Consider the following 56326-nt stretch of genomic DNA (forward strand, 5'->3'; position numbering starts at 1 on the left):
GGGCCGTACGACGAAACCACCGCCCCACATAAGCCTGATTGCTCTGCCCCCGGCAGGGTCGGCTTTCTTCTCGTTAGTCTTCTTTGCCGACGCAAAGAAGAGTGACCGGCAGCCCCCGCAGGGGGATGTCGTATGGCTTTTGGGTGCAAAAACCATCGCCGATGAAATAAACAGCGACCAACCCCGCAGAGCGATGCCCCCCAGCCCCCCAGCCCCCCCCCAAAAACCCTACTGCAAATTAGCAATATAACTAGCAAGATTCTGAATATCCGCATCCGACAGCCCGCGCGCCACGCTAGTCATGCTCCCCGCATCATTAGTCCGCTTGCGTGAGCGAAAGTCTTCAAGCTGCTTGACGATATACGCATACTGCTGCCCCGCCACGCGGGGAATTTCATTCTGCCCGGTAAAGCCGCCGAGATGGCACATGGTGCAGAGCACTTCCTCGGCCTTCTTCCTGCCGGCTTCGACTTTTTGCCCGTCGGCCTTGAACTGCGAGGCGATGGGTTTTTGCGCTGCAAAATATTCGCCCAGGTCGAGCATGTCCTCGCGCGACAGCGGCGCCGCCATCGGTGTCATCATCGGGTCGCTGCGACGGCCTTCCTTGAAATCCTTCAGTTCCAGGTAAATGTAGCGTGCAGTCTGGCCCGCCAGCACCGGATAGAGCGGATTGCTGGCGTTGCCCATCGGGCCGTGGCAGGCGACGCACGATTCGGCCTTGCGCTTGCCGGCGTCGGGATCGGCGTGCGCGCTGCTGGCGATGGCTGCCAGCAGCAGGCCCGCCAGAAGCGCCGGCCCCGGCGGCGCTAACCGCCGGGGCCGTGCCAGATAGGACGGGATTCGCATGCCTACTGCACCGCGAACACCAGCACGCTGTTGCCGCGCTTGAAGTCCAGTTGCGTGTTGCCGCCGGCCGCCACCGCGATGTACTGCTTGCCGCCGACCATGTAGGACACCGCCGGCGCATTCACGCCCGCGCCGCACTGGTACTCCCACAGCTTCTTGCCGGTGGCGGCGTCGAAGGCGCGGAACAGGCCGTTGCCTTCACCATTGAAGACCAGCCCGCCGGCTGTCGCGAGCACGCCGCCGATCAGCGGCTGGTCGGTCTTGTAGTCCCACACCACCTTGCCGGTATCGATGTTCACCGCGGAGAGCTTGCCCCACTGCGCCTCCGCCGGGATGGTCTTGAAGGCGCCGCCAAGCCAGAGCTTGCCGCCCGGGTAGGGAGAGGCTTCCACCTGGTACGTCATGGGCTGGTGCAGGTTGGCGGCATAGGCCATCCGCGTCTTCGGGTTGAAGGCCATCGGCGACCATTCCACGCCGCCGTTGGCGCCTGGCAGCATGCGCGCGCCATTGGCCGTGGGCAGGGTCCACATGTCTTCCTGCGGGATCATGGCTTGCGAGAAGCGGATCAGCCGGCCGTCGCGGCGGTCATGCACATAGACGTGGCCGGTCTTGCCGCCGTGGATCACGCCGGGAATCATCTGGCCGTTCTTGTCGCGCACGTCGACCAGGATCGGCGGGCTCACGGCGTCCAGGTCCCATACGTCATGGGCGATGTACTGCGAGTGCCATTTGTAGGCGCCGGTATCCAGGTCCACCGCGACCATCGAATCCGTATAGAGGTTGTCTCCGGGGCGGATGGCGCCATACAGGTCGGGCGAGGGATTGCCCACCACGAAGATCGCCATCTTGTTCTTGCGGTCGATTGCCGGCGGCATCCACACGCCGCCGCCGAGCGCCTTGTAGAAATCGCCGCCCTTGTCCGCGAGCTGCTTCTTCTCAGCCGCGATATCGCGCTTCATGTCGCGCCCGGTGGCGTCCTTGGTGGCCCACACGCCTTCATGGCCCTTTTCGGGGATGGTGTAGAAGGTCCACAGCAGCTTGCCGTCGGTGGCGCTATACGCCTTGAGAAAGCCACGGATGCCGTATTCGCCGCCATTGGTGCCGATCAGGATCTTGTCGTCCACCACTACCGGCGCCATGGTTTCCGAGTAGCCCTGCTCGGGATCGGCGATCTGCGTTTCCCACAGCAGCTTGCCGGTCTTGGCGTCCAGCGCGACCAGCTTGGCGTCGAGCGTGCCCATGAAGAGGCGGTCGCCGGAGACGGCCACGCCGCGGTTGTTCGGGCCGCAGCAGAAGGTCGTGATCGGCCCCATCTTGTGCTTGTAGTGCCAGAACTCCTTGCCGGTCACGGCATCGATGGCATAGACGTGGTTATAGGACGTGGTCAGGAACATCACGCCGTTGACCACGATCGGCGCGGTCTCCATGGACTCGAGCACGGCGGTCTGGAACAGGAACGCGGGTTTCAGCTTTGCCACATTCTTGGTGTTGATCTGGCTGCCCGGGTAGTAGCGCGTCTGCACGTAGGAGCCATTCGAATGCACCCAGTCGTTAGCGTTGTTGCCGGCCGCGTCGAGCTGTGCCTGCGTCACCAGCGGGAGGGGCCGGGTCATGGCCGCGCCCGGGGTGGTCGCGCCGCCCTGGATTTCGTCCGCGCCGAAGGCTGCGGGAATGAGCGCGGCGGCCGCGGCGGCCAGTGCAAGCAACAGCAAGGGGAGGGTCGCCCGGGCATGGCTGCGGGATGAGAGCATGGGAAGCTCCTTTCTTGAATTTTTTCGTGCCCCGGCTTTCCCAGGGCGAAAGGGTGTGCTTGTCGCACACTGTGGCGGCCCGGGTCACAAGCAGTATAGGCAAGAGTGCCGGCAAAACAACCCGCATCGCGGCGCGTGTCAAATTGGTGTTCGCCGCGCCGCAGCATGCCCGCCGACGCGCCTTGAAATTGCGCGTCTTACCCTCCACACTTAGCACCAGACTTAGCCAGCGAAGTGGTCGCGGTGAGACTGGCAACGTAGTCAACGGCAGCGGCGGGGGACGGACATGAAAGGACGCACTGGATGGCGCGCGGGGCTTGCCGCTGCGCTGCTATGTGGCATGGGAATGCTGTGCCTGCCCGCCAGGGCCGACGACGACATCAGCCTCAATGCCCGCCTGCTTGCGGCCGCCCGGGCCGGCGACGCGGCGGCGGTGAGCGCATCGCTGCAGCAGGGCGCGGCGGTGAATGCGCGCAACCGCATCGGCGATACGGCGCTGCTCACCGCAGCCAAGCGTGGGCTGACCGAGATGGCGCGCACGCTGGTCGAGCATGGCGCCGACGTCAGCCAGGCCAACGTGCAGGGCGTGACGCCGCTGATGGCCGCAGCCTTCGGCGGCTTTGACGAGATTGTGGCGATGCTGCTGGCGCGCCATGCGGAGCTGGCCGCCACGGATCGCGTCGACAAGACCGCCATGATCTACGCGGCCGGCGAGGGCCATGCCGGCGTGGTGCGGCAACTGCTGGACGCCGGCGTGGACGTCAACACCCTCTACGCCAACGGGCTCACCGCGCTGATGTGGGCGGCGGGCTACGACAAGGTCGATACGGTGCGCCTGCTGCTGTCCAGAGGCGCCCGGCCCGAGCTGCGCGACAACCGCGGGCTGACCGCGCGGGAGATCGCCGATCAGGCCGGCGCGAAGACGGTGGCCGGTTTGCTGAGCGCGCAGCATTAAAGACCCGGATTGCGGCTGCAACGGCACACGCTGTTGCAGCGTCTCCCCCTCTCCCCCGCTTGTTAGACCAAAGTCCCATATCTGCGGTCAGGCAACTGTCATACGCTCAACCTAGCGTCGAATCAGGCTGGGTGCCGCGCTGCCTGTGTGGGAAATGTCGCCATGAGCAAAGTCAAGCCGTTCGTCGCAGTGGTGGATGACGACGAATCGGTGCGCCGCGCCATCAAACGGCTTCTGCGCTCCGTCGGCTTGTCAGCGGACACGTTCAAGAGCGGGGACGAGTTCCTGGACATGTTCGACGCCATACCGGCATATCGTCCGGACTGCATCGTGCTCGATATCCAGATGCCGGGCCTGAACGGGCTTGAGGTGCAACGCCGGCTCGCGGGCAGCGGCATTCCCGTGATCTTCATCACGGCACACGACGAGATCGGCATTCGCGAGCAGGCCTTGGCCGCTGGCGCGGCGGCTTATCTGCGCAAGCCGTTCGACGATGAGATTCTCATCCGGGTCGTGCGCGCGGCCATCCATCCACCTCCGTAGCGTGGCAGCCAGCGCGGCGGTCTAGCGGCTATTGGACCAAGGTCCCATTGTTTTAGCTGGTTCCGGATATCACTATGAATCAGACCCCGGAAGAAACTCCGGTGGGCCTGCGCTTTACACAGTGTCGTTAATTCTCATGCCTCATGCCTGGAGCACGCATCATGATCAAGACCCTTCGGCTCATCCTCGCGATTCCCCTGCTGCTGGTCGCGGTGGCCTGCTCGACCCAGCAGACTTCAACCGTAGGGAACAATCCTCAGCTCGAAGCTAGTGCGCGCAGTGCACTGCAAAAGCTCAATGATACGACTCCCAAGACCAAGGATCTCCTGGCCCGGTCCAAGGGCGTTCTCGTGTTCCCCGATATCATGAAAGCGGGCTTAATCGTGGGCGCGCAAGGCGGCAACGGGGTGATGTTCGGCCCGGATGGCACGGTGCTGGGCTACTACAATGCGTCGGCGGTTTCGTATGGCCTGCAGGCAGGCGCCCAGACCTTTTCGGAGGCTATGTTCTTCATGACCGACTCGGCGCTTACCGATCTCAACGATCGTAATGGGTTGTCGGTCGGTGTCGGGCCGAGTGTGGTAGTCGTCGATGAAGGCGTTGGAAAATCCCTGACCACCACTACGTTGAGTTCGGACGTCTACGCCTTTATCTACGGGCAGCAGGGGCTGATGGCCGGCCTGGGCGTGCAAGGCCAGAAGATCACCAAGCTCAGCCGCTGACCTGGCAGACGACCATGCAACGCGCGCAGCGAACCGCAATTGGCCTGATGGTGTGCGCGCTGGCGTCAGCCGCCAGCGCGCAGCAACCCATCATCTATCCCGCCAAGGGGCAGAGCCCGCAGAAGCAGAGCTCGGACACCGGCGCGTGCCAGCAGTGGGCCAAGCAGACCACGGGGGTGGACCCGGTGGCCATCGCGCAGCAATCCGGCCAGCCTGCCGCGCCGCCACAGCAAGGCGGACGCGTCAGGGGCGCGGCCGGTGGCGCAGCGGCCGGCGCGGCGATTGGCGCGATTGCCGGCGATGCAGGCAAGGGCGCCGCGATCGGGGCGGTCACCGGCACGGCTGCCGGCGGCGTGCGCCAGCGCCGCAAGAACGAGGCCGCGGCTGAGCAGCAGCAGGCGGGTCAGCAACAGGTCTCCCAGGAAATGGCGACATTCAACCGGGCGGTGGGGGCGTGCATGACCGGACGCGGATACACCGTTCAGTAGAGAACGCAGCAGATGTAGAAGAAAGGCGCGGTCAGCTGGGGATCCAGACATGGCAACGAAACTGATTTCACCTCTGCGGATTGCAGCCGTCGGGCGCGCGCGCAGCCGCGCCTGGTTGCAGTTCGCGTTGGCCAGTGCAACATTGCTGCTGCTTGCCGCTTGCCACAAACCGGCGAACGAGTTGCCGCGCGCGACCACCGAGGTGACGGTCATGACCGTGTCGCAGCGCGACACCCCGGTCGACTTCGAATTCACCGCCCAGACGCAAAGCTCGCGCGAGGTCGAGATTCGCGCTCGCGTCGACGGCTTCCTGGACAAGCGCGTCTATACCGAGGGGCAACTGGTGCATGCCGGGCAGGTGCTCTTCGTGATGGACACCGCGCCGTTCGAAGCGGCGCTGCAGTCGGCCAAGGGCCAGCTTGCACAGCAGGAGGCCAGGCTCACCGTGACCAAGGCCAATCTTGCCCGCGTGATTCCGCTCGCGGCCCAGAACGCACTCAGCCAGAAGGATCTTGATAACGCAACGGGCAACGAGAAAGAGGCGGAGGCCGCCGTGATCGCGGCCAAGGGCCAGGTCAGGACCGCCGAGCTCAACCTGAGCTACACCACGATCAAGTCCCCGCTCACCGGCTTGTCGAGCTTCGCACGGCAGCAGGACGGCAGCTACGTGACCGCGGCGGCAACGGGATTGCTGACCTACATCTACCAGCTTGACCCCATGTGGGTGAACTTCAGCATCTCCGAGAATGAGTTGCTGACATACCGGGACCAGGTGGAGAAAGGCCAGTTGCGGTTTCCGGCGAATAACGATTTCGAGGTGGCTGTCGTGCTTGCCGACGGCAACGTGTTCCCGGGCCGCGGGCATATCAACTTTACCAACCCTGCGTTCAACACGCAGACCGGCACCTTCCTTGTGCGGGCCTCGTTCGCCAACCCGCAAGGCACCCTGCGCCCCGGACAGTTCGTGCGCGCGCGGGTCTCGGGCGCGGTGCGCCCGAATGCGGTCCTGGTGCCGCGCCGCGCGGTATTGCAGGGATCGAAGAGCCACTTCGTCTGGACCGTCGACAAGGATGCGAAAGGCCATCAGCGGGTGGTCGAAGTCGGAGAGTGGCACGGCGACGACTGGTTTATCACCGAGGGCCTGAAGCCCGGGGAGCGGATCGTCGTCGACGGTGCCATTCGCGTGGTCGCCGATACGCCGCTGAAGATAACCCAGGCGCCGGCCAAGAGTGCCGCCGCCGCGCAGCCGCGCAGCGAAGCGCAGAGCCTCTCGCAGCGCCAGTCTGCCCCTGGCGCGACGAACTGACCGGGCAGGCCACATGAACATCTCCCACTTCTGCATCGAACGGCCGATCTTTGCGTCGGTCATCTCGATCGTGATCACGCTTGGCGGCGCGCTGGCGATGCTAAGCCTGCCCATCGCGCAGTATCCGGACATCACGCCACCGCAGATCACGATTTCGGCGACATACCCAGGCGCCACCGGCGACGTGGTTGCCAACAATGTCGCCGCGCCGATCGAGCAGCAGGTCAATGGCGCGGACAACATGATCTATATGAACTCATCGAGTTCATCAACCGGCAACTTCACGCTCAATGTTTTCTTCCAGATCGGCACCAACCCGGAGCTTGCGCAGGTCGATGTGCAGAACCGCGTGAACCTGGCGCTGCCGCAATTGCCGTCGTCGGTGCAGGCGCAGGGCATCCAGGTGCAGAAGAAATCATCGGCGTTCATGATGGTCATCGCCATCTATTCGCCTAACGATCGCTACGATTCGACCTACATCGCCAACTACGCCAATATCTACGTGCTCGATGCGCTCAAGCGCGTGCCCGGCGCGAACCAGTCCAGCATCTTCGGCAACCCAGACTACGCCATGCGCATCTGGCTCAAGCCTGACCGCATGGCGCAGCTCGGCATCACGGCCTCCGACGTGCAGAAGGCCGTCGCCAACCAGAACCAGCAGTTCGCGGTCGGCAGCATCGGCCAGTCGCCAACCGGCGCGGCGGTGGAGCAATCGTTTGCCGTCACCACCACCGGCCGCCTGAGCGATCCAGCCGAGTTCGAGAACATCATCCTGCGCGCGGCAAACGGCGAAGCGGCGATCGTGCGCCTCAAGGACATCGGCCGTGCCGAACTCGGCCGCAAGGACTACTCGATCCGCAGCAAGTTCCAGGGAAAACCGGCAACGGTCATCGCCGTCTACCAGCAGCCGGGCGCCAATGCGCTCGACGTATCCAGCCAGGTGCGCAAGACGCTGGCGGAGATGAAGAAATCGTTTCCCGAAGGCCTTGAATACAGCATCGCGATGGACACGACCGAGTTCACTCGCGCGTCGATCTCGGACGTCGTCCACACGTTCTTCGAAGCCCTCGTGCTGGTCGTGATCGTGGTCTTTGTTTTCCTGCAGAGCCTGCGCGCCACGTTGATCCCGGTGCTGGCGGTGCCGGTGTCGATCGTCGGCACCTTCATGGGCATGCTCATGCTCGGATTCTCGATCAACATGCTGACGCTGTTCGGCATGGTGCTGGCCATCGGCATCGTGGTGGACGATGCCATTGTCGTGATCGAAAACGTCGAGCGAAACATGAACGTCCACAAGCTGAGCCCGAAGGACGCCGCCAAACGGGCCATGGACGAGGTCTCGGGGCCGGTGGTGGCGATCGTGCTGGTCATGTGCGCGGTGTTCGTGCCGGTTGCCTTCCTTGGCGGCATCACCGGGCAGCTGTACAAGCAGTTCGCCATCACCATTGCGATCTCGGTGGTGTTCTCCGGGCTGGTCGCGCTGACGCTGTCGCCGGCGCTGGCGGCATTGTTGCTCAAGCCCGGGCACCACGAAAAGAAGGGCTTCTTCAAGTGGTTCGAAAATGCGTTCGCGCGGATGACCGCTGGCTATACGCGCATGGTGAAGCTGATCATCAAGCGCTTCGTGGTGGCGCTGCTGCTGTTCGCCGGCATGATCGTGCTTGCGGTGTTCATGATGCGCTCGATCCCGACCTCGTTCCTGCCGCCGGAGGACCAGGGCTACCTGCTCGGCGCGGTGATCATGCCGGACGCGGCCAGCCTGGATCGCACCGGCGCCGTCTCCCAGCATGTTACCGACTACTTCATGAAGCAGCCGGCCGTAAGCAGCGTCACGGTAGTCGACGGCTTCAGCTTGCTGGATAGCCAGAACAAGAACAACGCGGGGGCGTTCTTTATCGGCTTCAAGAGCTTCGACGAGCGCTATCAATTTGCCAACATCAAGACGCAGAACGCCCGTGCCGTGCTGATCGGTGCGTACGAGAACCTGTCCCAGGTCAAGGAGGGGATCATCCTGCCGGTCAATCCGCCGTCGATCCCGGGGCTCGGCACGACTGGCGGCACCGAGATGTGGATCCAGAGCAAGGGGGATGCCAGCATTCCCCAACTCGCAGGCGTGGTGAACGACTTCATGGCCAAGGCGAAGCAGCGGCCCGAGCTCGCTCGCGTCACTTCGACCTTCAATGCGGCATCCCAGCAACTGCTGGTCAGCGTGGACCGCGACAAGGCAGAGACCCTGGGCGTGCCGATCGAGGAGGTATACAGCGCTATGCAGACCATGTTCGGCTCGCTGTACGTGTCGCAGTTCAACCGCTCGAGCCGGCTGTGGCAGGTCATCCTGCAAGCGGAGCCTTCGTACCGGCTCAAGCCCGGGGATCTCGACCAGATCTTCGTGCGCAGCAAGACCAACAGCATGGTCCCGCTCAAGGCCGTGGTGAGCACCAAGTTCGTCACCGGTCCGGACCTGGTGACGCGCTTCAATAATTTCCCGGCGGTCAAGATTACCGCTAACGCCGCACCGGGCTACAGCTCCGGACAGGTCCTGTCCACGCTGGAATCGGTGGCCGACGAGGTGATGCCGCCCGACTATGGCGTGGGGTGGAGCGGCGAAGCCTACGAAGCCAGGCAGGCCGGCAGTACTTCGGGGCTCGTGTTCGTGTTTGGCCTGATCATGGTGTTCCTGATCCTTGCCGCGCAATACGAGAAGTGGAGCTTGCCGGTCGGTGTGCTGATGGCGGTGCCGTTCGCACTGTTTGGCGCGTTGCTGGCCATCTTGCTGCGCGGCCTCGAGAATGATGTCTATTTCCAGATCGGCCTGACGATGCTGGTCGCGCTGGCCGCCAAGAACGCCATCCTGATCTTCGAGTTCGCGGTGCTCAACCGTGAGGCGGGGGCGTCGGTCTACGACTCCGCCGTCACGGCGGCGGCCGAGCGGCTGCGCCCGATCGTGATGACCTCGCTGGCCTTCATCCTCGGCTGCGTGCCGCTGGCCATTGCGCTCGGCGCGTCGGCCAACAGCCGGCACTCGATCGGCACCGGCGTCATCGGCGGCATGCTTGGCGCGACGGCGATCGCGGTGTTCTTCATCCCGATGTTCTACTACGCGCTCGAGTCGATGTCGGAGCGCTCCGGCGGGGGCAAGAAGACCCCGGGCCCGGACGACGGGGCGCCCGGCGCGCCGCCGTCGGGCCCCACCGGCGTGGGACCGGGCACTCCGGCGGCTACGCCGTCTGCCAGGCACGAGGGCGAATGACATGCGAACTTCGGCGCTCTCGCTCGTCGCCTTGCTGACGCTCGGCGGCTGCCTGCTCGGACCCAACTACCAGCGGCCGGCCGTCGACGCGCTGCCGGCCTTCCGTTTTTCAGACGCGCAGGCCAACGATGTCGTCAATACGACGTGGTGGGTACAGTTCCAGGATCCCGTGCTCAACGACCTGATTACGATCGCGCTGGCCGAAAACAAGGACGTGAAGATCGCGGCGGCGCGCGTGGAGCAGTTCCTCGGGCAGTTCCAGAGCACCCGCTCGCAGTTGTTCCCGCAGGTTTCTGCGGGCGCCAACGCCCAGCGCGAGCGCGTGCCCGTTGGCTCAGCGCTGTTGCCGCCCGGGGTCGGGCCGGTCATCAACCAGTACCAGGCGACACTCTCGGCGTCGTGGGAGCTCGATGTCTTCGGCAAGGTGCGCCGCCAGACGGAATCCGCGCGCGCGAGCTTGCTGGCGAGCGAGGAGGGCCGGCGCGCGACCATCCTGACGTTGGTGGCTTCCGTTGCGTCGTCGTATGTGAACCTGCTGTCGCTGGACCGGCAAATGGAAATTGCCAAGGCCACCGTGGCCAGCCGGGCAGACTCCGTGCACGTATTCCAGCTGCGCTATAGCGGCGGGGAGGTGTCGCAGATGGAGCTGGCGCAGAGCCAGTCGGAGTACGAGTCCTCGCTGGCGACCATTCCGCAGATCGAGCTCCAGATCGCGCAACAGGAGGACGCGCTGTCGATCCTGCTGGGGCAGAATCCCCAGCCGATCCTGCGCGGCCGCGGACTGGACGACCTGGCCTTGCCCATGGTGCCGGCTGGCCTGCCGTCCGAATTGCTCACGCGCCGCCCGGACCTGCGCCAGGCCGAGCAGGACCTGATCGCCGCCAACGCGCTGATCGGCGCGGCGCGCGCGCTCTACTTCCCGTCGATCTCGCTGACCGGCGTGTTCGGCACGGCAAGCGGCCAGTTCTCGTCGCTCTTCACCGGACCGGCCCGGCTGTGGTCATACGCCGGCGCGGTGACGGTGCCGATCTTCACCGCGGGTAACATCAGCGGGCAGGTCAGGCAGGCCGAGGCGCAGCAGCAACAGGCGCTGTTCGCTTACCAGAAGGCGATTCAGGTCGCATTCCAGGAGGTCGAGGACGCGCTGGTGTCGCTACAGAAGACGCGCGAGAGGCTCGTCGTGCAGGGCCGCCAGGTCGAAGCGCTGCGGACCTACGCGCGGCTCGCGCGGCTGCGCTACGAGGGCGGATACACCAGCTACATTGAAGTGCTGGACGCCGAGCGCAGCCTGTTCAACGCGCAGCTCAGCTATGCGCAGGCCCAGGGGACGGTGTTCGCCTCCAGCGTTGCGCTATACAAGGCGATGGGGGGCGGCTGGGTGATCGACGCTGAGCGCATGACTTCGGTAGCGTACGGCGATGGCGGCGCGCCCATGCCGCCAGGGGAGGCCGCCTCCAAAACCGCCCAGCCGCAGCCATGACGACCGCGCGCCTGATCGCCTGCCACGAGTGTGACCTGCTGCAGCGCGAAGCGGCGCTGCCGGATGGCGGCGTTGCGCGCTGCCGGCGCTGTGGCGCGGAGCTCTACCGGAGCCGCCCGCAGAGCCTGGATCGCGCGCTGGCGTTCACGTTTGCGGCAATGGTGATGTTTGGCGTGGCGAATGCGTACCCGGTGGTGGGCTTGTCGGTGAACGGCGACCTTGTCCAGAGCACGCTGTTTGGCGCGGTCCGGATACTGTATCGCGACGGCATGTGGCCACTGGCCGGCCTGGTGTTCGTCACCACGCTCATGATGCCGCTGCTGAGAATGGCGGCGATGGCGTATCTGTTGCTGCCGCTGCGGCTGCAACGGCTCCCGCGCTGGCCCGACCAGGCGTTTCGCGTCCTGGACATCGCGGCGCCGTGGGGCATGACAGAAGTCCTGATCCTCGGCATGCTGGTCGCACTCGTCAAGCTCTCGCATATCGCTACCGTGGTGCCCGGCGTCGCGCTTTGGGCGTTCGGGGGCGTGATGCTGCTGCTTGCCGCCGCCGCCTCCGCATTTGATCCGCGCGACCTGTGGGCCCGGATCGAAGCGGCGTCGCCCGTGGGCGCGCAGGCCGGCGTGACCACGGCATCGGCCGCCACGGCGGCCAGGGCGGGCCTGCTCGTGTGCCATGGTTGCGGGATGTTGTCCCGGCCCGCGCCGCATGCCCACGAAGGCAGCTGCCCGCGCTGCGGTGCGCACCTGCACTTTCGCAAGCCGGCGAGCATCGCGCGCACCTGGGCGTTCCTGATCGCCGCGATGATTCTGTACATCCCGGCCAATATGCTGCCCGTCATGGACACCAGTTCGCTGTTCGGCGCGCAGCAGGACACGATCCTGAGCGGTGTGGTCTATCTCTGGACCTCGGACGCCAAGCTGTTGGCCGCCGTCGTGTTCATTGCCAGCATCGCGGTGCCGATGCTCAAGATCATCGCGCTGCTGTTTCTCGTCATCTCGGCCCAGTTCCACTCGCCGTGGCTGCGTGAGAAAAAGACGAGCATCTATCGCCTGGTGGAGCTGGTAGGGCGCTGGTCGATGCTGGACATCTACGTCATCACGCTCCTGGTGGCGCTTGTGCAGTTCAGCGCGCTGGCGACGATCAAGGCCGGCCCGGCCGCGGTGGCGTTCGGCGCGGTAGTTGTGCTGACGATGTTCGCCGCGATGTCGTTCGATCCGCGCTTGATCTGGGACGCCACGGAGAAAGATCATGGTTGAGCCGCCCGAACGGCGCGACGAGCCGGGTTCGCCTGATTTTCCCGAGGCGGTGGTCAAGCCGCGCTCGCGCTGGCGCCTGCAGCTGGTCTGGCTGGTGCCGCTGATCGCGGTGCTGATCGGCGGCTGGCTCGCGGTGCAGGCGGTCTTGCAGAAGGGCCCGACCATCACCATCAGCTTCAAGACGGGCGAGGGGATCGAGGCCGGCAAGACCAAGATCAAGTACAAGGACGTGGACATCGGCGTGGTCAAGAGCGTGGTGCTGTCCAAGGACCACCGTGGTGTGATTGCCAGCGCCGAACTGGCCAAGGACGCCACCTCCCTGCTGGTCGACGACACCCGCTTCTGGGTGGTGCGCCCGCGCGTGTCCGGCGGTACCGTATCCGGGCTCGGCACGCTGCTGTCCGGCTCGTTCATTGCCACGGATGTCGGCACGCAGGCCAAGGAGCGGCGCGACTTCGTCGGCCTTGAGTCCCCTCCCGCCGTCGCTAAGGACGTCCCCGGGCGGGAGTTCGTGCTCAAGAGCGAGGACATGGGCTCGCTCGATGTAGGAACGCCCGTCTTCTTCAGGCGCTTGCAGGTCGGCCAGATTACGGCTTACACCCTCGACGCGGATGGCAATGGGGTCACGCTGCGCGTCTTCATCAATGCACCCTACGACAAGTATGTGCGGGCCGATACGCGCTTCTGGCATGCCAGTGGCATCGATGTGTCGCTCGACACGAGTGGCGTGAAGGTCAATACGCAATCGATGGTTGCGATTCTGATCGGCGGCGTTGCGTTTCAATCGCCTCAGGATTCGGCGGACGGCCCGCCGGCCGAGGCCAACACGGAATTCGGTCTGTTCCACGACCGCGCGGAGGCGATGAAGCGTCATGACAGGTTTGCCGATACCTACGTGCTGATCTTCAAGGAGTCGGTGCGAGGGCTGGCGGTCGGTGCGCCAGTCGACTTCCGCGGCATCGTGGTGGGGGAGGTAACGGGGATCTACACGCGCTTCGACCGGGAGAAGAAAGAGTTCAGCATTCCGGTCGAGATACGAATCTATCCGGAGCGCTTCACCTCCCGCTATGAGTCGGGCACGAAGGGAGGCAGGCTGACGGACGAGCCTCACAAGCTGGCGCAGTTCCTGATCGAGCATGGTCTGCGCGGCCAGTTGAGAACCGGCAACCTGCTCACCGGGCAACTCTACGTTGCATTGGATTTCTTCCCGGCGGCGCCCAAGGCCAAGATGGACTGGGACGCCAAGCCGCCCGAGTTGCCGACCGTGCCCGGTGGCCTGCAATCGCTCCAGGACTCGGTGACTGCGCTGATTGCCAAGCTCAACAAGGTGCCGCTCGAGGGCATTGGCAATGATCTGCGCAAGTCCCTGCAGCAAGCGGATGGGCTGCTCAAGACACTCAACACCGACGTGGCTCCTGAGGCGCGCGCCGCCATGGTCTCCGCGCGCACGGCGCTCGATTCGGCCAACAACGCGCTGGCGCCGGACTCCACGCTGACGCAAAGCACGGCGGAGACGATGCGCGAGCTGTCGCGCACAGCGGCATCGCTCAGGGCGCTTGCGGACTACCTCGAGAGCCATCCTGAAGCGTTGCTTCGCGGCAAGACGGAGGACAAAAAGTGATGCGCCCCATTCGATTGATGGCCGCGGTGCTTGGGTTGGCAATGCTTGGCGGCTGCGCGAGCTCGCCCCAGCCGGCTTTCTATACGCTGACCTCCGCGCGGGCGCAGGAACGCACGGACGCCGATGCGCCGGTGGCCATCGCGATCGGGCCGGTGGCGGTGCCGGAGATGGTCGACCGCCCGCAACTGGTGCTGCGCGTTAGCGCGACCCAGGTCAGGCTCGACGAGTTCGCCCGCTGGGCAGAGCCGCTGAAGCGGCAGATCCCGGCCGTGCTCGGCGCGGACCTGGCCCAGTTCTTCCCGGGGGCGCTCGTGTCCAGTTATCCGCAGTGGGCCGATCCGGGGACGGCGTACCTGGTGTCGGTCGACGTCCAGACGTTCGACTCGGCCCCCGGCGACGCGGCTGTCATCTCGGTCGTGTGGTCCGTACGGCCGCCAAAGCAGGGGCCACTGGTGAGCGGGCGCAGCGACGTGCGGGAGCCCGCCGGCGCCGCAGGGTATGACGCCCTCGTCGACGCGCACAGCCGGGCGCTGGCGGCTGTCAGCCGCGACATTGCTGGCGCGATACGTGCGGCACGCACGGCACGTCCACAGTGACGGCGCAGCGCGGCCGGGGTGGAGGCTGGCGCTTGAGCCTGGCTCGCCGTATCGCGGCTACAGGGGGTGAGACATGAACCACCTCGTCATCGCCTTGATCGTGTTCGCCGGTGTTTTCGGCAGTTCACTGCTCGGCATGTGGGCGCGCGCCATGCTGCCTGAACACCACCTCAGCGATCAGTCCATCAGCGTGGTCAAGATGGCGACAGGCCTGATCGCCACGATGGCGGCGTTGGTGCTCGGGCTGCTGGTGTCGTCGGCGAAAGGCACGTTCGACACCGTGAGCAGCGAGCTTGTGCAGAATTCCGCCAGCGTGATTCAGCTCGATCGGGTACTGGCCAAATATGGGCCGGACGCGCAGGAGGATCGCGATTTACTCAAGCGTGTCTACGCCGAAAAAATCCAGATACTCGACTCCGGGGACGAGGCGCAGCTGGCAAAGCTTGGCAATGCGGAGGCTGTCAGCCGGCTGGAGGACTTTCAGCGCAAGCTTGAGTCACTTGCGCCGCGCGACGACGAGCACATTCAACTGAAGGCGAAGGCCCTGCAGATTGTCGATAGCGTGTTCGCGGCGCGCTGGCTCGCGTTGCTGCAGACAAAATCCTCGATCCCGATCTCCCTGCTGATCGTGCTGGTGCTGTGGCTGTCCATCGTATTCGGCACGTTCGGGCTGTTCGCCGAGCGCAACGGGACCATTGTTGCCGCGTTGATGATGTGCGCCTTGTCGACTTCCGGGGCGATCTTCCTGATCGAGGAAATGAGCACGCCGCTCTATGGGCTGGTCAGCGTGTCGCTTGCACCCATGCACGACGCGTTTGCCCATCTTGGCCGGTAGCGCAGGAGGCGCCGCGCTCCGCGCGATGCTGACCTACTCTTGAGCAGAGGACGGGCCGGCGCGAGGCGTTTGTGCCGGCCATAACAAGGAGTCGTGATGAAGATGCTAGCCATGTTGGCATGCGTAATGCTGTGCGCGAACGCGTATGCCGAATGCACCACCAACGCGCGCGGGGCTGTGGTTTGCAACAACGGAGAGTCGGCCGCCGGGTATAACCGGAACACGGGTAACGGCTTTACATCGGAGAAGAACCAGAACGGCGTGACAACGACGCAGACCACCAAGGGCGGGGAGGCCAAGACCAAGGATGGCAAGGGGGTCTATACCAGCCCGAGCGGAAAGACCTGCGCCAGGACGGCCCGCCATCAGGGCTGCAATTGAAGCCCTGACGGCGGGCGTCAGGCTCGCCCAGGCTAGGTCATGGTGCCGTGGCAGTGGGTGCGCCCAGCCCCGGGTGAAGGAGCGGCTGGGGGATGCCGGCCTTGTCGGTGATGCGCACCAGCTCGGCCAGCGAGTGTGCCTCCATCTTTCTCATCACGCGGGCGCGGTGGACTTTGATGGTCTTTTCCGCCGTGCCCAGCTCACAAGCCATCTGCTTGTTCAGGCGGCCTTCGACGACCAGCGTGAGCACTTCGCGCTCGCGCGGCGTGAGGCGGTCAATGCGGCTGTAGATCGCTTCGATCTCGATGCGGCTCGCGCGTGCTTGCGACGCGCGCCCCAGCGCGGCTTCGATCGCGTTCAGCAGCTCGCTGTCGCTGACCGGCTTGACCAGGAAGTCCGTCGCGCCCGCTTTCATGGCGCGCACGCTTGCCGGGATATCGCCGTGTCCGCTGAGGAAGATGATCGGCAGCGTCCAGCCCGCTCTGTTGAGCTGGCGCTGCAACTCCAGGCCGTTCAGGTCGGGCAGTTGCAAGTCGAGCACCAGGCAGGCGTTGCTCTCGGCAGACAAGGCGTTGTCGAGGAACGCGCGCGCCGTGCCGAATCCTTCGGCGCGGTAGCCTGCGCAGCCAATCAGGCGCATCAGCGCCCGGCGTACCGCGTCGTCGTCATCCACCACGAAGACGGTTGGTGTGGGGTTGTTCATGGGTGTTCCCCCAAATGGACGGGCTCTGTTTTGGCTGCGACCGGCAACGTGAAATAGAAAGTGGCACCTTGGTCGCTATTGTTCTCCGCCCAGATGCGTCCGCCGTGCATTTCGACGATGGAGCGGCTGATGGACAGCCCGAGGCCGAGGCCTTCGCGCTTTGAGGTGAAGAATGGCTTGAAGACCTGGTCGAGTTTGTCCGCGCTCAGGCCGGGGCCACGGTCCCGCACCGCCACGCGCACCATGCTGGCGCCTTCGCGCGTGGCGTCAACCATGACCACGCGGTCCCGCGCCGGGCGGGACTCGATTGCGTGGAAGGCGTTGAGCAACAGATTCAGCACGACCTGCTGCACCTGGACACTATCGCCCTGCGCGGTGGGCAGCGTGGGCTCGGTGTGCTGGACCACGCGGATGCCGCGTACGATCGCATCGCTGTGCACGAGCAGCGCCACGTCGCCAATGACGCGCTCAAGACTGATGGGCGCGGCTTCGAGGTCGCCCTTCTTGACCAGCCTGCGAATCCTGCGGATCACTTCGCTCGCGCGGTGGTTGTCCTCGACGATATCCTGCAAGATCTCACGCACTTCGGCCAGGTTCACAGGCTGCGTCGACATAAAGCGTTGAGCGGCCTGCGCGTTGCTCAAGATGGCCGTCAGCGGCTGATTCAACTCGTGCGCGAGTGAGCTCGCCAGCTCACCCAGCGTGGAGACACGCGTCAGATGGGCAAGCTCTTGCCGGTTACGCTGTAGTTCGTAGCGCTCGGTCCGGTCGATGACGACGGTCAGCAGGAGCGGCTCCCTGTCGAACGAGGCATCGTTGGCGGTGATTTCCGCCGGGAACTCAGTGCCGTCCTTGCGTCGCGCGAACTGGTCATGCGTGCCGCCTGCCGGCCGGGACAAGCGCACGGTCCCGGTGTCGCCCCGCAATCCTGGAACGAGCGCGTCCGCAGACACGCCGATCAGTTCATCCTGGCGATAGCCGAAGAGCTTTTCCGCGCCAGTATTGGCCAAGAGGATCTGGCCGCGCGGATTGGTCATCAGAATGGCAAATGGCAACAAGGCCAGCATGCCGCGCACGCTTTCATCATGCTGCAATGCTCGCGCGGAGCCGCGGAACCCGACAGGTGGTTCGCCGCGGGGATCCAGGGGCCCATCCCGTGGCTCCGGGCGTATGGCGGTGCGCTGGGCGCGGCCAGGGGAGAGCATGGCAAGGCATGCGCCAATGGGGCGCCAGCCCTGACGCCAGGACTGGCGAAATCCCAGACCCTTGGCGGGGCGTGGCTGCGCTGCGGCGGAGTCCTCCGCCGGGTAGCGCCACGTTGCACCGTTGGCCCGCGCGCGCCGGAATTGCAGCAGCAGCAACAACAACAGCAGCGCGATGAACGCTGCCTCGAGGAGGGCAGCAGTGCGGATGATGGTCATGGCGCCGTGCTCCCTGTCAATGGCTCGCACGCAGGCATGCGAACCCGGCGCCGTCGGCAAGCCGGCGAGCGATTGAGCCATTCAGCGTGCATGCGGTGGCATTGGGGCAGCTGCGCCGTGGCAGCGACGTGCTCGCCACCGCATACCTGCGCTGGGCTGATCAGCGGACCCGTCTTAAATGCTTCCTCGCGCTCCCGCGCCCAGGTGGGTGAAGCGTCACTGGCGGGACAGGCGGCCCCACGATCATGTGGCATGGAGGCAAAAAAAAGTGTAGGCGCTGGCGTTGCTTTGTAAAAGACATAAGTCGCGATTGTGGAACTTACCATGCGCGGCTTCGCACAAGCAGGGCAGCCTTGCCGGCGGCGCGATCCGCGATGGAAATGGGACCAAGGTCCCATTGCCGGTGGTCGGTGCGCGGGCTATTCCTTTAGTTGAGCGGCGTCGAGCAGCGTTGGGCGGCGCCGCGCGGCTGCATGCCGCAAGTTCGCATTCCGGATTCGCACAAGTGGTCCGATGTGATCCGATGTGGTCCGATGCCGATAGGGATAGATTCCCCAGGGAGCCATCATGGCGCAGCCACGCAAAGCGACACCTTCCAATGCGGCGGCGCATGGGGCGAAGTTCGACCATACGGTGCTCGTCCTGCAAGGCGGGGGCGCACTGGGCGCCTACCAGGCGGGCATCTACGCCGGCCTTGCGGACGCCGGCATCGCGCCGGACTGGATTGCGGGGGTATCCATCGGGGCGATCAACGCCGCGCTGATCGCCGGCAATCCACCCGAGCGCCGCGTGGAACGCCTGGGCGAATTCTGGGACCGCATATCCGCGCATACGCCTCTCATGCCACCCGCCTACCTGGAGCATCTGCGCCCGATGATGAATGCCTTCAGCGCGGCATCCGCGGTCACGTTCGGCGTGCCGGGCTTCTTCTCGCCACGGGTGCCGCCGCCCTTCCTGTCGCCCGACGGCAGCATCGAGGCGTTGAGCTTCTACGATACGCGGCCGCTCAGGGACACGCTTGAGCAGCTGGTGGACTTCGACCTGATCAACCGGAAGGATATCCGGCTCTCGCTGGGCTCGGTCAATGTGCGCTCCGGGAACTCGGTGTATTTCGACAACACGCAGATGCGCCTCGGCCCGGAGCACGTGATGGCCAGCGGTGCGCTGCCGCCGGGATTCCCGCCGGTGGAGGTGGGCGGGGAACTGTACTGGGATGGCGGGATCGTCTCTAACACACCGCTGTGGTATGTCGTCGACGAGGACTACCGGATGAATGCGCTGGTCCTGCAGGTCGACGTATTCAGCGGCGCGGGCGAGATGCCGCAGAACCTGCGCGAGGCCCAGGAGCGGGTCAAGGACATCCAGTATGCAAGCAAGACGCGTTTCAACTCGACCCGGATCCGGGAGATCGAAGAACTTCGCGGAGCGCTGTACCGCGTCATCGCCAAGCTGCCGGCGGCGCTCAAGTCCGACCCGGATGTGCGGCAGCTCACCGCGGTCAGCACGCGCGGCGCCGTGGCGCTGCTGCACCTCATCAACCGGCACAACACGCATTCCGCCAACTTCAAGGACTACGAGTTCTCGCGGGCTACCGTGACCGATCTGTGGAGCGGCGGCCTGGAAGACGCACGCCGCGCCGTTGCCAGCCCGAAATGGCAGGAAGCGATGGCGCTGGTGAGCGGGATCGGCATTTACGACATGACTATCCGTTGACATCCGGTGACGCGAAAAATCAGGAGCCCACGCCATGACCGAAGCTGACATAAAGGCGCACGCGTTCGCGATGCCGCTCACGAGTCCGGCATTCCCGTGCGGCCCCTATCGCTTTGTCAATCGCGAGTTCCTGATCATCACCTACCGCACCGACCCCGACGCACTGGCAGCCGTCATTCCCGCGCCGCTGGAGATGACCGAGCCGATCGTCAAGTTCGAGTTCATCCGCATGCCCGATTCAACCGGCTTCGGCGACTACACGGAGAGCGGCCAGGTCATTCCGGTGCGCTTCAAGGGCGAGCACGGCGGCTATGTGCACGCCATGTATCTCGACGATGGCTCGCCGATAGCAGCGGGTCGAGAGATCTGGGGCTTTCCCAAGAAACTGGCCTCGCCGCAGCTACGCATCGAGAAGGACACGATCGGCGGCGTGCTGCGCTACGGGCCGGTCCCGATCGCCGTGGCGACGATGGGCTACAAGCACAAGACGCTTGCCCACGACAAGATCCTGGCATCGCTGTGCGCGCCCAACTTCCTGCTCAAGATCATTCCGCACGTGGACGGGACGGCGCGCATCTGCGAACTGGTGCGCTACTTCTGCGAAGACATCACGGTGAAGGGCGCCTGGGAGGGGCCGGCCGGGCTCGAGCTGTTTCATCACGCGCTCGCGCCCGTCGCGGCGCTGCCGGTGCTCGAGGTGATTTCGGGCGTGCATATCCTGACTGACCTGACGCTAGGCCTGGGGACGGTCGTCCATGACTATCTCGCTGCGTGAGCCCTCAGCGCATCCAGTGCGATAGCACGATGACATAGATCGCCGACGCGGTGAGCTGGGCCACGGTGACCGGCAGTCCATAGCGCATGAACGTGGCGAACGTAACGGGCTTGCCGTGGCGCGCGCAGATGCCGGCGGACACGATGTTGGCCGATGCGCCGATGAGGGTGGCGTTGCCACCGAGCGTTGCGCCAAACATCATGCCGACGAACACCGGAATCGTGGCTGCGGGCCACTGGGTGAACAGAGCGCCAAGCGCGGCGTCGGGCACGACCTCCGCCGCCACCAGGTAGCCCTTGATCATCAGGATCGACGCGGCCGCCACCGGGACGTTTGCCAGCAGGCTTGAGAGCAGGCCGATGACGGCAATCATCACCAGGGCAACGAGCGTCAGTTGGGTGCCAAACGATGCGTACAGCTTCAGCGCCATGACCTGCAGCAGCCCGGTCTTGGTCACCGCCTGCACCAGGCAGAAGATGCACCCCAGGAACAACAGCGTTTTCCAGTCGACGTCCCGCAGTACGTCGTCGGTTGGCTCGAAGCGGGCTTCGTACCCGACCAGCAGCGCCAGGGCGCTGGCGATCAGCGCGACCATGGGCGGCACGAGCCGGGTGGGCAGGTGCTCGCCGAAAATGAACAGCGCCACCATCGTCAAGAGGACAGCGAGCGACAGCCCCGCATAGACGGGGCGCTCGAGCCGTCTGTGTGGCTGGCGCTGCGGCAAAGCACGCCGCATCCGCCACAGGTCCGGCATCAGCAGCGGCAACAGCGGGACGATGACGAGCAGGGCGACCACGCCGCCCAGGCTGACGCGGCGCAGGTACTCGCCGAATGTCATGCCGATCGCGCTGCCGACGAGGAAGGTCGCCGGGTCGCCGACCAGCGTGAGCAGGCCGGCAGAATTGCTCACGATGGCGGTCAGCACCATCGGCCCGACAAAGTCCACCTCCAGGGCCATGGCCACACGGATGATGATGGGGGCGATCAGGATCACCGTGGTCGCGTTCGGCAAGAAGGCGCACAAGGGCGCGACCATCGCGATCAGCAACAACAGGAAGCGCTTGCCGCTGCCACCCGTGGCGCTCAGGTACAGGTCGCCGAGGCGGTCGAACAGGCCCGTGGTGGACAGGATGCGCGCCACCACCATGCCACCAAACAGCAAGCTGATGGGGCCGCCGGAGGTGCGGGTGGCGCTCAGCAGATCCTGTTCGTTGAGGATCCCCAGCGCGATCAGCACGCACACGCCGATCAGGGCCGCCACCGCCATGTCCATCAGGTTCAAGGCGATGACCAGGATCACGGCCCCGAAGACGCCAAGGACGATATAGATCTGCAGATCACTCATGCGGCGACCTCCCCGGCCCGTTGCATCGATAGTACCTATCCCACCATCGCATCTATCGCACCTAGCGTCTCTATCGCATGGGTGGCGCGTACATCAGGCCGCCCTGCGTCCATGGCCGGTTGAGGCCGCGCTCCAGCTTGAGCGGGCTTTGCGCGCCAAGATTGCGCTCGAACATCTCGCCGTAGTTGCCCACGCTTTGCACCGCGCGCACGGCCCAGCCCGGGTCTACGCCGAGCGCCTTGCTGGCGTCGTCGCCGGGCTCGAGGGAAGCGCCCAGCAACGGATCGCGCATGCGCTCGCGCACGTTGGATTGCGTGATCCCGTTTTCTTCAGCGGCAATGAGCGAGAACAGTACCCAGCGGACCAGTGTCAGCCATTGCTGGTCGTCGTTGCGCACGACTGGTCCGAGCGGCTCCTTCGAGATCCGCTCGGGCAGGATGACGTAGGCTTGCGATCCCCCCCGGCCCAGCAGGCGCACGGCTGCGAGATGCGAGGCATCCGCGGTATAGGCGAGGCAGCGGCCCGCAAAGAAGGCGTCGGCCACTTCGGTTGCGGAGTCCACGGCGAGCGGGCTCATGCTCAACCGCTTCGCCGCGAAATAGGCAGCGAGATGTTCCTCGCTCGCCGTCCCTTTCTCGACGCAGACGGTGGCGCGGTCAAGCGCGGCAATGGATTTCTGCGCGCCCTGTTGCGGCACCATGAAGGCCTGGCCATCGTAAAAGAGGATGCCGGCGAACTGCACGCCCAGCGTGCTCTCACGCGCGAGGGTCCACGTGGTGTTGCGGCTGATCAGGTCCACCACGTCGGTGCGCAGGGCCGGAAACCTGGCTGGAGCCTTCAGCGCGACGAAGGTGACCTTGTCGGCGCGGCCCAGCGCCGCCGCCGCTACGGCGCGGCAGAAATCGACGTCAAGGCCAGACCAGCGGCCCGCCGCGTCCTTCGCCGAAAACCCCGCAATGCCCTCGCTGACACCGCAGCGCAGCGTGCCACGCGACCTGGCCTGCGCCAGCGTATCGCCATCCGCGGCATGGGCTGGCAAGCCGGCGGCAGCGAGCAACGGCAGCGCTCCCAGCCACAGTCGTTTGACGATGCGCCGGACGATGCGCCGAAGGTGGATCATGCTTGCCCCCAAGCCAGGCGCGACAGCGCGCCGCGGCTGCCGACAGGTTCACTCTGGCAGCGATCCCCCGGGGCGTCAATTGGCCTTTCGTCGTACGGGCGAGGGAGATTGGTGGGGGCCACCACGTCTGGCCAATATGCAATATAGGAGACTTGGAATGAGGAGCCTGACGATCACCGGCATGCCTGCTGTTGAGGAACGCGATCGGCTAGGGTCTGAGCGCTTTTCTGTTTTGCGTGGACCAAAAGGGCGGCTACGCTATGAGGAGCCCCCGGAGAATTCGCAAACCTTCGACCTACGCTCGTCTGATCTGCGGTGTGGCCCGCCATGCCGGCGGCGGCGAGCCATCCACCACGGATGGCGGCAAATAACAGGCAGCACCGCCTGGCCCAGCCCAAGGAGACGCCAATGATGAAGGCAATAGGACAGTTTTCTCGCCTCGGCGCGCTGATGGCCGTGCTGGCTCTGCCGACCTTTGCAAATGCTCAGGCAGCCCAAGCTACCCCGGGCAACGAGAAATTCGGCACGGTTCATTTTCTGACCTCGTGCAACCCGGCGGCCCAGCGGCAGTTCGAGCACGCGCTGGCAATGCTGCACTCCTTTTACTATCCAAATACCGTTTCGGCATTCAAATCCGTACTTGAGGACGATCCACAATGTGCCATTGCCTATTGGGGCATTGCGATGAGCCAACGTCCCAATCCGCTGCTGACACCCTTCGACGAGACTAGCCTGAAAAACGGGCTGGAAGCGTCGCAAAGGGGCCTGGCGCTTGGTCCGAAGACGGAACGGGAAGCCGACTGGCTGCGCGCGATTGATCTGTTCTACAAGGACTACCGCACGGTCAGCCAGCAGCAGCGCACGCTGGCGTACGAGCAAGCGATGGCGAAGCTTTCCGCCAAATATCCACGAGATACCGAGGCCGCCATTTTCTACGCGCTCGCCCTGAACGAGGCCGCATCGCACAGTGACAAAACTTACGCCAGGCAGCTTAAGGCAGGCGCCATTCTGGAGCGGATCTATCGCGCGCAACCCGACCATCCAGGGGTTGCCCACTACCTGATTCACAGCTACGACTGTACAGCGCTTGCGCAGCGCGGCCTGCCCTTCGCCGAAAAATATGCGTCGATTGCGCCCGACGCACCCCACGCGCTCCACATGCCTTCGCATACCTATTCGATGCTGGGGATGTGGCCGGAGTCCGTGAAGTCGAACGAGGCCGCCCTAACTGTCATGGTCGGGGATGCCGCCAAAGCCTGGCCCGGGGCGACGCATCCAAACGCCCCGCACTCGTGGGACTTCATGGAGTACGCGTACCTGCAAATGGGAATGGATCGGCTCGCTTCCAGCGTGCGGGACCAGGCAGAGGCGGCACGGAAGTTCCCCTTTGAGCGGCCCGCCCTATACACGGCGCTTGCCGCCATCCCTGCGCGCTATGCGCTGGAGCGCGGTGCATGGAAGGAAGCCGCGGCGCTGCAACCGCGCGGCAGCAGCTATGCGCAGGCCGAGGCGATCACGTATTTCACGCGGGCACTTGGCGCCGCACGCAGCGGCGATCCGCAAGCCGCGCAGGCCGACATCGAGAAGCTGCGCGAACTGCGCGCGAACCTCGATAAGTCAAGGCAACCCTACTGGGTCGAGCAGGCAGACGCGCAAATCCTCGCTGCAAGCGCCTGGGTCGAGCTGGATATGGGCAGGAATGAGCAGGCCGTGAGCCATATGCGGCAGGCGGCCAAGCTCGAAGACGCGAGCGAGAAGGATGTGGCCATGGAAAACCGTCTGTATCCGATGCGCGAGCTCCTGGGCGATATGCTGCTGGGACTGAACCAGCCTGGCGCTGCATTGCAGGAATATGAGACTTCCCTGAAGTCCACCCCGAACCGGCTGCGAGGACTGTATGGTGCGGCAAAGTCGGCGCAGATGCTGCACGACGATGCGAAGGCGGCCGGCTTCTTCAAAAGGCTGGTCTTGCTGACGGCCAACGCCGATGCCACCAGGGCTGAGATCAAGGAGGCCAGAGGCTATCGCGACAACGCGAGGCCGAGGAGGGGATCGTATTGACAGTTCCGTTTTTGTTAACGGCTTGCACGATGCCAGGCTCTGCGAGAGGCATCGCCGAGCGCACAATGTCCCCGGCGCCGGTGCGCGCCGGTGGATTCAAGGCGCATCGAGCGTTCCCGGGCTCTTCGGGTAGGTGACAATGCCCCAGCTCAGCGCCACGCCGGCCACTTCGCGCAGCGGCTGGTAGGTCCGCGCGTCCACCACATAGACGGCGTTCGAGCGGCCGCAGGCGATCAGCAGCCGCGCGTCGTCGGGGGTGAAGCTGAAGTGCCAGCAGCGTTTGCCGGTGGCGATGTTGGCGATGTTCTCATAGCTGTCGGCATCGAATACCTGGATGGTGTCCGCCCGCGACGCGGCCACGAACAGGCGTTTGCCGGCGCGGTCGAAGGCGGCCCCGTAGGGCCCGGTGCGCGTCGGCACCGTGCGCAGGATGTGGTAGTCGGCCGCATCGAGCACCAGGAACGCGTTGGCTGACTCCAGCGTGACGATATAGCGCTGTCCGTCTGGGCTCACCTTGATGCCGCGCGGCCGCGATCCGGGCGGCGTCTTGATCAGGTTGAGGCGGCGGCCGCTGGCGCGCTCGTAGACCGACACCGTATCGTCGCCCTCATTGGTGACCAGCAGCAGGCGCGCGTCCGGCGAGAATTCGATGCCTTCGGTCTCCAGGCCGCTGGGGATCGCGCGCGTGACGCGCCAGTCCTTGAGGTCGATCACGGCGATCTGCGCCGGGACCTGTGCGTCGTCGCCAGCCTTGCCCGGCTCGCCGGGCTCATAGGTGACGAAAGCCTGCCCGCCGGACACGCGCACGAATTCCGGGTTCTTGCCGATCGGGATGCGCTTGGCCAGTTGGCCATCGCGTGTGTCGATGACGGTAAGGTCGCCGGTTCCCTTGTTGGCGGCCAGCAGGTATCGTCCATCCGTACTGATGGCGATGCCGCGCGGGCCCTTGCCGCCAGTGTCGAGGGTGCTTGTGATGTCGAGCCGGTCGAGGTCGATCACCGCGATGCCGCCACTCTCGCTCGACACATAGGCCTTGGCCGCCTGAGCGCCTCGCGGCGCCGGGCCTGGCGCGCAAGCGGCGCAGGCCAGCGCGGCGCATAGCGCCAGCATGATCCGGCCAGATTGGCCATTGCCCTGTCTCGTCGCCATGCACGCCTCCCGTTTGCGTCGCTTGCCGCTGTTCCCGGCCCGATGCCGTCCGGCTGCCTTCCATTCTTGGTGACGGCGCGGCAACTGCCAAGGATTTCCCGCATGCCTGCCGCCGCTAGCGCCCGCCCCATTCATAGCGCACGCCCACCAGGAACAGGCGCGGCGCGCCCGGTGCGACGAAGCGCTCGATCGGCACCGCCGCGCCGGGCTGCAGCAGCGTGCCGCCCGGAAACACGTTGAGGCCCGCCTGCCCATAGGTTTCATAACGGCGGTCGAACACATTGTCGACGCGCGCGTAGAGCTGCCAGCGCGCATCGACCTGCCAGCTCGCCCGCAGGTTGAACAGCACGAAGCCGGCGGTGCGCGCCAGGCGCGGATCCTGCGCGCTCAGCGCGCCGTCCTCATTGCCGGCCACCGGGCGCGACGACGATACAACCATGGCGCCGCCGAGCGTGACCGACGCGGTTGCGCGCCAGTCACCGCTGAGCTTGAAGCTGTGCAACGGCACGCCCGCCATGCGCGTGCCGGGGCGCACGTTGACGGGCGCCGCGAACGGCGTCTGGATCTGGCCGTCCGCCTGGTAGGTGGCTTGCAGGTAGCTGTAGCTGGCGCGCAGCATCACCGGGCCCAGGCGCTGGCGCAGCCCGAGTTCCAGCCCCTGGCTGCGGGTCTTGGGGAAGTTGGTGAAGTAGCCGAGCGGGCTGACCGGCGAGCGCTGGAACAGGATGTCGTCGCGGTTGTCGCTGCGGTACAGCGCGAGCGTGAGGTCGGTGGCATCAGCGGCCTTCCAGCGCCCGCCGAACTCCACCGTGCGCGCTACCACCTGGCGCAGGTACGGATCCGCCTGCAGGCCGGTGGGCAGCTGGCAGGCGTTGGCCGGATCTGCGCAGCCCAGCTCGATGGCGGTCGGCATGCGCGTGCCTTGCGAGGCCGAGGCAAAGACCGTGAGGCCGCTGCGCAACTGGTGCGAGAGCCCAAGCGAAGGATTGAGCTTCGAGAACGTGAAGCGTTCGTCGGATGCATTCGGCAAGGTCAGCACCGTGTGCGTGCTCGAGGTGTTCCAGCGCGCGCTCGCGGTGAGGTAGCTGTGCGGCAGCAGCTTGACGGTATCGGAGGCATACAGGCTGACGGTGCTGGTGCGTCCATCGAGCGAGGCGTTGGTGGCGGGCGTGGCGCCGGGGTCCGCCACCGCCACGCGATCGTCGCTGAAGCTGGCGGGCTGCGTGTCCTGGCGATACGATGCGCGGCTTAGCGCAAAGGCGGCGCCCAGCACTGCGTTGTGGACGTCGCCCGTATGGGACCACTGCCCGGACAGCCCGTAGTCATGCGTGTTGACGGTCGAGGTGTTGAGCACCGCGCTGGCCGGCGCGGCGCCCGGCTCGCAACCCGCGTTGCCGGCGTTGCCCTGGCAGCCAAGCAAGGTGTCGAGGTAGTCGTCGCTGACATCCCCGGTGCTGGCCTTTGCGTGCCCCAGGCGAGCATAAGCCGTCAGCGCGATCTGGTCCTCGGCGTTGAGCTGGTGCGTGCCGTTGAGCGTGACCTGCAGCGAGCGCGTGCGGGTGAGGTCGGGCGCGGTGTAGATGGCATTGCGCTGGCCGCCGTAGATGCTGTCTGGCAGCAGGCCATTGCCGGACAGGCTGCTGCTGCTGCCCGCCACGCTCACGCTCCATTGCGTATCGGTGGTCGAGCGGCCGACCTTGGCGAACAGGTTGCCCAGGCTGCTGCCGGACAGCTGGCGCCAGCCGTCCTCGCGAAAGCCCGTGCCCGCCACGAAGGCGTGCCAGCCATCGCCAAGCAGCTTTCCCCCGCTCACGTCGAGCCGCGCGCGGCCGTGGCTGCCGAGGCTCAGGTCGGCCTCCACGCCGGGATGCGTCTCGCCGGACTTGGTGGCCAGCGCCAGCGCGCCGCCGAGCGCGTTGAGGCCGTAGAGCGGGTTGCTGCCGGGCACCAGCGTGATGGTGCTGATGGCAGCCTCGGGGATCGCCGTCCAGTCGACCACATCGCCCAGCGCGCCATTCTGGCGCACGCCGTCCAGGTAGAGCGCGATGCCCTGCGCCGCGCCCAGGGTGGAGGACAGGCGGTAGCCGCGATAGAGAATGTCCTTCTGGAACGGGTTGCCCTGTACGTCGTTGATCACCACGCTGTCCATGGTCTCGCCGAGGAACGAGGACAGGTTGCCGGACTTGGCGCGCTCCATGTCGGCGTCCGTCGCGGTTTGCACATTGCCGGGAAACGCCTCGCGCGGGATGGAGAACGACGGCAGCGGCGCGGGCGCGACCACGGTCACCTCGCGCAGGTTGTGGACCTCGTCGCCAGGCGCGGCGGGCGGCGCCTGGGCGGCCACGCCCGCCGGTGCGACCGCAGCCAGCGCCGCCAGGGCCACCCGCGCCACCTGCGCGCATGCGGCTGCCCTACACAGCGCGGCGGGCGCGAGCCTTGAACGGCGCGGACAGGGGAGGGCGGAGGCCATTACCGATTCCGTGGGGACAAGGACGCAAGGGCGGAGGATCGCGGGTGATGCAAGTGCTACTTACTGTAGTGCACAGGGTGGCAAGCGCCAAATCGATCACGCGGCGGCAGCGAGGCGGCGGCGCGCGCTGCATTTTTCGCCTAGAGTTTGAAGGCGTGCCAAGCGCACCGCACCCGCTTGCTGTGCTGCAGCACCACGATGTTTGATGTTCATCGGATCGAGGAGTCCGCCATGCCGTTTCCAGAGCGCATCGAAACCATCGACCGGCGCCGCCGCCTGCTCAGCGGCAGCGTGAGCCTGGCCTTACTGGCGATGTGGCTGGGGATCTCGCCCTCGCGCCTGCGCGCGCAGGCTAGCCGGGAGGGCACCCCCGTGCCCATCGGCGTGATCGGCTCGGGCCGCATCGGCGGCACGGTGGGTGGCCTGTGGGTGAAGGCAGGCCATCCCGTCCTGTTCTCCTCGCGCCACCCGGATGAACTCAAGCCGCTGGTCGAAAAACTTGGCCCGCTTGCCCGCGCGGGCACGGTGGCCGAGGCGCTGGCGTTTTCCAATGTGATTTTTCTTGCCGTCCCTTACAAGGCGTTGCCTGAGATATCGGCGGAATATGGCAAGGCCTTTGCCGGCAAAGTGGTGGTGGATGCGACCAACGCCGTGCGTGCGCGCGATGGCGCCATCGCCGAAGAGGCGATGCGCAAGGGCATCGGCATCACCACCGCAAAGTACCTGCACGGCGCGCGTATCGTGCGCGCCTTCAATTTCATGGGCGCCACCAGCTTCGCCAATCAGAACCACCGGGCCGAGGGCCTGATCGCGGTGCCGATCGCCGCCGATGATCCCAAGGCCCTGCGCATCGGCGAGCAACTGGTGCGCGATGCCGGCTTCGAGCCGGTGGTGGTCGGCCGGCTCGCCACGGCCGATAGCTTCGCCCCGGGCGGGCCGCTGTTCCATCAGATCGGCTCGGCCGACGCCATGCGCGCGCGCATGGCGGAGCAGGGCGTGAAGATGGTGGAGACGCCTAAATGAAGCGAAGCGGTTCTGGCCAGGCGCACGGCCGCAGACCGTACGAGTGGTACGGCCAAGGCCGCGCAACGACGCCAGCATCTTTTGGATATGGCCGCTTAGCCGCGCCAGGCGCCCTTCATCCAGACCCAGCCGCCGCCCTCGAAGCGCCAGACCCAGTGTCCGGGCACCCAGTAAGCGTGCGGCGCGGGGGGAGCAACCGTGATCTGTTCCACGATCACGGGCGGCATCGCCGGCACCGGTTGCTGGACCCAGCGGCCGTGCACCCAGAACCAGTCGTTGCCTTCCCACTTCCAGTGGCCCGGCACCCAGTTCCAGCCGTAGGCAGGCGCGGGGCCGCGGTCTTCGTGCACCGGTGGCGGCATGTTGCGGACCATCTGGTGGGGTGGCGCAGGCGCTGGCTGCCGTACTACCACGCGCTCGGTCACGCAACCGGCGAGGCTGCCAAGCACCGCCAGCGAGGCGAGCGCCGGCAGGGCGGCGCGGAGCAGGCGGCGGCGTGCGGGCGCATGGGGTTTGCTGATTGCCATTTGTCTTTGTCCTGTTTGTCCTGTCGGCGCTGATTGGCGCTCGGGCGTTGTCCAAGGGGCGGCCCCGGGTCGGGATGCACAATGACCTTGGGACCGATACCTTGCTTAACGAGGCAAGCGCCGCTGCGCGGGACAAGCGCGCGGAAAGACTTTGTAATTGAGTATTACGCGCCCTAAAAGACAAACCGCAGCCAAGGCGGCTGCGGTAGGTGGTGAGAGGGGCGGGTTATGCCGGCACTGGTGCGTTGGGGCTGGTCTGCCGGCCGCGGAAGTCCGTCCAGCAGAGTGCCTTGAAGTCGTACAGCTTGCAGCGGCGCGCGGTATGGAAATACCAGCGCCAGGTGAAGTTCTGGATGATGATGCGGCCCGGCAGCGCATGCTCCAGCAGCGCCTGGGCGCGCTTGAGGCGGTACAGCGGCACGCTCATGTCCACGTGGTGCGCGGTGTGCTCCATGATGTGGTGCAGCGCCGCGCCGATGCCATAGCGAAAGCGCAGGTGCACGGTGGTGGAGACGAAGGGCTGGGCACGCGCCCACATGGCCTTGGTGTCATACCAGGCCACGCTGGTGTGGGTGTGGTGCACATAGAGCACGAAGCCCACGGTGAAATTCCAGACCAGGAACGGCAGCACGAAGCCCAGCCCGACCAGCATCGCCACCGACTGCCCGGTGGCGATGGCCAGCCACGCCAGCGTGCCGATCCAGGCCACGCCGAAGAGCGCCACCAGCGTGCAGTCCCACATGAAGACGGCGCGGCGCGTGGGCATCTGGCGGCGGCTGGGGAAGAACATCTTGAACCACCAGATCTCGACCAGGTAGTACAGGCCCGCGCCAAAGCCGGTGCGGTAGACCCGCTCCAGCGCGCGGCGCCAGCGCGGCAGGGCCTGGAACTCCTCGAGCGAGTAAGGCTGCCAGACGAAGTCGAAACCCTTGAGGTTGGAGTAACCGTGATGGACCACGTTGTGGCCCACTTCCCACAGGCTGTAAGGCGTGAGCGACGGCAGGAAGGTCAGCCGGCCCAGCCATTTGTTCAGGCCGCGCCGGGGCGTCAGGCTCTGGTGGCAGGCATCGTGGCCGATGATGAACAGGCGGGCGATGATCAGCCCCATCGCCACGCCGGCGGCCAGCTTGGCGAGCCAGTGGGAGAACAGCACCACCCCGGCCAGCGCGGCCAGGAACAGCGCGGTGTCCAGCGCGAACAGCGCCAGCGCGCGCGGCGTGCTGCGCGCGCCAAGCGGGATCAGCCAGCCGCGGATGATCTTGCGCGAGGGCAGGGGGACGTCAGGGGAAATCGGCTCCGGAAAGGAAGCTTGCTGCGTGGCAATCATGCAAAAACCTTCAGTTGTCGAACGCGGGGTCGGGCTGGGCCCGAGACTGGCGATGCGCGGCCACGGGACAGGCCGATGGTGTGACAGCTTAGAAGGATTGCGTGACAGGGGTGTTGATCCGGGTCAAGCCAGCAGGGCCGGACCCGGTGTCACTCAGCGCAAAGTGACGACTAGTGCGCGGCGGAGGCCGGCGCGCTCGCCGGCTCGCCCATCACATACACCTCGCCGATGACGCGGTCGTCACCCAGCATGGCGAAGGCGAACAACTGTTCTTCCAGCGTTTCCGAGCGCTCGCTGCGGCGCGCGATCAGCGGCGTGGCCTGCGGGTCGAGCACGATGAAGTCGGCCTCGCAGCCGGGTGTGAAGCTGCCCACGCGCTCGCTCCAGCCCAGTGCATCGGCGGCGGCGCGGGTGGCCAGGTAGAACATGCGCAGCGCGCTCAGGTGGTAGCCGCCCATGCGCGCCACCTTGTGGGCGGCGTTCATGGTGCGCAGCATCGAGAACGAAGTGCCTCCGCCCACGTCGGTGGCCAGCGTCACATTGAGGCGGTGCGCATCCGACTGGTGGAAGTCATAGAAGCCGCTGCCCAGGAACAGGTTGGAGGTGGGGCAGTGCGCCACCGCCGCGCCGCTGTCGGCCAGCCGCTTGCGGTCGTCCTGGTCGAGGTAGATGGCGTGGCCGTACAGCGCGCCCGGGCGCAGCAGGCCGTAGTGGTCGTAGATGTCCAGATAGCTGCGGGCTTGCGGGAACAGCTCGGCCACCCATTTCACTTCGTCGCGGTTTTCCGCCACGTGGGTCTGGATGAAGGCGTCCGGGTAGGCCTTGGCCAACTCGCCGCAGGCTTGCAGCTGCGCTTCGCTGGAGGTGGGCGCGAAGCGCGGCGTAATGGCGTACGACAGGCGGTTCTTGCCGTGCCAGCGCGAGATCAGGTCGGCCGAATCGCGCGCGCCGGACTCGGCGGTGTCGCGCAGGAATTCGGGGCAGTTGCGGTCCATCATCACCTTGCCGGTGACCAGGCGCAGGTTGCGGCGGTCGGCTTCGGCAAACAGCGCGTCGGCCGAGGCCGTATGCACGGTGCTCCAGGCCACGGCGCTGGTGGTGCCGTTGCGCAACAGCTCGTCGGCGAAGAAGCCAGCCACGGCCGCTGCGTATTCCGGCTCGGCAAAGCGGCGCTCCTCGGGGAAGGTATAGGTCTCCAGCCAGTGCAGCAGGCCGGGCGAGGGCGAGGCGATGATGTCGGTCTGCGGGTAGTGCACGTGCGTGTCGATAAAGCCCGGCACGATCAGCTTGCCGCGGCGGTCGATCACTTCGGCGCCGGCCGGGATCTGGTCGGCCAGGTCGGCATGGCTGCCAACCGCGGCGACATGCCCGGCGGTCACGATCAGCACCCCGTCTTCCCAATACTGATACGCGTCGTCATGAAACTGGGGGTCGCGCAGGAAGTGCAGCACGCGGCCACGGATGGCGCGGGTGATGGACTGGGTGGGGGGCGTGGTCGTCATATCGATGTCTCGTCATGCGCCGGCGCGCGCATGGCGCGCCGGCATCTTGGTGTGAGCCGCGCTTCAGGCCGTGGAGGCCGCGGCGGGCAGGGGGGATTGCCAGAAGTGGTCGACTTCGGCGAGGAAGGCAGTCTTTTGCGAGGCGGGCAGGAACGACGCCTCGAAACTGTTGCGCGCCAGCTTGTGGCCATCGGCCGCGGTCAGCGGCAAGGCTTCGAAAGTGGCTTCCCAGTTCGCGTTCATATAGCCGCCGAAATAGGCGGGGTCGTCCGAGTGCAGCGTGACCAGCACGCCAGCTTCCAGCAGGCGGTGCAGGGAGTGGTCGCGCAGGTCCGGGTAGACCTTGAGCTTCTGGTTGGACAGCGGGCATACGGTGAGCGCCACGCGCTCGCGGGCCAGCCGCTCGACCAGTGCCGGGTCGTCGATGGCGCGCACACCGTGGTCGATGCGTTCCACCTTGAGGATGTCGAGCGCGTCGGTCACGTATTGCGCCGGGCCTTCCTCGCCGGCATGCGCCACCAGGTGCAGGCCGAGCTCGCGGGCGCGGGCAAACACGCGGGCGAACTTCTCCGGCGGGTTGCCCTGCTCGGAGGAATCGAGCCCGATGCCGACGAAGCGGTCGCGGTAAGGCAGCGCGGCTTCCAGCGTGGCAAAAGCGTCTTCCTCGGAGAGGTGGCGCAGGAAGCAAAGGATCAGGCTGCTGGAGAAGTCGTACTGCGTGCGGGCCTGGGCGAGCGCGTCGGAAATGCCGTCGATCACCACATGGATCGGCACGCCGCGCTCGGTATGGGTCTGCGGGTCGAAGAAGATCTCGGCGTGGCGCACGTTGTCGGCGACGGCACGCTGCACGTAGGCCATCGTCATGTCGAAGAAATCGTCCTCGGTCAGCAGCACGCTGGCGCCGGCGTAATAGATGTCGAGGAAGGATTGCAGGTCGGTGAAGGCGTAGGCCTCGCGCAGGGCTTCCACGCTGGCATACGGCAACTTGACCTTGTTGTGCTGGGCCAGCCGGAAGATCAGCTCAGGCTCGAGCGTGCCTTCAATGTGGACATGCAGTTCCGCCTTGGGCGTCTGGCGGATACGGTCTGCGAGCGCGGCATCGAGCGTCATGGGGTTCCTTTTGCGGTCTTGGTTTGCGTCGAGCTCGTCGCTTTGCCGCTGCGGCTGGCGACGAGCGCGCCCAGATGGGCGAGGCGCTGGTCGCGAACCTGCAGCAACTGGGCGACGATGGCAACCGCAATCATAGCCGGAGCCTTGTCCGTGATGCCGCAGACGCCCATCGGGCACGTCATTTCCGCGAAGCGCGAAGGGTCAATCCCGTGCTCCGCCATGCGGTGCTCGAAGCGCGCGCGCTTGGTCTTGGAACCGATCAGGCCAAAGTAGGCGAAGTCGTCGCGCCGCAGGATGCGCTCGCATAGCGTCTGGTCCAGCGCGTGGCTGTGCGTCATCACCAGGAAGTAGCTGCCGGCGGGCGCATGGTCCACCACGGCTTCGGGGATGTCGCTGGCTTCCGGGGTGACGTTGTCGGGCAGGTCGGCGGGGAACAAGGTATCGCGCTCATCCACCCAGTGCACCTGGCACGGCAGGTTGGCCAGCACCTTGACCAGCGCATGGCCCACGTGGCCGGCGCCGAACAGCACCACGTGCAGCGCGTCGGGCACCAGGGTGTCGGTCCAGCCGCCGTCCGCCTGCAAGGCCACCGAGGGCAGCAGCGCCGGTGCCGCGGCGTGTTGCACCGCGCCGGTGCGCGGTACCGTGCGCATCAGCGCGCGTCCGGTGCCGAACGCGGCCTGCACCGCGTCCAGCCACGGCAGGTCGGCTTCGCCCAACACCTCGAAGGCGAGCAGCACCACGCCGCCGCAGCATTGGCCCAGCGCCGGGCCCAGCGGGATGCGCACGATCTGCCGCATCGCGTCGCGCTCGGCCAGCATGGTGCGGGCGATCTCCATGCCGCGCCACTCGAGATGGCCGCCGCCGATGGTGCCGACCAGTTCGTTGGCGGTCACCAGCATGCGCACGCCCGCCTCGCGCGGGGCGGAGCCTTTCACCTCGGCGATGGTGACCATCACCACCGGCACGCCGGCGCGCACCCAGCGGGTGGCGTCGGCGAAGCGGAAGGGTTTGAGGGGCGCGTCCTGCATGGTGATGCCTTTTTAGGTTGATGCTCTGGGTGAAGCTTGTTACTTCAGCTTGTTACTTCAGCTTGTGACTTCATTACGGTCTTCAGCGAAGATGGCCTGTGGGAGCCGGCGGGCGCATCCGCAAGCCGCTGTCTCCTACTGCACCACCCGCACCGCGTCCACCGCATCCAGGATTGCCTCGCTGGTCGCGGGCGCCACCAGCGGCGGGTTCACCTTGTAGTCCGCGACGCTGGCCACCGCGTCGCGGATCGCGAAGAACACCGAGAACGGCAGCAGCAGCGGCGGCTCGCCCACGGCCTTGGAACGATGGATGCTGTCTTCCGCATTGTCGTTCTCGAATAGCCGCACGTAGAAGTCTTCCGGGCAGTCGTTGACGGTCGGGATCTTGTAGGTGGAGGGCGCATGCGTCATCAGCTTGCCGTCCTTGTTCCACCACAGTTCCTCGGTGGTCAGCCAGCCCATGCCCTGGATAAACCCACCCTCTACCTGACCGATGTCGATGGCCGGGTTGAGCGAGCGGCCGGCGTCGTGCAGCACGTCCGCGCGCAGCAAGCGCCATTCGCCGGTGAGCGTGTCCACCAGCACTTCCGAGCACGCCGCGCCATAGGCGAAGTAATAGAACGGCCGCCCTTGCAGCTTGGACTGGTCCCAGTACAGCTTGGGCGTGGTGTAGAAGCCATCGGACCACAGCTGCACCCGTGCCACGTAGGCTTGCCGTGCCAGGTCGCTGAAGTCCAGGCGGAGTTCGCCCGCGACCACCAGGTCGTCGCCGAACTGCACGCTGTTGGCGTCCACGCCAGCCTGGCGCGCGGCAAACGCCGCCAGCCGCTCGCGGATCTGCCGCGCGGCGTCCTGCGCGGCCTTGCCGTTCAGGTCGGTGCCGGTGGAGGCGGCGGTGGCCGAGGTGTTGGCCACCTTGCTGGTATCGGTCGCGGTCACGCGCACGCGTTCGAGCCGGATGCCAAGCTCATGCGCCACCACCATCGCCACCTTGGTGTTCAGTCCCTGGCCCATCTCGGTGCCGCCGTGGTTCACCAGCACCGAGCCGTCGTTGTACACGTGCACCAGCGCACCGGCCTGGTTGAAGTGAGCCACGTTGAAGGAAATGCCGAACTTTACCGGGGTGATGGCGATGCCCTTTTTCAGCACCGGGCTGGTGGCGTTGAACGCGCGCGTGGCCTCGCGGCGCGCGCGGTAGGCGCTGGTCGCTTCGAGTTCGTCGAGCAGTTCGTGGATGACGTTGTCTTCCACGGTCTGGCCGTAAGGCGTGACGTTGCGCTCGGTCTTGCCGTACAGGTTGGCGCGGCGCACGTCGAGCGCATCGCGGCCCACGGTGCGTGCCACGTTGTCGAGGATGTACTCCATGGCAAAGGCACCCTGCGGGCCGCCGAAACCGCGAAAGGCGGTGTTGCTCTGCGTGTTGGTCTTGCCGCAGTAACCGTCGATCTGCACGTTCGGCAGCCAGTAGGCGTTGTCGAAGTGGCAGATGGCGCGGGTCATCACCGGGCCGGACAGGTCGGCCGAGAAGCCGGCGCGCGAAATCATTTCCACCGACACGCCGTCGAGGCGGCCGTCGGCATCGTGGCCGACTTCGTAGTCGAAGACGAAGTCGTGGCGCTTGCCGGTGATCATCATGTCGTCATCGCGGTCCGGACGCAGCTTGACCGGGCACAGCAGCTTCCAGGCAGCGAGCGCGGCGCAGCAGGCGAACATGGCCGATTGCGATTCCTTGCCGCCGAAGCCGCCGCCCATGCGGCGGCACTCCACCAGCACCTGGTGCGCGTGCCAGCCCAGCATATGCGCCACCGCATGCTGCATTTCGGTGGGATGCTGGGTCGAGCACCACACGTGCATGCCGTCGTTTTCCTTGGGCGCGGCGTAGGCGATCTGGCCTTCCAGGTAGAACTGCTCCTGGCCGCCCAGGCGGATGTTGCCCTTGTCCCGATGCACGGCGGCGGCGATATGACTGGCCGGCTCGCCGCGCGTGAGGTGCATCGGCGGCAGCACATAGATGCCGGCCTGGTGCGCGGCCTCGGGCGACAGCACCGGCGCCAGGTCTTCATACTCGATCGCACCCAGGCGGGCGGCACGGCGCGCGGCATCGTGCGAGGTGGCCACCACCACGAAGATCGGCTGGCCGATGAACTGGACCAGGCCGTTGGCCAGGATCGGGTCGTCGTGGATGATCGGGCCGCATTCGTTGGCAGCGGGAATGTCCTCGGCGGTCAGCACCGCCACCACGCCCGGCGCGGCGCGCACCTTGTCGAGCGAGATCGACCTGACGCGGGCATGGGCGCGCGTGCTCATGCCGAGCGCGGCATGCAGCGTGCCTGCCAGTTCGGGGATGTCGTCGGTGTAGGTGGCCGTGCCGGCCACGTGCAGGTGGGCCGATTCGTGCGGGCGCGAGACGCCCACTTGCGGCGTCGAAATGGCGGTCCTGGCTTCGCTCGCGGCGTCGAGCAGGAAGGGTTCGGTTTGCTTGTTCATGCCGATCTCTCCTTACGCGGTAGCGGTAGCGGTGGCCGCGCCCGCACCGATGGCGCGGACATTGACGGCGGCGGCGGGCAGCGCGTCGGCGCGCGTTTCCAGCCAGAAGCGGTACAGCAGGTTGGCGGCGCCGCGGCTGCGGTACGCGGCGGTGGCGCGCATATCGGACAACGGCGTGAAGTCCTGCGCCAGCGCGCTCATGGCGGCGCGGGCGCTGGCTTCGGTCCAGGGCTGGCCAAGCAGCGCGGCTTCGGCGTGCGCGCCGCGCTTGGGCGTGGCGGCCATGCCGCCGAAGGCCACGCGCGCATGGCGGATCACGCCGCTCTCCAGCGTCAGCGCAAAGGCCGCGCAGACAGCGGAAATGTCTTCGTCAAAGCGTTTTGACAGCTTGTAGGTACGGAAGTGCTCCGGCCCGGCCAGCGGCACGCGCAGCGCCGCGACGAACTCGCCTTCGGCCATGGCGGTCTTCTGGTAGGCCAGGTAGAGGTCTTCCAGCGCAAGGGTGCGGCGCACGTCGCCGCGCTGCAGCACCACTTCGGTGCCAAGCGCGATCAGCGCGGGCATGGAGTCGCCGATCGGCGAGCCGTTGGCGATATTGCCGCCCAGCGTGCCGGCATTGCGGATCGGCAGGGAAGCGAAACGCTTCCACAATTCCTCCAGCTCGGGATGGACGTCGTTCAGCGCGGCGTAGGCGCGCTCCAGCGAGACCGCCGCGCCGATTTCCAGGGCGCCATCGATTTCGCGGATGCCGTTCAGGTCAGCCACCTGGCCCACGTACAGCAGGTTGCCCAGTTCGCGGAACTGCTTGGTCACCCACAGCCCCACGTCGGTGCTGCCGGCCAGGATGCGCACGCCGGGCTCGGCGGCCTTGATGGCCGCAAAAGCCGAGGCGGTGCGGGGCGCGTAGAAGTGCTGGCCTTCGGCGCTGTAGTGGAAGGTGTCGTCGCGCTGCAGCGCGCGCAGCGTGTCGGCGATCTGGCGCGGGTCCAGCTTGCTGGCCTGCGGCGCAGGCAGCGCCATCATGCGCTGGCCGGCCTCGATGATGGGGCGGTAGCCGGTGCAGCGGCACAGGTTGCCGGTCAGGGCGTCGCAGATGGCCTCGCGCGCCGGGGCGCGGCCGGTGCCGGCGTCCTCGGATTTTTGCTGGTACAGCGCCCACAGCGACATCACAAAGCCGGGGGTGCAGAAACCGCACTGGGAGCCATGGCACTCCACCATCGCCTGCTGCACCGGGTGCAGCGCGCCGTCGGCCTGGCGCAGGTCTTCCACGGTGATCAGCGCGCGGCCGTCCAGCGTGGGCAGGAACTGGATGCAGGCATTGACCGCCTTGAACTCGACCTGGCCGTTTTCGCCCAGCTCGCCCAGCACCACGGTGCATGCCCCGCAATCGCCTTCGGCGCAGCCCTCCTTGGTGCCCGTGCAGCGCGCGTCCTCGCGCAGGTACTGCAGCACGGTGCGGGTAACGGGGGCGTCTGCGACCTCCGTGACCTTGCCCCGGTGGTAAAAGCGGATGGTTTGCGTCTCCATGGTGTCTTCTCTCTTTGTGGATGGGGCCAAACATAGCACTGACGCCGATGATGCAATATTCGGCCCAGGTGATATGCCCCATCAAGCGGGGAGAGCGTTCTGGCGGCCGGCGAGGGCGGCGGCCACCGGATTTGACCAATGACGGGGTGCGTGACATACACTATGCGCCGTTCCCATTCCCCACGCCACCGGCCGCAAAGCGCGCCAGGCGCCCCCTCGCCATGCACGGACGCGACCATCTCGACACCTATTTGCTGCGGGTGCTGCACACCCTGCTCACCGAGCAGAGCGTGACCCGCACCGCGGTCCGCCTCGGCCAGTCGCAGCCTGCCATCAGCAATACGCTCAAGCGGCTAAGGGAAATCACGGGGGATGCCATCCTGGTGCGCGGCAAGAGCGGCATGGTGCCGACCGAGCGCGGCCGCGAGTTGCTACAGCTGGCCGAGCAGAGCCTGGCGGCCATGGACCGCATCGCCCGGCCGCCCCAGCATTTCGACCCGGCCACCACGACCCGTACCTTCCACCTGGGCGCGCCGGACTACCTGGACGCCTTCTTCCTGCCCAACATCGTCGAGCGCGTGCGCCGGCTGGCGCCCAACGCCAAGCTGTTCGTGCACCCGATGACGTCATCGAGCGACTTCCTCGACAGCCTGGAACAAGGGCAGCTCGACATCGTGGTCGGCAATTGGCTGTCGCCACCGGAGCATCTGCATATTTCGCCACTGTTCGACGATGAGGTGGTGTGCATGCTGGGGGCGCAGCATCCGCTGGCGCGCAAGGGGCTGACCCTCAAGCACTACCTGGAGATGCCGCACCTGGCGCCGGCGCCTTATGCCTCGATGCAGCGCAGCATGATCGACCAGGCGCTGGCCGAGCAGGGGTACAAGCGCAATATCCAGGTCACGTTGCCGTATTTCGGGCTGGTGCCGTATGTGTTGATGAAGACCGATATGGTGTTCACCACGGGGCGGCAGTTTGCCGCGCATTATGCGCAGTACCTGCCGTTGAAGATGGTGCCTTCGCCAGTGGCGTTTCCGCGGATGCGGTTTTATCAGCTTTGGCATGAGCGGTGTCATGCTGCGCCCGATGTGATGTGGATGCGTAGGATGATTGCGGAGGTGGCGGGGGAGTTGCCGGTGTTGCCTGTTTTGGCGAGGATGGGGGAGGGGTAAGGGGAGGGGGCAAGGGCAGAACCGTTGGCGCTTGTTGCCTTGGTTGGGTTTTCTTTGAGCGGCGATGGTTTTTGGACCCAAAAGCCATACGACATCCCCCTGCGGGGGCTGCCGGTCACTTTTCTTTGACCGGCAAAGAAAACTAACGAAAAGAAAGCCGCCCTGCCGGGGGCAGAGCAATTAGGCTTACGTGGGGCGGTGGTTGCGTCGTACGGCCCGGAGTGTTGGCTGGCGTATCCTACCGGCCCAAAGGACATCACTACTTCATGACCCTATGGTCACGTGGTGGTGCCCCTGATCGCTTTGCTCGGTGCGCGTTCGGGCATCTGCCGTTCGCGGTGCGCAGCGCCACGATCCTGCCTGCCTTGGTGGTTTCGTGGTTTTGTCTCTGGCGGCTGCCGCCCTGCCATTTGATGCCCTACCGTACCGGCGTGAGCGGCACCTTGTTATCAATTCCTCTGGTTTCGTGATGGGCACCGTGGCCCGTCCGCGAGGGCCGCGCTCGCACCCACGGCGCTTGCCTCCGAGACAAAACCACGAAACCAGTCACACCCGAAACGGCGCAGCCCCTCGCCCCGCGAACGGCAGATGTGGGAACGGGCACCGCAAGCGAGGTCAGGGGCTGCACGACGTAACCCATGGGTCATGCAGAAGTGATGTCCTTCGGGCCGGTAGGATACGCCAGCCAACACTCCGGGCCGTACGACGCAACCACCGAGGCAAAAACAGCCTTATTGCTCTGCGCCCGGCAGGGTCGGCTTTCTTCTCGTTAGTCTTCTTTGCCGACGCAAAGAAGAGTGACCGGCAGCCCCCGCAGGGGGATGTCGTATGGCCCTTGGGTGCAAGCGCCGACGCCGCACAAAGAAAACCCAACCAAGGCAACAAGCGCCAACGGTTCTGCCTGCCCTTGCGCACCCTCCCTTTCACTTCCCCCTATAACTAGGAAAAAACAACTGCTCCCCCTCCACCTTGTAAGCAGCAATGGTGTCCTGCCCATCCTTAGAAGTCATCCACTCCACTAACTTCATCGCATCCACGTAATTGGTACCAGGATGCTTGGCCGGATTCACCGCCATCACGCCATACGGATTGAACATCCTGGGATCGCCCTCCAGCAGGATCGCCAATCCGGTCTTGGCGCGATACGCGCCATAAGTGGCCCGATCAGACAACGTATAGCCCGGCATCTGCGCTGCCATGGTCAGCACCTCGCCCATCCCCAGCCCGGCATTCACATACCACGGCTGCCCCTTGGGCTCGATCCCCGCCTGCTTCCAGTAGTCCTTCTCCATCACGTCGGTGCCGGAGTTGTCCCCGCGCGAGATGAACTTGGTGCCGCCGGCGGCGATTTTCCTGAAGCCGGCCAGCACGTCCTTGCCACCTTTCAGCCTGGCCGGGTCGCTGACCGGGCCAACCACGATGAAGTCGTTGTACATGACGTCGCGGCGGTTGACGCCGTAGCCCGCCGCCATGAATTCGTCCTCCATCTTGCGGGCGTGCACCAGCAGCACATCGACGTCGCCCATCTCGCCCATCTTCATCGCCTTGCCCGAGCCTACGGCGATCACTTTGACGGTGACGCCGCTCTTTTGCTCGAACCTGGGCAGCAGGAATTTCAGCAGGCCGGAGTTCTCCGTGCTGGTGGTCGTGGCCAGCTTGAGTTCGCCGGCGAAGGCGCGGGTGGCGGTGGTGGCGCCGGCCACGCCAACCAGGCAAACCAGTCCGATAGCGCACGCGGCGCGGTTCGAAAGATGGCGTAAAAGGCCTTGCTTGCTGACCGCTTGCATGGATTCTCCTTGTCTTATGTTTTCAGAAACACAATTGCCACAAACTCATGAGATCGGTGAGAATGCAGCAAAATACGTGGAAATCAGCGTGTTGCATTCTCGGTGAACCACATCTCCAAAGTAAATATGAAAAGCGTTTCATATGACATTTCGCTTTGACCTGTTCCCGGTTGTCGCCGCGGACGACAATCCTCGCTCCAACGGCAAGGTATTCCAGCTGCTCAAGGCCGTGCGCGAGACGGGCTCCCTGCATCGCGCCGCGCGCGAGATCGGGCTGTCGTACCGGCACGCCTGGGGCGTGATGCGGTCCTGGGAGGAGATGCTTGGGCGCAGCATGCTCGACATGGAGCGCGGCCGGGGGGCGTCACTGACGCTGTTCGGCGAGCGCTTGCTGCGTGCGGAGGGGCGCTTGCGCGATTCGATCGACCCGGTCGTGCAGAAGGCCATGGTCGATTTCCTGGCGGACCTGGACGACGCGGCGCAGCCGCAGACCCGCATCCGTTTCTCCGGCAGCCATGATCCGGCCATGGAGGTCCTGGCGGGGGCGCTGCACGACGCGCCGGGCGGCCTGCAGCTCGACACCGTGTTCTGCGGCAGCGTGGAGGGCCTGATCTGCCTGCAGGAGCGGCAGTCCGAGCTGGCTGGTTTCTACGTCTCACCGATCCAGAAGGCTGGCTCCGTGGCTCACGTGACGCTGCGCAAATGGCTGCGTCCGGCCGCCGTGCGCTTGATCCGGCTGGCCTGGCGCGAGCAGGGCCTGATCGTCGCGCGCGAGCTCGCGGGCGAGATCCACGACCTGCGCGACCTGGCCCGTACCCGCGCCCGCTTCGTCAACCGCCAGCGCAGTTCCGGCACGCGCATGCTGTTCGACCAGTTGCTGGCCACCGAGGGGCTCTTCCCGGACCAGATCGTTGGCTACGAAACCCCCGAGTTCAGCAACGAGAAGGTGGCGCAAGCGGTGCATGACGGCCATGCCGAGGTGGGGTTCGGCCTGCGCATGAATGCCGAGGCCCATGGCCTGGCCTTTGTGCCGCTGACCCGCGAGGCCTACTACCTGGCGCTGCGCAAGAACGACCAGATCACGCCCTGGGCGCATGGCTTGCTTTCGCATTTGGCTGACCCAGCCTTCCGGCGCCGCATCGAAGCGCTCCCCGGCTATGCCATGGCCGAGCCTGATGGCATCCTGACGCCGCAGGAGGCACTTCCCTGGTACGGCCCCGACGGCAAGGAAGGCGGCTGACGCCGTCCACCGGGGAGGGCGGGAACCCGGCTGTTTGAGCGCGCGCGTATTACACTGGTTGCATAGGCGGGGCTGCATGCCCGCCAGACAGACCCAGCAAGGAGCGCCATGCTAGAAACGGCCGCGTTGGCCGCGGGCTTGTCCTGGACCAGCGGATTCCGCCTTTACCTGGCCGTGTTCACGGCTGGCGCACTGGGCCGCCTGGGCTGGCTGCACCTGCCGCCCGGCCTGCAGGCGCTGGAATCGTGGTGGGTGATCGCGCTGGCCGCGGTGCTGGCGCTGGCCGAATTCGTGGCCGACAAGGTGCCGGGCTTCGATTCCTTCTGGGACAGCATCCAGACCTTTATCCGCATTCCCGCCGGCGCGATCCTGGCCGCCGCCGCCTTCGGGCAGCTCGATCCGCAATGGATGGTCGCCGCCGGGCTGGTCGGGGGCACGCTGGCCGGCACCGCCCATGCCGCCAAGGCCGGCACCCGCGCCCTGATCAACGTCTCGCCGGAACCGTTTTCGAATTGGGCTGCCTCACTGAGCGAGGACGTTGCCGCCAGCAGCGGGCTGCTGCTGGCTTTTTTCCTGCCCGTGGTGTTCCTGGTGGTGCTGGCCGTGCTGCTGCTGGTGGCGGCGTGGCTGCTGCCCAAGCTGTGGCGCGGCTTGCGCCATTTGCGCGACGCGTTGGCCAAGCGTGCTCCGGCGGCCTCGCCGGCGGGGCGTCAGCCCCGGCGCTGAGTGGCGGGTTCGACCCTCGCTTTGCCCAATCCGGCCATAATCTGGCCCTGGTCCGGCGGATGCGCGCCGGGATCCTCCCGCTGGTGTCCTGCCGTCGCGCCAATCCTGGCCTGCGGCCAGCCCGGCTGGCCGCCACCATGCATGTGCACGGACAAGAGATTAGAGATAAGAGATCAATGTCTTCAGAACCCGCCTCCCAGCACGTTCCCGCAGCAGCAAACGTAGCAGCAAACGTAGCAGCAAACGTAGCAGCAAGCGCAGCCGCAGCCGCCACCACCGCCGCGGCATCGTCCGGCGCCCGCCCGACGCGCTTCTCGCCCTGGCGCCAGGCTTTGCGCATGGCGCGGCGCGATTGGCGCGCCGGCGAGCTGAGCCTGTTGCTGTTCGCGCTGGTGCTGGCCGTGGCGGCGCTCAGCAGCGTGGGCTTTCTGGCCGACCGCATGCGCCTGGGGCTGGAGCGCGACGCGCGCCAGATGATCGCCTCCGATGTGCTGATCGTGTCCGACCAGCCGTTCGATGCCGTCTTCGCCGGTCACGCCGCGCAAGCGGGCCTGGCTACCACGCAGACGGTCACCTTTCCGAGCATGGCGAGCGCGCACGTGCCGGGCAAGGCCGCCACGACGCAAGCGCAAGGGGCGGCTAGCGGGGCTCAGGCCGATGCCCCTTCGCAACTGGCTGCGCTCAAGGCGGTCGCCCCCGGTTATCCGCTGCGCGGGCAGCTCAAGGTGGCGGCCGGGCCCGGGGCGCCGGAAGCCGCCGCCACCGGCATTCCCGCCGAGGGCACCGTCTGGGTGGACGAGGCCTTGCTGGACTCGCTCGGCGTTGCCATGGGCGACACCATCCAGCTGGGCAGCCGCGCCTTTCGCATCGACCGCATCCTCACGCAGGAACTGGATCGCGGCGCTGGTTTCATGAATTTCGCGCCGCGCGTGATGTTGCCGCTGTCTGACCTGGCCGCCACGGGGCTGGTGGGCTGGGGCAGCCGGGTCTCCTACCGCCTGCTGGTGGCCGGCCCCGATGCCGCCGCGCAGGCCTACCAGAAGTGGGCCGAGGCCGAGATCGACAAGCGCGCGCTGCGCAATACCCGGGTCGAGTCGCTGGAATCCGGCCAGCCGCAGATGCGCGCCACGCTGGACCGCGCCGAGCGTTTCCTGTCGCTGGTGGCGGTGTTGTCGTCGATGATTGCCGCGGTGGCCATCGCCATGTCGGCGCGCCGCTATATGCAGCGCCACACCGATGCCTGCGCTGTCTACAAGTGCATGGGCCTGTCGCGCCGCGAGATCCTGCTGGCGTTCGGGCTGGAGTTCCTGCTGCTGGGCGTGGGCGGCGCGGTGGCTGGCGTGGCGCTCGGCTACCTGGCGCACTACGGCCTGCTGCTCTCGCTGGGTAACCTGCTGACCGTGACGCTGCCGCAGCCTTCCGTCCTGCCGGCCGTGGTAGGTGTGCTGGCGGGCGTTGTCCTGCTGGCGGGTTTTGCCTTGCCGCCGCTGCTGGCGCTGACCCGGGTGCCGCCGCTGCGCGTGCTGCGGCGTGACGTTGGCGCGCCGCCGGTCTCGACCTGGATCGCCTACGGGCTCGGCCTGGGCGCCTTCGTGGCGCTGCTGCTGGTGGCCGCGCGAGATCTCAAGCTGGGGCTGACCACCGCGGGCGGCTTTGTCGCCGCCGGCGTCGTGTTCGCGCTGCTGGCCCTGGGCCTGCTAAGCCTGCTGTCACGGCTGATGCGCGGTGGGCGCCTGGCGCGCGGCAGCGTGGGCTGGCGCTTTGCGCTGGCGGTGCTGGAGCGCCGCCGCGGCGTGACGGTGCTGCAGACGGTGGCGCTGGCGGTGGGCCTGATGGCGCTGCTGCTGCTCGGCATGACCCGCAACGACCTGATCGCCTCCTGGCGCAACGCCACGCCGGCGGACGCGCCCAACCGCTTTGTCATCAATATCCAGCCGGACCAGCGCGCGCCGCTTACCAGCATGCTGCAGCACGCCGGCATCGCCGACCTGCTGTACCCGATGGTGCGCGGCCGCCTGACACATATCGCCGGCCAGCAGGTGCGCGCCGAGCGCTTTGCCGATGGCCGCGCCCGCAACCTGGTCGAGCGCGAGTTCAACCTGTCCTATACGGACGCGCTGCCGGCCGGCAACCGCGTGGTGGCGGGCAACTGGCTCGGCGCCGGGAAGGGCGGGGCCGGGGCCTCGGTAGAGGAGGGCATCGCCAAGACGCTGGGGATCCGGCTCGGGGACACCTTGCGCTTCGATGTGGCGGGGCAGTCGGTGGAGGCGCCGGTCACCTCGCTGCGCAAGCTGGACTGGGGCTCGATGCGGGTCAACTTCTTCGTCATCCTGCCGCCCTCTGCCATGCAAGGCTTGCCGCAGACCTATATCACCGCCTTCCACCTGCCGCCCGCGCAAGCCGCGCTGGGCAACCGCATGGTGGCGGCCTTCCCGAACATCACGGTGGTCAACACCGACATGATCCTGCGCCAGATCCAGGATGTGCTCGACCAGGTCATCGCCGCCGTCGAGTTCCTGTTCGTGTTCACGCTCGCAGCCGGCGTCACCGTGCTCTATGCGGCGCTGTCCGGCGCGCGCGACGAGCGCAAGCGCGATGCCGGGCTGCTCAAGGCGCTGGGCGCATCCGCCGCGGTGGTGCGGCAGACCCAGTACGCGGAGTTCCTGGTGGTGGGCGGGCTGGCGGGCCTGCTGGCCAGCCTGGGCGCGATCGCGGTGGGCTGGGGCTTATCGCAGTTCGTGTTCGATTTCCCCTACCGCTTCAATGGCTGGATCGTGCCGGCCGGTGTGCTTTCTGGCATGCTGTGCGCTTTCGCGGGCGGCTGGCTGGGTTTGCGCGAGGTGCTGCGGCAGCCGGCGCTGGCCACGCTGCGTGATGCGTGATACCTGAAGCCTGAACCATCCTTGAGTGTTTATGAGTACCGATTCCAAGCCTGAAAATGCGGCATCCACGGCATCTGATGCCGCCCCCGAAGTCACCGCTTATGCACTGATTGGCGGCGAGGCGCGCGTGCGCGAACTGGTCGACCGTTTCTACGACCTGATGGATCTGGAGGACGAGTTCAAGGGCCTGCGCGCGCTGCATCCCGCCTCGCTCGACGGCTCGCGCGACAAGCTGTTCTGGTTCCTGTGCGGCTGGCTGGGCGGCCCCAACCACTTCATCGAGCGCTTTGGCCACCCGCGCCTGCGCGCGCGCCACATGCCGTTCGAGATTGGCACCAGCGAGCGCGACCAGTGGATGCGCTGCATGGCGCTGGCCATGCAGGACGTCGGCCTGCCCGAAGACCTGCAACTGCGACTGATGCAGGCCTTTTTCGGCACCGCCGACTGGATGCGCAATGTGCCGCGTTGATGGTCAAGGCCACCCGACCCGCCGTGGATCCCGACACCATGGCTGACACGCATCCCGAAGCCGCCGCGGACCTGCCTGCCGACGCCCGGCGCGTACTCGATTTCTGGTTCGGCGCGCCTGGCTCGCCGGCATGGAACACAACACGCTCGGTGTGGTTCACCAAGTCCGCTGACTTCGACGCCACGGTCCGCGCCGCCTTCCTGTCACTGTGGGAAGCCACGCACGCGGGCGCGAACGCGGGCTGGGCGCAAAGCCCCGAATCCGCTTGCGCGCGCATCGTGCTGCTCGACCAGGTGCCGCGCAACGTCTTTCGCGACGACCCGCGCAGCTTCGCCTCCGATGCGCAGGCGCTGGCGACAGCCCGGCAGATGGTGGCGAGCGGCGCCGACCGTCGGCTGCCCACGGCATTCCACCGCATGTTCTGCTACATGCCGTTCGAGCATTCCGAAGCGCTTGCCGACCAGAATACGGCCGTGCAGTTGATGACGGCGCTGCGCGACCAAAGCCAGGGTCAGGTGGACGTGGTGGACTGGGCGCTCAAGCACCGCGCGGTGATCGAGCGTTTCGGGCGCTTCCCGCATCGCAACGCCATGCTGGGGCGCAGGGATACGGCGCAGGAGAGCGCCTTCCTGCAGGAACCCGGCTCGTCGTTCTGAGCGGGCCCCGCGTAGCGCAGCCGCTATCGCGGGGTGGTGGCCGGGCTGGGGCGCAAGCCGATGTGGCTGGCCCTCGGCATCGGGCCGCAGGCCGCGTGGAGCACCATCAGGTCTGCTCGCGCTTCTCCTGCCACTTGTCCACCAGCAAGCGCGGCGCGTTGGCGAGCTTGTCGAGGATGCCTTCGGGCGTGGGCGCCACATGCAGCAGGTCGTTGTGGACCTGCTTCAGGAAGCCTTCGTCCACGGCGTGCTGCATGAAGCCCAGCATGCTGTCGTAGAAGCCCTCCACATTGAGCAGTCCCACCGGCTTGGCGTGATAGCCCAGCTGCAGCCAGGTGAAGGTCTCGAACAATTCCTCGAAGGTCCCGACGCCGCCCGGCATGGCGATGAATGCATCGGCCCGGTCGGCCATCATCTGCTTGCGCTCGTGCATGTTGCGCACCACGTGCAGCTCGGTCAGGCCGCGATGGCCGACTTCCTTTTGCATCAGCGCATCGGGAATGATGCCGATGGCGGTGCCGCCGTTGGCCAGCACGGCGTCGGCCACGGTGCCCATCAGCCCGACCTTGCCCCCGCCGTACACCAGCGCAAGGCCGCGCTCGGCCAGGGTCTTGCCCATGGCGCGCGCCGCGGCGGCGTACTCGGGGCGATTGCCGGGGCTGGAGCCGCAATAGATGCAAACGGACTTCACTTTTTTTCCTTTTCTGTTTGCGCCGCCTTGGCGGCGGCGTATTCCTGGGCTTGCTTGTCGAACGCCTGGCGGGCCTTGCCGCGCAGGTAAGGGGCCAGGATCGAGAAGATATGGTAGCTGGCGCCGTGCAGGTAGCCGCGGATCAGCTCGGGGTCGTTGTACTGGCGCGGATGCTGCACGAACTGGAACGACAGCCAGTAGGTGGCGATCACCACGATATTGGTGCAGATGGCCTCGACCTGCTCGGGCGTGGCCTCCATCTCGCCGTCTTCCTGGAACTGCCGGCAGATCTCCATCGCAAAGCGCTTCTTCTGCTCGACGATGCGCTTGAAATTGGTTTCAAGCATGCGATTGCGCGCCAGCAGGTCATTGATGTCGCGATACAGGAAGCGGTAGTTCCACAGGAACTCCGCCATGTACTGCAGATAGCCCCAGCTTTCGTCCAGCGTGGCCTTGTGATCGTCGGGCAACTTCAGGCGGCGCTCCATCTCCTGCTCGAACAGCACGAAGATGGAGTTGATGATGTCGTCCTTGTTGCGGAAGTGATAGTAGAGATTGCCGGGGCTGATCTCCATGGCTTCCGCAATGGTGGTGGTGGTGACGTTGGGCTCGCCCACCTCGTTGAACAGGCGGAGCGAGACGTCCAGGATGCGGTCCCGGGTGCGGCGGGGACCGGCTTGCTGTTTGGGTTCCATAGGCGACCGGGCGAGCGGCAATTCGGTAAGTTGAAGGCGATTATAAGCAATCGCCGTTTGCCGCAACGCCGCAATGCCGCAAGCGCCTTTGACGCCGTCCGCGCGCCCGCTGTGCCAGGCTTGCGCCGGGCCCGTGCCGCCAGCCTGTCAGGCCGCCAGCGCGCGCAGCCAGTCCATCACGATCGGCCCCGCAATGGCCAGCCAGGTGCCGCCGCATAGCACCAGCGCCAGCATGACCGCCGCGCTGCCGAAGTCCTTGGCGCGCTTTGACAGGCTGTGCCGCTCCAGCGAGATCCGGTCGACCGCGGCCTCCACGCTGGAGTTGAGCAATTCCACGATCAGCACCAGCAGCAGGGTGCCCAGCAGCAGGATGCGCTCGACGATGCCGACCAGCAGCAGCAAGGCGCAGGGCGTGAGGATCACCACCAGTGTCAGCTCCTGGCGAAACGCACTTTCTTCCAGCACCGCGTAGCGCAGGCCGGACACCGAGTTGATGCCGGCATGCCAGGCCCGCGCCAGGCCGCGGTTGCCCTTGTGGGGGTTCTGCTCAATCGTGTAGTCGCTGTTCGGCGAGTCCGGGGGCGGTGCCGGGGCTGACGTGACGGTCTGTGGCGCCGGTGGGCGGTGCGGTTCGGACGGTGGGCGATGCGGAGTCGGCATGTTCGGAGGAGGGGCGGGCAGTGGTGCCGTTCGTGCCGTTGGGGGTCGCGCGTACGGCCGGCAGCGGCTGCAGGTGAGTCAGGAACTGCTCGGAGGCGGCGCGCCACGAGAACCGTTCGGCATGGGCGCGAGCGGTGGCGCGGTCAATGCGCAGCGCTTCCAGGCAAGCTTCACGCAAATCTTCGTGCATCACCCCGGCGTCGCTGTGGCCGAGCACATCGATTGGCCCGGTCACCGGATAGGCCGCCACCGGCAGCCCGCTGGCCAGGGCTTCGAGCAGCACCAGCCCGAACGTATCGGTGCGGCTGGGGAATACGAAGACGTCGGCCGAAGCATACACCTTGGCCAGCTCCGGCTGGGTCAGTACACCCAGGTAGTTGGCCGCCGGATAGCGCGCGCGCAGCGACGCCAGCGCCGGGCCGTCGCCCACCACCCACTTGGAGCCGGGCAGGTCCAGCGCGAGGAAGGCCTCCACGTTTTTTTCCACGGCGACGCGCCCTACGTAGAGAAAGATCGGGTGCGCCGTGTTGAGCACGTTAGCCTGCTGGGTGGTGAAGACATCGAGGTCGACGCCGCGGGTCCACAGCACGCCGTGGGTGATGCCAAACTGATGCAGGTCTTGCAGCACCACCGGCGTCGGCGCCATCACAGCGCGCGCCGGGCCGTGGAACCAGCGCAGGAAGCGGTAGGTCCAGGCAAGCGGAATGCCGAAGCGCGCCTGCACGTACTCCGGAAAGCGTGTGTGGTAGGCGGTGGTGAACGGCAACTGCTCGCGGATCGCATAGCGGCGCGCAGCCAGCCCGAGCGGGCCTTCCGTGGCGATATGCAGCGCGTCCGGCGCGAAGGCGCGGATGCGCGCGCGGACCTTTGCGCCGGCGAACAGGGACAGCGCGATCTCCGGATAGGTCGGGCAGGGAATGGTGGTGAATTCCTGCGGCGTGATCAGCTCCACCGTGTGCCCCATCGCGATCAGCTCGCGGCGGGTGGACTTGAGCGTGCGCACCACGCCGTTGACCTGCGGCTCCCAGGCATCGGTGACGATCAGGATCTTCATAGCTGCTCCTTGCGGCCAGGCCGCGTGGGTGGCCGGCCTCGGCGAGGCCACGGCCATACCGTGGTACGGATGGCGGCGTGTGAGGCGGGTGCCGCGCTCAAGTCTCGTCAGGCCGTGGCGACGGCGCGGCGCCCAGCCGTGGCCGGCGCGTCGAGCAGGGTGGTCCAGTAGACGATCTGCAATTCGCCGTCCTGCGTCTCCACCAGGGCGGAGAGGCTCTCCACCCAGTCGCCGTCGTTGCAGTAGAGCTGGCCGTCGACCTCGCGGATCTCCGCCTTGTGGATATGGCCGCAGATCACGCCATCGCAGCCGCGCCGGCGCGCCTCATCCACCATCGCCTGCTCGAACGAATTGATGTAGTTGACCGCGTTCTTGACCTGGTGCTTCAGGTATTGCGACAGCGACCAGTAGGGAAAGCCCAGGCGCGCGCGGATGCGGTTGAAGTGCCGGTTGACGGCCAGGATCAGGGTGTAGAGCGAGTCGCCCAGGTAAGCCAGCCAGCGCGCGTGCTGCACCACGCCGTCGAACAGGTCGCCGTGCACCACCCACAGGCGCTTGCCCGCGGCGGTGACGTGGACGGCATCTTCGCGCACCGTGATATCGCCGAAGGCGAGGCCGTCGAACTGGCGCGCCACCTCATCGTGGTTGCCCGGCACGTAGATCACCTCGGTACCCTTGCGCGCCTTGCGCAGCAGCTTCTGCACCACATCGTTGTGGCTCTGCGGCCAGTACCAGCCGCGGCGCAGCTGCCAGCCATCGATGATGTCGCCGACCAGGTAGAGCTGGTCCGATTCATTGTGCTTGAGGAAGTCGAGCAGGTAATCGGCCTGGCAGCCGGCCGTGCCGAGGTGGATGTCGGACAGCCAGATGGCGCGGTAGTGACGGGTGGGATGGGACGGATGCGGGGGCTGGGTGGTGGCTTCAGGGGGCGGGGCGCTGGCGGGAGAGGTGGCGCAACGCCCGGGAGGCCGTTGCTGCAAGTCGCTGGCCGGTGGCATGAAGGCGGCCAGCGCGGCAGGCAATGATATGGGCCGCGGCAGGGATTGCGACTCGGCGGTACGGCTGCGCAGCAGTTGCGTGGCCTTGGCCAGATGTCCGCGGGCAGAACGAAGAGCTTGAACCATGGCGGCCTCGGTAGCGACGATGGCTGCATTGGGCCAGCGGCGCGTGACGAAGCTGTTAAGGAAACATGAATGTCATATGACTGTTGCGTGGGAAGGGGCTTCCAGTTGCTGGCGCCGTCACATCAGGCCGCTGGCGCCACCGCTGACAACTGCGCCAGCGCCCGCAACACAGCCTGCGTAGCCACCGGATGCCGCAGCAAGCTGACATGCCCGATGCCGCTAAGCGCCACATGATGCGCGCCCTCCATCCAGGAGGTCCCGAGCGGCCCGGCAATCGAGTCATGCCAGCTGAAAATCGACACCAGGGCAGCGCGCTGGCGCGACGTTTCGCGCGCCGCCAGCGCGCGCAGCCAGGCGCTGGCGCAGCGCATCTGGCGGGAATTGAAGCCCCTGCCGTAGCGGGCCAGCACGCAGCCGTGATGCGGCGTGCCCAGCGTGACGATGCCGCGGCAGGGCGGGGGCTTGCCGCGTCCCGCCAGCGCGGCGCGCGCGGCCAGGCCGCCCATGCTGTGGCAGAGCACCAGCGGCGGCTGGCCGGTGGTGGCGGCGATGCGCGCGATGGCGGCACGGACTTCGAGGGCGTATTGGTCGATGTCGCCAAACACCGGGTCCAGGTCGATCGCCTCGCAGTGGTAGCCGGCCGCCGCCAGGGCGGGCTGCATGTCGAGCCAGACGGCGTGGTTGCAGCCGTAGCCGTGCACCAGCAGCAGCGGCGGGCGCGAGCCCGGGGCTTTGGCCGGGCGTAAGCGGCGGTGCGAGCAGAAGGGCTGCAGCCAGTTGAACATCCGGAACACGGCGGCGTATTCACGCAGGTAACAGGCCAGCGCCTGCCATGGCGTCAACCTGGCTGGCCGCATGGCCTGCAGGGCGGGAGGAGTCGGGGGGCGCGTTGCCTCGGGCTCGCCCAGGCCGCACAGGGTAAAGGCAAAGGCGCAGGCAACAGACAGCCCCAGTATCGCCAGCACCATGCCAATGCCGGCCAGCAGGCCGGTGGCGAGGGACCACCCGTGCAGGGCATTCAGTTCAGCGGCGCAGCCTAGCGCCACGGCGGCCTGCAATGCCACCGCGATGCGGCGCAAAGCGGCGGCCGACAGGTTCATGGCTTGGGCGGGCGCAGGTCGGTCAGGCGGGTACGGGCCAGGCGGTCATGCGGGAACTGCCGCCTGGGGTCGAGCAAGGCCAGCAGGACCCAGGCCAGCAGGCCGGCGCACAGCACGCCGACGAACGGACCCTTGACCAGGCCGAGCAGGTGCCCGAGCGCCGCCGAAGGCGGCAGCCACAGCCATGCCAGCAGGTAACGCAGCGAGGCCTGCGGCCAGCGCGGGGGCGCGCCCGCAGCCGTCTCGACCCGCATGCGCCACGTCTGCATGGCGAGCGTCTGCCCGTTGCGCTGCCAGAACCAGACGAAGTAGCAGCCCAGCACCAGGAAACTCCAGCACTGCATCGTGAACGGGCCGTCCAGCCCAAGCTGCTGCAGCGCCGGGCGCGCCAGCAGGTAGACCCCCGTCGAGGCGCTTAGCACGCCGAACAGCAATACGCCTTCGTACAGCATGCAGGCGATGCGGCGGCGTATCGTCGGTGCCTCGGCTGGGCGCACGGGACTGGCCGGAGCAGCCGCTGCGGCCGGCTTGGCGTTGGGTTTGGGCGTGGTCACGGCGGGCATGGCGGGTATGGCGAAAGGGCGGTAGGGCCGTCAGGCCGGAGGAGGGCGAGGCCGGGCGGCGAGAGTCGGGCCGTGAGGCAGCAAGCGAGCACGGCCGGGCCGGCGCAAGCGGCATTATGCCAAAGCGCGGGTGGGGCGGGTAGCTTGCGTGGGAGGGCGCGGGTGCGAGCCGGCCGCACAACCGCGTAGCGGTTCAGCGGCGCACCGGTTCGTCGGGCGTAGCGGTAGCGCTGGTGCTGCTGGCCGTGGCCTCGGTGGCCGCTTCGCGCGGCGTGTCCACGGTCGGCACCGGCGCGCCGGCAGCGGTGCCTGGCAGGGCAGCTTGGGACTCCGCCGCCGGCGTGCCGGCAGCGGGCGGGCGGGCGCGGGCTGCGGCCGATGTGGCGCCGGCGGGTGCCTTCTTTTCCAGGTGCAGCTGCCGGGTGGTCTCGGCTGGCAGGCGCTTGCCGGAGGGCAAGGCGCTGACCGCGCCGGGGCGGCGCGGCACTTTCTCGGCCGCCGCCAGGTTCTTTTTTTGCTCTTCCGGCAGTTGCTGGTACTTGTTCCAGGCCTCGGCCTTCTTCTGGGCGGGCAGCGAACGCGTGATCTGGTAGTTTTCGCGCGCCAGGCGGCGCTGCTGGGGCGTCATCTTGACCCATTCGGTCATGCGGGTCTGCAGCCGCGCCTGTTCCGCGGGTGAGAACTTCTCGTATCGTTCCGCGATCTGCAGCCATTTGCGCCGGTTGAGCTCGGGGAAATTGTTCCACTCGCCTGCCAGCGGCGCGAGCACGCGCTGCTGGACGGCGTTGAGCTCGTTCCAGTTCGGGTGCGCATTGGCGATGCTGGCCGCGGGCGCGCCGCCCGGGTGGCCGCCCTGCGCCTGGCAAGTGGCCGGAACCAGGGACCAGATCGTGGTGGCGGCGGCCAGGCCGGCCAGCAGCAAGGCCGCCAGCCGCCGGCGCGGTGCGTCGGGGATGAAGTCAGCGCCGGCCATGCCTACTGACCGCGCTTCAGGAACACGTGGAAGCCCTGATCCGCGTAGGCCGTTGGCGGGAGGTCGTCGAGCAGCATCGCCGCGTCCACATCCGCGAGCTCATCGACGCGCTTTTGCTGCTGCCAGTGGTAGATGCCCGCCAGCCCGGCGGCCAGCGCCACCAGCGTCCATACCAGCCCAAGACGGCGCAGCCAGGAACCTGCGCGGTGGAGTGCCGAGTCGTCCTCGTCGAAAGAGAGCGTGGGCATCCCGGCCGAGGCCAGTTGCGGCACGGCGACGGCGGCTTGGGCTTTCTTGCGAGACAGCGCAATCCGCCGCGCGGCGGCGAGCCGATCGGTCACATTGTCCGGCAACGCATTCGCAGAGGCATCAAGTGCCGTGCGGATATCGTGTGCCAGGCGGCGTTCGTTGATTTCTTTTTCGTTTCTGGTGCTCATAGTCGGACCCCCCGCGCTCGCAATGCCTGCGCCAGTGTGTGCGTGGCACGGGAACAGTGCGTCTTGACGCTGCCTTCGGAGCATCCCATGACGGCAGCCGTTTCCGCGACGTCCATATCCTCCCAGTAACGCATCAGGAAGGCTTCGCGTTGACGTGTCGGCAGGCGCTGGATCTCCTGTTCGATGATGTGCATGGTCTGGGCGCGCTCCACCTTGTCGGCGCTGCTTTCCGCAGATTCGGAGCCGATTTCGGCCTCGAAAGTGTCGAGCAGGTCATTATCCTCGCCTTCGCGGTCGTCGCGCAGGTTGGAAAACAGGGTGACCCAGGTATTGCGTACTTTCTGGCGGCGGAACCAGTCGTGAATTGTGTTCTGCAGTATGCGCTGGAACAGCGGCGCGAGTTCGGCGGCGCTCTTGTCGCCGTATTTTTCGGCGAGCTTGATCATCGCGTCCTGGACGATGTCCAGGGCGGCTTCGTCGTCGCGCACTGCAAACACGGCCTGTTTGAAGGCGCGCCGCTCGACGCTGGCGAGAAAGTCGGATAGTTCCTGATCGGTTGCCATGCAGGCGGGGTACAGACGGTGGGGCCTTGGCCGGTGGAAGTGCAGGGTAGGGCTTCCTGCACGTCCAAAATGGTGGGATGCTAGCAAATAACCCCCCCGGTGACCATCCTTGTTCTCTTTTGTGGTCATTCAGGCTCAGGATGTGGCGGGGGTGCCTGGAGGATGGCAGGATGCCCCCTCGCGTAAAAAAGCCCGTAGACAAGCCCGAAT

Annotated in this window: 48 protein-coding genes; 22 read left to right on the plus strand and 26 right to left on the minus strand. The window is 66.4% G+C overall.

Annotation, left to right across the window (positions count from 1 at the left end; genetic code table 11):
• Positions 1-228: 228 nt before the first annotated feature.
• Entirely contained in the window at positions 229-846 is a 618-nt protein-coding gene (locus AC1DQR_RS09680) for a c-type cytochrome (protein WP_416047962.1), read from the minus strand.
• 2 nt (positions 847-848) lie between these two features.
• Entirely contained in the window at positions 849-2597 is a 1749-nt protein-coding gene (locus tag AC1DQR_RS09685; RefSeq protein WP_416047963.1) for a pyrroloquinoline quinone-dependent dehydrogenase, read from the minus strand.
• A gap of 286 nt (positions 2598-2883) precedes the next feature.
• On the opposite strand from AC1DQR_RS09685, the gene AC1DQR_RS09690 reads away from it, so the two are divergent.
• The 12 genes from AC1DQR_RS09690 to AC1DQR_RS09745 all read left to right on the plus strand — a co-directional run bounded on the left by AC1DQR_RS09690 (position 2884) and on the right by AC1DQR_RS09745 (position 16033).
• Positions 2884-3552, plus strand: a complete 669-nt coding sequence (locus AC1DQR_RS09690; protein WP_416047964.1) for an ankyrin repeat domain-containing protein — start codon at positions 2884-2886, stop codon at positions 3550-3552.
• Positions 3553-3714: 162 nt separating this feature from the next.
• On the plus strand, positions 3715-4095 hold the full coding sequence (locus AC1DQR_RS09695) for a response regulator transcription factor (protein ID WP_150986217.1): 381 nt from the start codon (positions 3715-3717) through the stop codon (positions 4093-4095).
• Positions 4096-4256: 161 nt separating this feature from the next.
• Positions 4257-4817, plus strand: a complete 561-nt coding sequence (locus AC1DQR_RS09700; protein ID WP_416047966.1) for a lipid-binding SYLF domain-containing protein — start codon at positions 4257-4259, stop codon at positions 4815-4817.
• Between the two features lie 14 nt (positions 4818-4831).
• On the plus strand, positions 4832-5305 hold the full coding sequence (locus tag AC1DQR_RS09705; RefSeq protein WP_416047967.1) for a YMGG-like glycine zipper-containing protein: 474 nt from the start codon (positions 4832-4834) through the stop codon (positions 5303-5305).
• A gap of 49 nt (positions 5306-5354) precedes the next feature.
• Positions 5355-6611, plus strand: coding sequence for an efflux RND transporter periplasmic adaptor subunit (locus AC1DQR_RS09710; RefSeq protein ID WP_416047968.1), 1257 nt, complete (start codon positions 5355-5357; stop codon positions 6609-6611).
• A gap of 13 nt (positions 6612-6624) precedes the next feature.
• The gene (locus tag AC1DQR_RS09715; protein WP_416047969.1) at positions 6625-9861 is read left to right on the plus strand and encodes an efflux RND transporter permease subunit; all 3237 of its coding nucleotides are present in this window, start codon (positions 6625-6627) and stop codon (positions 9859-9861) included.
• 1 nt (position 9862) lies between these two features.
• Positions 9863-11341 carry an efflux transporter outer membrane subunit gene (locus tag AC1DQR_RS09720; RefSeq protein ID WP_416047970.1) on the plus strand — a complete coding sequence of 493 codons (1479 nt, stop codon included), beginning with the start codon at positions 9863-9865 and terminating at the stop codon, positions 11339-11341.
• Entirely contained in the window at positions 11338-12600 is a 1263-nt protein-coding gene (locus AC1DQR_RS09725; RefSeq protein ID WP_477132928.1) for a paraquat-inducible protein A, read from the plus strand. Before AC1DQR_RS09720 ends, AC1DQR_RS09725 begins: the two co-directional genes overlap by 4 nt.
• Entirely contained in the window at positions 12593-14221 is a 1629-nt protein-coding gene (locus tag AC1DQR_RS09730; RefSeq protein ID WP_477132929.1) for a PqiB family protein, read from the plus strand. Before AC1DQR_RS09725 ends, AC1DQR_RS09730 begins: the two co-directional genes overlap by 8 nt.
• Positions 14221-14817 (plus strand): PqiC family protein, encoded by a 597-nt coding sequence (locus AC1DQR_RS09735; RefSeq protein ID WP_477132930.1) that lies wholly within the window; start codon positions 14221-14223, stop codon positions 14815-14817. The genes AC1DQR_RS09730 and AC1DQR_RS09735 overlap by 1 nt, the downstream gene beginning before the upstream one ends.
• Before the next feature lie 73 nt (positions 14818-14890).
• Positions 14891-15652, plus strand: a complete 762-nt coding sequence (locus AC1DQR_RS09740) for a bestrophin-like domain (RefSeq protein ID WP_477132931.1) — start codon at positions 14891-14893, stop codon at positions 15650-15652.
• A 96-nt stretch (positions 15653-15748) separates the two neighbouring features.
• A complete protein-coding gene (locus tag AC1DQR_RS09745; protein WP_477132932.1) occupies positions 15749-16033 on the plus strand; it encodes a hypothetical protein in 285 nt (94 codons plus the stop codon).
• A gap of 37 nt (positions 16034-16070) precedes the next feature.
• Here AC1DQR_RS09745 and AC1DQR_RS09750 read toward each other — a convergent pair whose 3' ends face one another.
• Together AC1DQR_RS09750 and AC1DQR_RS09755 are read right to left on the minus strand one after the other, a co-directional pair.
• Positions 16071-16736, minus strand: a complete 666-nt coding sequence (locus AC1DQR_RS09750) for a response regulator transcription factor (protein ID WP_416047976.1) — start codon at positions 16734-16736, stop codon at positions 16071-16073.
• Positions 16733-18157 (minus strand): sensor histidine kinase, encoded by a 1425-nt coding sequence (locus AC1DQR_RS09755; RefSeq protein ID WP_477132933.1) that lies wholly within the window; start codon positions 18155-18157, stop codon positions 16733-16735. Before AC1DQR_RS09755 ends, AC1DQR_RS09750 begins: the two co-directional genes overlap by 4 nt.
• Before the next feature lie 567 nt (positions 18158-18724).
• Between AC1DQR_RS09755 and AC1DQR_RS09760 the strand changes: the two genes are divergently transcribed.
• On the plus strand, positions 18725-19870 hold the full coding sequence (locus tag AC1DQR_RS09760; protein WP_416047978.1) for a patatin-like phospholipase family protein: 1146 nt from the start codon (positions 18725-18727) through the stop codon (positions 19868-19870).
• Positions 19871-19904: 34 nt separating this feature from the next.
• Positions 19905-20645 carry an acetoacetate decarboxylase gene (locus tag AC1DQR_RS09765; RefSeq protein WP_416047979.1) on the plus strand — a complete coding sequence of 247 codons (741 nt, stop codon included), beginning with the start codon at positions 19905-19907 and terminating at the stop codon, positions 20643-20645.
• 4 nt (positions 20646-20649) lie between these two features.
• Here the strand turns inward: AC1DQR_RS09765 and AC1DQR_RS09770 are convergent, their stop codons facing one another.
• Together AC1DQR_RS09770 and AC1DQR_RS09775 are read right to left on the minus strand one after the other, a co-directional pair.
• Complete coding sequence (locus AC1DQR_RS09770; protein ID WP_416047980.1) at positions 20650-21990, minus strand: ArsB/NhaD family transporter; 1341 nt, start codon at positions 21988-21990, stop codon at positions 20650-20652.
• A 70-nt stretch (positions 21991-22060) separates the two neighbouring features.
• On the minus strand, positions 22061-23110 hold the full coding sequence (locus AC1DQR_RS09775; protein WP_416047981.1) for an amino acid ABC transporter substrate-binding protein: 1050 nt from the start codon (positions 23108-23110) through the stop codon (positions 22061-22063).
• 408 nt (positions 23111-23518) lie between these two features.
• On the opposite strand from AC1DQR_RS09775, the gene AC1DQR_RS09780 reads away from it, so the two are divergent.
• Positions 23519-25171, plus strand: a complete 1653-nt coding sequence (locus AC1DQR_RS09780; protein WP_477132934.1) for a tetratricopeptide repeat protein — start codon at positions 23519-23521, stop codon at positions 25169-25171.
• 96 nt (positions 25172-25267) lie between these two features.
• On the opposite strand, the gene AC1DQR_RS09785 is transcribed toward AC1DQR_RS09780, so the two are convergent.
• Together AC1DQR_RS09785 and AC1DQR_RS09790 are read right to left on the minus strand one after the other, a co-directional pair.
• Positions 25268-26320: a YVTN family beta-propeller repeat protein gene (locus AC1DQR_RS09785; RefSeq protein ID WP_416047983.1), complete on the minus strand. Its 1053-nt coding sequence runs from the start codon at positions 26318-26320 to the stop codon at positions 25268-25270.
• A 115-nt stretch (positions 26321-26435) separates the two neighbouring features.
• Positions 26436-28790: a TonB-dependent receptor gene (locus AC1DQR_RS09790; protein WP_416047984.1), complete on the minus strand. Its 2355-nt coding sequence runs from the start codon at positions 28788-28790 to the stop codon at positions 26436-26438.
• 231 nt (positions 28791-29021) lie between these two features.
• Here AC1DQR_RS09790 and AC1DQR_RS09795 point away from each other — a divergent pair, with 231 nt between their 5' ends.
• Positions 29022-29813, plus strand: coding sequence for an NADPH-dependent F420 reductase (locus AC1DQR_RS09795; protein WP_477132935.1), 792 nt, complete (start codon positions 29022-29024; stop codon positions 29811-29813).
• A 95-nt stretch (positions 29814-29908) separates the two neighbouring features.
• Here AC1DQR_RS09795 and AC1DQR_RS09800 read toward each other — a convergent pair whose 3' ends face one another.
• From AC1DQR_RS09800 to xdhA, 7 genes are all read right to left on the minus strand, one after another.
• Complete coding sequence (locus tag AC1DQR_RS09800) at positions 29909-30340, minus strand: hypothetical protein (protein WP_416047986.1); 432 nt, start codon at positions 30338-30340, stop codon at positions 29909-29911.
• A gap of 226 nt (positions 30341-30566) precedes the next feature.
• Complete coding sequence (locus AC1DQR_RS09805; protein WP_416047987.1) at positions 30567-31667, minus strand: fatty acid desaturase; 1101 nt, start codon at positions 31665-31667, stop codon at positions 30567-30569.
• Between the two features lie 170 nt (positions 31668-31837).
• A complete protein-coding gene (guaD, locus tag AC1DQR_RS09810; protein ID WP_477132936.1) occupies positions 31838-33169 on the minus strand; it encodes a guanine deaminase in 1332 nt (443 codons plus the stop codon).
• Positions 33170-33232: 63 nt separating this feature from the next.
• The gene (locus AC1DQR_RS09815) at positions 33233-34279 is read right to left on the minus strand and encodes an adenosine deaminase (protein ID WP_416047989.1); all 1047 of its coding nucleotides are present in this window, start codon (positions 34277-34279) and stop codon (positions 33233-33235) included.
• On the minus strand, positions 34276-35310 hold the full coding sequence (xdhC, locus tag AC1DQR_RS09820; protein ID WP_477132937.1) for a xanthine dehydrogenase accessory protein XdhC: 1035 nt from the start codon (positions 35308-35310) through the stop codon (positions 34276-34278). Before xdhC ends, AC1DQR_RS09815 begins: the two co-directional genes overlap by 4 nt.
• Before the next feature lie 135 nt (positions 35311-35445).
• Positions 35446-37797 (minus strand): xanthine dehydrogenase molybdopterin binding subunit, encoded by a 2352-nt coding sequence (xdhB, locus tag AC1DQR_RS09825; RefSeq protein WP_477132938.1) that lies wholly within the window; start codon positions 37795-37797, stop codon positions 35446-35448.
• 12 nt (positions 37798-37809) lie between these two features.
• Positions 37810-39324 carry a xanthine dehydrogenase small subunit gene (gene xdhA / locus AC1DQR_RS09830; RefSeq protein ID WP_477132939.1) on the minus strand — a complete coding sequence of 505 codons (1515 nt, stop codon included), beginning with the start codon at positions 39322-39324 and terminating at the stop codon, positions 37810-37812.
• Between the two features lie 221 nt (positions 39325-39545).
• On the opposite strand from xdhA, the gene AC1DQR_RS09835 reads away from it, so the two are divergent.
• Complete coding sequence (locus AC1DQR_RS09835; protein ID WP_174426518.1) at positions 39546-40496, plus strand: LysR substrate-binding domain-containing protein; 951 nt, start codon at positions 39546-39548, stop codon at positions 40494-40496.
• A gap of 923 nt (positions 40497-41419) precedes the next feature.
• Here the strand turns inward: AC1DQR_RS09835 and AC1DQR_RS09840 are convergent.
• Complete coding sequence (locus tag AC1DQR_RS09840) at positions 41420-42283, minus strand: ABC transporter substrate-binding protein (RefSeq protein WP_477132940.1); 864 nt, start codon at positions 42281-42283, stop codon at positions 41420-41422.
• Positions 42284-42425: 142 nt separating this feature from the next.
• Between AC1DQR_RS09840 and AC1DQR_RS09845 the strand changes: the two genes are divergently transcribed.
• The 5 genes from AC1DQR_RS09845 to AC1DQR_RS09865 all read left to right on the plus strand — a co-directional run bounded on the left by AC1DQR_RS09845 (position 42426) and on the right by AC1DQR_RS09865 (position 48256).
• Entirely contained in the window at positions 42426-43523 is a 1098-nt protein-coding gene (locus AC1DQR_RS09845) for a substrate-binding domain-containing protein (RefSeq protein WP_253933375.1), read from the plus strand.
• A gap of 108 nt (positions 43524-43631) precedes the next feature.
• Positions 43632-44249 (plus strand): DUF4126 domain-containing protein, encoded by a 618-nt coding sequence (locus AC1DQR_RS09850; protein WP_174426515.1) that lies wholly within the window; start codon positions 43632-43634, stop codon positions 44247-44249.
• 338 nt (positions 44250-44587) lie between these two features.
• Positions 44588-47131, plus strand: a complete 2544-nt coding sequence (locus AC1DQR_RS09855) for an ABC transporter permease (protein ID WP_477133045.1) — start codon at positions 44588-44590, stop codon at positions 47129-47131.
• Positions 47132-47162: 31 nt separating this feature from the next.
• The gene (locus AC1DQR_RS09860) at positions 47163-47600 is read left to right on the plus strand and encodes a group II truncated hemoglobin (protein ID WP_150983724.1); all 438 of its coding nucleotides are present in this window, start codon (positions 47163-47165) and stop codon (positions 47598-47600) included.
• A 38-nt stretch (positions 47601-47638) separates the two neighbouring features.
• On the plus strand, positions 47639-48256 hold the full coding sequence (locus AC1DQR_RS09865; RefSeq protein WP_416047994.1) for a DUF924 family protein: 618 nt from the start codon (positions 47639-47641) through the stop codon (positions 48254-48256).
• A 106-nt stretch (positions 48257-48362) separates the two neighbouring features.
• On the opposite strand, the gene AC1DQR_RS09870 is transcribed toward AC1DQR_RS09865, so the two are convergent.
• The 10 genes from AC1DQR_RS09870 to AC1DQR_RS09915 form a co-directional block, all read right to left on the minus strand.
• On the minus strand, positions 48363-48947 hold the full coding sequence (locus AC1DQR_RS09870; RefSeq protein ID WP_150983726.1) for an LOG family protein: 585 nt from the start codon (positions 48945-48947) through the stop codon (positions 48363-48365).
• The gene (locus AC1DQR_RS09875) at positions 48944-49642 is read right to left on the minus strand and encodes a TetR/AcrR family transcriptional regulator (protein WP_183032805.1); all 699 of its coding nucleotides are present in this window, start codon (positions 49640-49642) and stop codon (positions 48944-48946) included. The genes AC1DQR_RS09870 and AC1DQR_RS09875 overlap by 4 nt, the downstream gene beginning before the upstream one ends.
• Positions 49643-49789: 147 nt before the next feature.
• Positions 49790-50302: a diacylglycerol kinase gene (locus AC1DQR_RS09880; protein ID WP_477132941.1), complete on the minus strand. Its 513-nt coding sequence runs from the start codon at positions 50300-50302 to the stop codon at positions 49790-49792.
• Positions 50190-51356 (minus strand): glycosyltransferase family 4 protein, encoded by a 1167-nt coding sequence (locus tag AC1DQR_RS09885; RefSeq protein ID WP_477132942.1) that lies wholly within the window; start codon positions 51354-51356, stop codon positions 50190-50192. Before AC1DQR_RS09885 ends, AC1DQR_RS09880 begins: the two co-directional genes overlap by 113 nt.
• A gap of 107 nt (positions 51357-51463) precedes the next feature.
• A complete protein-coding gene (locus AC1DQR_RS09890) occupies positions 51464-52480 on the minus strand; it encodes a metallophosphoesterase (protein WP_416047997.1) in 1017 nt (338 codons plus the stop codon).
• Positions 52481-52602: 122 nt separating this feature from the next.
• Entirely contained in the window at positions 52603-53580 is a 978-nt protein-coding gene (locus tag AC1DQR_RS09895; RefSeq protein ID WP_416047998.1) for an esterase/lipase family protein, read from the minus strand.
• Positions 53577-54143: an RDD family protein gene (locus AC1DQR_RS09900; RefSeq protein WP_416047999.1), complete on the minus strand. Its 567-nt coding sequence runs from the start codon at positions 54141-54143 to the stop codon at positions 53577-53579. The genes AC1DQR_RS09895 and AC1DQR_RS09900 overlap by 4 nt, the downstream gene beginning before the upstream one ends.
• Positions 54144-54336: 193 nt before the next feature.
• Positions 54337-55116: a DUF3106 domain-containing protein gene (locus tag AC1DQR_RS09905; protein WP_416048000.1), complete on the minus strand. Its 780-nt coding sequence runs from the start codon at positions 55114-55116 to the stop codon at positions 54337-54339.
• Positions 55117-55118: 2 nt separating this feature from the next.
• Positions 55119-55553: a DUF3619 family protein gene (locus tag AC1DQR_RS09910; protein ID WP_150983734.1), complete on the minus strand. Its 435-nt coding sequence runs from the start codon at positions 55551-55553 to the stop codon at positions 55119-55121.
• The gene (locus tag AC1DQR_RS09915) at positions 55550-56116 is read right to left on the minus strand and encodes an RNA polymerase sigma factor (RefSeq protein ID WP_006156852.1); all 567 of its coding nucleotides are present in this window, start codon (positions 56114-56116) and stop codon (positions 55550-55552) included. Before AC1DQR_RS09915 ends, AC1DQR_RS09910 begins: the two co-directional genes overlap by 4 nt.
• Positions 56117-56326: the final 210 nt, after the last annotated feature.

The sequence above is a fragment of the Cupriavidus sp. 05L411 genome (assembly GCF_056398045.1).

What these genes read in the sequence shown, in the direction of transcription:
- AC1DQR_RS09680 (WP_416047962.1), bottom strand. Translation starts at nt 846, where the DNA reads ATGCGAATCCCGTCCTATCTGGCACGGCCCCGGCGGTTAGCGCCGCCG.
- AC1DQR_RS09685 (WP_416047963.1), bottom strand. Translation starts at nt 2,597, where the DNA reads ATGCTCTCATCCCGCAGCCATGCCCGGGCGACCCTCCCCTTGCTGTTG.
- AC1DQR_RS09690 (WP_416047964.1), top strand. Translation starts at nt 2,884, where the DNA reads ATGAAAGGACGCACTGGATGGCGCGCGGGGCTTGCCGCTGCGCTGCTA.
- AC1DQR_RS09695 (WP_150986217.1), top strand. Translation starts at nt 3,715, where the DNA reads ATGAGCAAAGTCAAGCCGTTCGTCGCAGTGGTGGATGACGACGAATCG.
- AC1DQR_RS09700 (WP_416047966.1), top strand. Translation starts at nt 4,257, where the DNA reads ATGATCAAGACCCTTCGGCTCATCCTCGCGATTCCCCTGCTGCTGGTC.
- AC1DQR_RS09705 (WP_416047967.1), top strand. Translation starts at nt 4,832, where the DNA reads ATGCAACGCGCGCAGCGAACCGCAATTGGCCTGATGGTGTGCGCGCTG.
- AC1DQR_RS09710 (WP_416047968.1), top strand. Translation starts at nt 5,355, where the DNA reads ATGGCAACGAAACTGATTTCACCTCTGCGGATTGCAGCCGTCGGGCGC.
- AC1DQR_RS09715 (WP_416047969.1), top strand. Translation starts at nt 6,625, where the DNA reads ATGAACATCTCCCACTTCTGCATCGAACGGCCGATCTTTGCGTCGGTC.
- AC1DQR_RS09720 (WP_416047970.1), top strand. Translation starts at nt 9,863, where the DNA reads ATGCGAACTTCGGCGCTCTCGCTCGTCGCCTTGCTGACGCTCGGCGGC.
- AC1DQR_RS09725 (WP_477132928.1), top strand. Translation starts at nt 11,338, where the DNA reads ATGACGACCGCGCGCCTGATCGCCTGCCACGAGTGTGACCTGCTGCAG.
- AC1DQR_RS09730 (WP_477132929.1), top strand. Translation starts at nt 12,593, where the DNA reads ATGGTTGAGCCGCCCGAACGGCGCGACGAGCCGGGTTCGCCTGATTTT.
- AC1DQR_RS09735 (WP_477132930.1), top strand. Translation starts at nt 14,221, where the DNA reads ATGCGCCCCATTCGATTGATGGCCGCGGTGCTTGGGTTGGCAATGCTT.
- AC1DQR_RS09740 (WP_477132931.1), top strand. Translation starts at nt 14,891, where the DNA reads ATGAACCACCTCGTCATCGCCTTGATCGTGTTCGCCGGTGTTTTCGGC.
- AC1DQR_RS09745 (WP_477132932.1), top strand. Translation starts at nt 15,749, where the DNA reads ATGAAGATGCTAGCCATGTTGGCATGCGTAATGCTGTGCGCGAACGCG.
- AC1DQR_RS09750 (WP_416047976.1), bottom strand. Translation starts at nt 16,736, where the DNA reads ATGAACAACCCCACACCAACCGTCTTCGTGGTGGATGACGACGACGCG.
- AC1DQR_RS09755 (WP_477132933.1), bottom strand. Translation starts at nt 18,157, where the DNA reads ATGACCATCATCCGCACTGCTGCCCTCCTCGAGGCAGCGTTCATCGCG.
- AC1DQR_RS09760 (WP_416047978.1), top strand. Translation starts at nt 18,725, where the DNA reads ATGGCGCAGCCACGCAAAGCGACACCTTCCAATGCGGCGGCGCATGGG.
- AC1DQR_RS09765 (WP_416047979.1), top strand. Translation starts at nt 19,905, where the DNA reads ATGACCGAAGCTGACATAAAGGCGCACGCGTTCGCGATGCCGCTCACG.
- AC1DQR_RS09770 (WP_416047980.1), bottom strand. Translation starts at nt 21,990, where the DNA reads ATGAGTGATCTGCAGATCTATATCGTCCTTGGCGTCTTCGGGGCCGTG.
- AC1DQR_RS09775 (WP_416047981.1), bottom strand. Translation starts at nt 23,110, where the DNA reads ATGATCCACCTTCGGCGCATCGTCCGGCGCATCGTCAAACGACTGTGG.
- AC1DQR_RS09780 (WP_477132934.1), top strand. Translation starts at nt 23,519, where the DNA reads ATGATGAAGGCAATAGGACAGTTTTCTCGCCTCGGCGCGCTGATGGCC.
- AC1DQR_RS09785 (WP_416047983.1), bottom strand. Translation starts at nt 26,320, where the DNA reads ATGGCGACGAGACAGGGCAATGGCCAATCTGGCCGGATCATGCTGGCG.
- AC1DQR_RS09790 (WP_416047984.1), bottom strand. Translation starts at nt 28,790, where the DNA reads ATGGCCTCCGCCCTCCCCTGTCCGCGCCGTTCAAGGCTCGCGCCCGCC.
- AC1DQR_RS09795 (WP_477132935.1), top strand. Translation starts at nt 29,022, where the DNA reads ATGCCGTTTCCAGAGCGCATCGAAACCATCGACCGGCGCCGCCGCCTG.
- AC1DQR_RS09800 (WP_416047986.1), bottom strand. Translation starts at nt 30,340, where the DNA reads ATGGCAATCAGCAAACCCCATGCGCCCGCACGCCGCCGCCTGCTCCGC.
- AC1DQR_RS09805 (WP_416047987.1), bottom strand. Translation starts at nt 31,667, where the DNA reads ATGATTGCCACGCAGCAAGCTTCCTTTCCGGAGCCGATTTCCCCTGAC.
- guaD (WP_477132936.1), bottom strand. Translation starts at nt 33,169, where the DNA reads ATGACGACCACGCCCCCCACCCAGTCCATCACCCGCGCCATCCGTGGC.
- AC1DQR_RS09815 (WP_416047989.1), bottom strand. Translation starts at nt 34,279, where the DNA reads ATGACGCTCGATGCCGCGCTCGCAGACCGTATCCGCCAGACGCCCAAG.
- xdhC (WP_477132937.1), bottom strand. Translation starts at nt 35,310, where the DNA reads ATGCAGGACGCGCCCCTCAAACCCTTCCGCTTCGCCGACGCCACCCGC.
- xdhB (WP_477132938.1), bottom strand. Translation starts at nt 37,797, where the DNA reads ATGAACAAGCAAACCGAACCCTTCCTGCTCGACGCCGCGAGCGAAGCC.
- xdhA (WP_477132939.1), bottom strand. Translation starts at nt 39,324, where the DNA reads ATGGAGACGCAAACCATCCGCTTTTACCACCGGGGCAAGGTCACGGAG.
- AC1DQR_RS09835 (WP_174426518.1), top strand. Translation starts at nt 39,546, where the DNA reads ATGCACGGACGCGACCATCTCGACACCTATTTGCTGCGGGTGCTGCAC.
- AC1DQR_RS09840 (WP_477132940.1), bottom strand. Translation starts at nt 42,283, where the DNA reads ATGCAAGCGGTCAGCAAGCAAGGCCTTTTACGCCATCTTTCGAACCGC.
- AC1DQR_RS09845 (WP_253933375.1), top strand. Translation starts at nt 42,426, where the DNA reads ATGACATTTCGCTTTGACCTGTTCCCGGTTGTCGCCGCGGACGACAAT.
- AC1DQR_RS09850 (WP_174426515.1), top strand. Translation starts at nt 43,632, where the DNA reads ATGCTAGAAACGGCCGCGTTGGCCGCGGGCTTGTCCTGGACCAGCGGA.
- AC1DQR_RS09855 (WP_477133045.1), top strand. Translation starts at nt 44,588, where the DNA reads ATGGCGCGGCGCGATTGGCGCGCCGGCGAGCTGAGCCTGTTGCTGTTC.
- AC1DQR_RS09860 (WP_150983724.1), top strand. Translation starts at nt 47,163, where the DNA reads ATGAGTACCGATTCCAAGCCTGAAAATGCGGCATCCACGGCATCTGAT.
- AC1DQR_RS09865 (WP_416047994.1), top strand. Translation starts at nt 47,639, where the DNA reads ATGGCTGACACGCATCCCGAAGCCGCCGCGGACCTGCCTGCCGACGCC.
- AC1DQR_RS09875 (WP_183032805.1), bottom strand. Translation starts at nt 49,642, where the DNA reads ATGGAACCCAAACAGCAAGCCGGTCCCCGCCGCACCCGGGACCGCATC.
- AC1DQR_RS09880 (WP_477132941.1), bottom strand. Translation starts at nt 50,302, where the DNA reads ATGCCGACTCCGCATCGCCCACCGTCCGAACCGCACCGCCCACCGGCG.
- AC1DQR_RS09885 (WP_477132942.1), bottom strand. Translation starts at nt 51,356, where the DNA reads ATGAAGATCCTGATCGTCACCGATGCCTGGGAGCCGCAGGTCAACGGC.
- AC1DQR_RS09890 (WP_416047997.1), bottom strand. Translation starts at nt 52,480, where the DNA reads ATGGTTCAAGCTCTTCGTTCTGCCCGCGGACATCTGGCCAAGGCCACG.
- AC1DQR_RS09895 (WP_416047998.1), bottom strand. Translation starts at nt 53,580, where the DNA reads ATGAACCTGTCGGCCGCCGCTTTGCGCCGCATCGCGGTGGCATTGCAG.
- AC1DQR_RS09900 (WP_416047999.1), bottom strand. Translation starts at nt 54,143, where the DNA reads ATGCCCGCCGTGACCACGCCCAAACCCAACGCCAAGCCGGCCGCAGCG.
- AC1DQR_RS09905 (WP_416048000.1), bottom strand. Translation starts at nt 55,116, where the DNA reads ATGGCCGGCGCTGACTTCATCCCCGACGCACCGCGCCGGCGGCTGGCG.
- AC1DQR_RS09910 (WP_150983734.1), bottom strand. Translation starts at nt 55,553, where the DNA reads ATGAGCACCAGAAACGAAAAAGAAATCAACGAACGCCGCCTGGCACAC.
- AC1DQR_RS09915 (WP_006156852.1), bottom strand. Translation starts at nt 56,116, where the DNA reads ATGGCAACCGATCAGGAACTATCCGACTTTCTCGCCAGCGTCGAGCGG.